We start from the raw sequence: 57671 nt of genomic DNA on the forward strand, positions 1-57671 counted from the left end.
TAAACACCAGGCACAATCCGGCGCGCCGGCAGTCACGGCGAAACTGGTGCACTCGCTCCAGCCAAAAGCCACGGGGCAGGGAAGGGTGTGAGCTGACCGCAGCATGCAGCCACAGCTGTTCCAGCCTGTCCAGCTCTTTGGACTCTGCCTTTCTAATCACAGGCGCCCCCGAGACGGATACACAGACACAATCCTAATCAGGGCAAAGTGCGACTCCTACAAAACATCACCCTGATAGAACAGAAAATGTCCAAAAAGGGACAATCCACCGGTGGCACCAAAAGGCAATCAAAAAAATTGACAGTTGAACCTCACTTCAATGGTAAAATACAATCATTCTTATTAGCAGATAAAACATTATTAACTTTAATCACTCTCTGGAGGGTGCATGAAACCTTTCCCCCTGTCGCCTCTGGCATTTGCCCTGGCAGCATTGACGGCTGTGCCGAGTTTGGCCGAAGAGCGCCTGGAGACTGTTTCCGTCATTGGCGATCCCGGCTCTATCTCCAGCCTGCCGGGCTCTGCACACCTGGTCGATGCCGACGAGCTGGCCGAGTTCGAATATGTGGATATCAACCGCATACTGCGCTCGGTGCCGGGTGTCTACCTGCTTGAAGAGGATGGTTACGGCCTGCGGCCGAATATCGGGATTCGTGGCGCCCAGGGAGGTCGCTCCGGCAAGATCTCTCTGATGGAAGATGGTGTGTTAATTGCGCCTGCACCTTATTCAGCCCCGGAGGCCTACTATTTCCCCAGCGTCGGCCGCCTGGACGCCATCGAAGTGCTGAAGGGCCCCGCTGCCCTGCTCTATGGCCCATTCACCGTAGGCGGTGCCGTGAATATGCTGAGCACACCGATCCCGGAAACCCCTGCTGGAATGGTACAGCTCGAAGCCGGCGAATATGGCGAGACCCGCCTGCACAGCTATTACGGCACCAGCACCGAGAACACCGGCTGGCTGCTGGAAACCCAGCAGCAGCATGCAGATGGTTTCCGCGATATTGATCGCGCCGGCAGCGCGGATATCACCAAAGAGGACTACCTGCTGAAGGGCCGCCTGCGCTCCGATGCGGATGCGGCCTATCGCCAGCAACTGGATATCAAACTGCAGTACTCCGAAGAGGAGTCCGGCATGAGCTACCTGGGCCTGACTGACGCCGACTTAAACGACGACCCCAACCGCCGCTACGGCATTAGTGCCCTGGATGAAATGCAGAACCGCCACAGCACCGTGCAGCTGAATCACAGCATCCAACTGGGCGAGGGCTTCACGCTGCATACCCAGGCCTACTACAACAAGTTCAAGCGTGACTGGTTTAAGGTCAGCCTCGGAAGCCTGATTGATGATGCCAATAGCGACAACGAAACTGTAGCTGAAAATGCGCAAGCGATACTCGATGGGCAACAGGATTACTTTGGTTTCGGTATCAAGCACAACAACCGTGAATACGAGTCCAAGGGTATCCAGGTCAGCGCCGACTGGCTGTTGGATACCGGCTCCGTCACCCACGAATTGACCTTTGGTATACGCCGGCATCGGGACGAAGTGGATAGATTCCAACCAGTGGAGATCTATAGCCAGATTGATGGACAACTGATCTACCAATACATGAATATCCCCGATACGGCAGGAGAAAGCGGCAATAACCGGGTTGGAGAAGCCGATGCCACCTCGTTCTTCATTTACGACGATATCCAACTGGGCGACCGGCTGACCCTGACGGCCGTCCTGCGCTATGAAGATGTGGAAACCGAGGAGCAGCGCTATAACGATGCAGAGCGCTTTGAAAAGGGCAGCTACCGCTCCAACCAGGTAGATGAATGGCTGCCGGGGCTGGGGCTTGTGTATCAGGTCAGCGAACAGTGGCGCCTGCTGGCGGGTGTCCATCGCGGTTTCGCCCCCCCCGGCGCCGGTGCCAAAAACGGCCAGGGCCCTGAGTTATCCACCAACTACGAGTGGGGTGCACGCTTTGATAACGGCACCCTCACCGCCGAGCTGATCGCCTTCTATAGCGACTATGAGAATGCTGTGCAGAACTGCTCTGTGGCTGTATCCTGCCCCAATGGAGCCGAGAGTGGCACCTTTCAACTCGGTGAGGCGGAAATCAAGGGCCTGGAAGCTGCCTTTGGCAGTGAGTGGGTGCTCGCAAACGGCTGGACCCTGCCAGTGCGTGCCAGCTATACCTATACCGATGCGGAGATCACTGAAGACAGTGATGATGGCGACCTGCTGGCGGGCGATAATCTCGAGTACCTGCCGGAAAATGTCTTTGCCGTATCCGCCGGCCTGGATAGCCGTGCCGCTTGGCGCCTGACCCTCACCGCTGCCTACCAGGATGAGATGTGTGTGGACTATGAATGTAAGCGCAGCGATGGTACGAACCGCTTCGATTATACCGAGTCCCTGTGGGTGGTGGATGCCGCCGCGCACTACGACTTCAGCGCAGACCTGACGGGTTACCTGAAAGTGGATAACCTGTTCGACGAGCAGGTGATTATCAGCCGCAGCCCAGACGGCGCCCGCGCCAACCGGCCGCGCGTGGCCACTGTGGGGATGAAATACATCTTCTGAACCTACACCGTGACTAAACGATAGGACAGGAAAACCCCGGCTTTCATCGGGGTTTTTTAAGGGGCATGAGGCTACCAGCGCTCGAGGCCCAGGTGGACAAAGTAGGCCTTGAGGTAATTATTAACTCGGCGGAAATATAGCTCTGCATGATGCAGTTCCCTCTAACCTCAGAATGGATTTTATACAGAACTATATGGTCGCCGGATTAATAATCTCAGCAATGGCGGGGTGTACCGGGCAATCCGGACCCTGGCCACCATTGACAAGAATAGCTGCACATCGCCCCAGCCAGTGCGCACCGCCGGCTACACAGTCGAGCAGCTCATCGGATTGCAGGAGCCGGAAGCGCTTACAAACAACCCATCCTTCGCCAGCAGATGCATGGCCAGCACGTTGAGATCGCGTTAGGCCACCAGGTGATCCTTGCGTCTTTTAATAAAGATCGGTAGGTCCAGCGCCATCAAATCGAACTATCCCCTTTATCCACAACTTGCTGTTGCAAATACTCCACCCCCCAATTGCTGATCTGAATTGCCAGGTAACCTCCAAACTTATCCACAACGAGATCGAGCAGGCCGTTGGGATCGTCATACAACATCCGGTAGCTGGAATGCGCAAAATAGCGCTGCCGCGGTTTTAATACTGCTAGCAGGCGCTCACTTATGCCCCTCTCTGTAAAGTCGAATTAGCGGGTCACTAAGCGGCCACAGATAAATTGGCAGGGATTTACAAACGCGGCTCCAAGAAGTTTCCCTTGGTGGTCACGGATTTGGCACTGACGCCCGGCTCAATGCCTTCCATTCGTGCTTGCTATTCACTTCATTGCTGTAAATCCACAAGTGTCCACGCTTCAAGCGCCGCGCTTCAATAGTAAATCCTGTCACTGCAGGAAAGGCATACTTACTCAGGTGTTAAGCACTTCACAACTTCTACAGGGATATTCCAAGGTAACTGCCACATCATTTTTCAAACTATCCACAGCACAGACTAAAGGCTGTTCCCGTTTGGATGTAGCCTATTGACTTATAAGAGCAAGCTCGCATCGTTGAGGTTCTAACACAACGACAACCAAGATTGAGGGTGCGGACAAAGGCTATGATAGCGAGGGTTCACGGCAGCAGATATGCAACAGAGTGCCAAGGCAGTGATTCTCAGAAGACGCAATTCCGTGAAAGGCAACGCGGATTTCGATAGGGAGCTCTACAGAAATCGGCATCTGGTAGAGAATGCTTTTTGCACGATTGAAACACTACCGCGTGATTGCCTCACGTTTCGACAAGCTCAAGAGGTGCTATCAAAGCACAGTAGTTGTAGCTTGTGCCTTCTTATAGTCCCTATGTGAAACGGGGACAGCCCCTGGCGAACTTTCAATCCCGGTTTGTCTGTACTTACCACCAGGTGCCGCCAATGCCGGGCAAGTGAATGAAGACCGGCACATTTACACAGCGGAAAGAGGGCTTGACGAAGACAATGCGGGTAATGTCGCAATGATGTCCTTTGCGTCATCATCAATCCCAAGAGAACGATTTTCTGGGGCTTTAACCGTATTCCCTGGAAATTGCCGCTGCATTTGTCCAAGCCCGATCCGAAACGGCTTGCCAGTCATTGTAAAAAAATGCCGGCCCAGGCCAAAACTCCTGTGCCAGCATTCGGTAGTGATAAAGTGCCCCAAACAGCGGGGCATTTTATCCCATCATTGGGTGTTGATCATCACCTCCGTTTCCGCAAGGACCTGCTCACCGTCACCATGGCTCAGGATGCCAAGGGCGCGGGTATCGGGCGCCAGCCCCATCCACTCGAGCGTGATATTACCGTTGCTACCCAGTTGTGCCTGACCCGGTGCATCTAACTGGGTATTACCCTTGTCGCCATTCAAGTTGAAATTGAACAGCGTGAAAGGCGTGGCTCCTTCGGCAGAAGCAAAGTCCTCCACGACCGCCGCGTACAGCCCCGCTGTGGGATTGCGCAAGGTGACTGATTCAGTGGAGCTTGGAGAAGCACTGCGGCCGACCTGCGGGAACTCGGGGCCCGGTCCGAAAACCCGCAGGTCCAGGTCATCGGTGCCGCTGCCATCACCCACATCGGCATCGAACAGAGCTATACGGGCCAAATCGGTACCTTCCGGGACATCGAAAAAGATCACCTGTTCATCACTGTCATCCACATTGTTTCTATCCTCCACACTGCCTGGGTGGGCCACGCCTTCCGCCAGGCCGTTCACCGTCACTTGATAGTTGCCGTTATAGCCGAACTGCGCATTCAGATCGAGACTGCCATCAGTGCCCTCAGCAACAATCTGCTTTTGTGTAGAAAAGGCTATCGGGCGCACGGCAATGGGGCTGCGCACATGGTGACGGAGGCCTACGGATTTCCAGGTCAAGTCGCCGAAAGCCCACTCATTGATCGCGGCATCTTCGGTGACATTGAAAGTGACCGTAAACTCCTTGGTTTCCCCTTTCCTCAGCCGCAGTACCCGCGGATGGACACGCACCTCAACACCAACCGGCGCCTTGACGGAGGCCCAGTACCATTTCGGAACGCGGGATACATTGGTGACACGGCGTTTCACCGTCTGGGTTCCCGCCAATGCACCGATACCAATAGAGGGCAGGTTCAGATCGCTGGAATCAAGAGAGTAACCCTGGGAGACGAGGTTGTCACAGGTGGCGCGCTCAATAATATCTGGCTGGTTTTCCGCACCACACAAAAATGCCTGATAGTCATTGATATTAGCATCGTAAACCAAGCCGGGGCGAAAGGCAGCGGAAGGCACCATAGCGCCGGCACCGATATCAAACGGATCTGCCATTTCCGGACCGAACGTTTTGAACAGATCGGTGCGGGCTGTTGTCATAAGTGCGGATTTGGCCATTGCAGGGGACCAATCCGGGTTGGCCTGTTTCAACAGCGCCATTACACCGGCCACATGTGGGCTGGCCATGGAGGTACCATTCATGCGGTCAAACAGGCTGCCACCGCTCAGAACCGGAGAAGTACCGGCAAGAATGCCAACACCCGGTGCCGTCAGGTCCGGCTTGATAATATCCAGCGCGCCGGCATTATGACCGCGGGACGAGAAACGGGCGATGCGGTCTTCCCGGGAAATCTGTAATTCAGCGTCCAGTGTGCCGTTGACGTCCTCACTGCCCGCGAGCAGCTCACCATCCGCGTAGCGGATCATTACGCCGGGGATACGCGTGTCGTCTGCGCCCATAACGATGGGGTCCATTCGGTCCACCGCCGTACCATCATTGTAAACGACAATCGCAACCGCACCGGCATCTGCCGCATAATTGTACTTTTCCGTAAAGGAGCAGCCGCCACGTTTCACCAGGGCGATTTTGCCTGCCATGTCCGCGTTGTTATCGAGTGGAGAGCAGGCTTCGAGAGGCGCACTGACGAGCACCGACGCGGACAGGGCCCCAACGTCCTCCATGGCGACCGGTCCACCCCCTTCCAGCGCATCATAACTACCGGCAATGGATGCGGGAGAATCTACCTGTAGCACCTGTCCAAAGCTCTGATCATCTTCAGCGGCAGCCACTGCAGTGATCCAGGGAACCCCAGAAGGCGTGCCGATGGTCTCGGAAGCGGGACCCGAATTGCCGGCAGAAGTGGCAACGAAAACACCGGCATCCGCCGCCAGCAGAAATGCAAGATCGTCTGCACCATTGAAGACATTACTGGAGCCGCCCACAGAAAAGTTGATCACGTCAACACCATCGGCCACGGCCTCGTCAATGGCCGCCATGGAGTCTGACGAGCGACAACCGCTTTGGTCCTCCTCCCCTTCCTCTGGCTCCGGTGCGTCCCAGCACACCTTGTATACGGCAAGACGTGCGCGCGGTGCCATGCCGGTGAGTGTCTCTCCATCCGGTGTGACCACACCATAGTTACCGATAGCAGTGGTGGCGGTGTGTGTGCCGTGCCCATCGGCATCCCGCGCAGAGAGGAATTCGTAATCTGCCAGGGGCGTATTACGCAGGAACGCATCGGAAAAAGCTTTGGCCTTGATCAGTTTGTTGTTGCAGGCAAAGGGGGCATCATCGGGATTGGCCTCGGTATTGCCGAAATCACAGCCCTCGCCAACAAAGGATTCGGGCACGGGCCCGTAGGGGATGTGGGCTCCGCGATTGCCCCGCCGGGGCGTGCGTGTGTCCGCGACGCTTGGGTGCTCTGGGTGTATACCACTATCGATCACACCGACGACTACATCCTCTCCGGTGATCCCCCAGAGCCAGGGGCTGGGAAACCGGCGGGTCAGGCCGAGAAAGTCAGCAGTGGAATCCGTGTGAGGTTTGAGCAGGCGGTCCTCCCATACACCCTTCACGTCTTTGTGCCTGCGCAACGTCTCGGCTTCCTTTTTGCTCATAACCGCGGCAAAACCATTAAAAGCGGTATCGTACTCGTGCACCTTCTGCGCACGGGGAATGGAGGACAGCACCCGCTCGCGGCGCGATTTAAGAAAACTGTCATAGTGCCGGTAACTGCTGCTGCGCCGGTCCATCTTGCGTCGGCTCGTGGATTTCGCTGCAGACGATTCGGGGACATTACCGCGATAAGAGGACAGCGGTTCTCCATTGAGACGGACGATATAGACCTTTTTGTTTTTTTCGAGTTTGGCAGTGAATCGTCCCTTTTCCGTATCAGCGAAACTGCTGCTCGAAAGCAGCAGCCCGGCTATGAATGTGGATATAATCTTTTTTCTCATTTATTGGATTTCCCTTTTGTATTTTTTCGAGAGAGGGAAAATAACGCGACAGGATCAAGTGATCAAGCAAACTGATCATATTCCACAAAAAAAACCCACTAAACTTTTGATGTGTCATCAAGGGTAATTTATGACGTATAATTCAGTATTCACAGGTGTTTAATGTTCATATTTTCCTGCGTGACCCTTGCCACCTTTCTTTCATCACATGAAATGTATAAAAGTCAGTTATGGGTAGTTAATTACGATTTTATAAATCTGAAAGGGGCCTGATGTCCAGAAAAGCCTTCCATGCTCTCGCTTGGCATAAACCGGGCCAACTGCTCAGGATTTCAGAGGCAGCGGTATCCGCATCGTGTGAAATGTGCCGATTCATTAGTTTTTGCGGCGGTGGTTGAACGAAAACTACTTGTAAATCCTACAGAAAATGATCTTTGTTCCAGCGGGTATGACAAAAACAGAACCTTCTCTTACATGTGGAAGCTTTAGCGCAGAAATTGCCACACTTTATAAAAGCAATAACCTGAACAGCAAAGCACCCCGATTGCGCGAATTGCGCCTCCTGGACCAGATGGAAGAATTATTTCCGCCCTGGGGATCTGGTTAAACTGGGCAACGATTTTCTTTTTGCAGAGATTTACCAAATTTTTCGGGACACCACAAAAACACACCAGCGGAGAGGCCAGCCCCCAGCGAGAGGCAGTAGGTTGGCACTTCCATAAAACAAAGGGGGGTCCATCGTTGTGTTACGTCAGAAATCTCAATTGCAATACAGATATTTCCCGAGACTTTGGCCGTATTTCTCTGAAAATTGCCGCTGTTTCTATCCCAGTCCGACCCGAAACCAGTTGTCAATCGTTGTAAAAAAATACCGGCACAGGCTAAAAAGCCAGTGCCGGTATTCGGTAGTAAAAAAGTACCTTGGCAGCGGGGCACTCTATCCCATCATTGGGTGATAACCATCACCTCAGTTTCCGCGAAAACCTGCTCACCGTCGCCGTGGTTCAGGATGCCGAGGGCGCGGGTATCGGGCGCCAACCCCATCCACTCAAGCGCGATCGTACCGCTGCTATTCAGCTGCGCCTGACCCGGTGCATTCAACTGGGTATTGCCACTGTCACCGGTCAGGTTGAAATTGAACAGCGTGAAAGGCGTTGCGCCCGCGGCAGAGGCGTAGTCATCGACAAACGCGGCGTATTCCCCAGGCACAGGGTTACGTATGGTCACGGACTCAGTAGAGGTTTCAGAGCCGCTGGTTCCCACTTCCGGAAAATCGGGAGCCGGCCCAAACACCCGTAAATCCAGATCATCGCTACCGCTGCCATCGCCCACATCGGCATCGAACAGGGCTACACGGGCCAGATTCGTCCCTTCCGGCACGTCGAATAAGATTAGTTGGGAACCACCGTCTTCTACGCTGCCGGGATTTGCCACGCCTTCCGCCAAGCCGTTTACAATCACCTGGAAGTTGCCGTTATAACCGAACTGTACATCCAGATCGAGGCTACCAGCGGTGCCTTCAGCGGCGACCTGTGTTGGCGCAGACAAGGCTACCGGACGGACGGCAACAGGGCTGCGCACATGGTAGCGGGTGCCCACAGATTGCCAGGTCAGGTCGCCGAAAGCCCACTTATTCATCGCGGCGTCTTCAGTGACGGTTAAGGTGACCTCAAACTCCGCGCTTTCCCCCTCCCTCAATCGCAGCACGCGCGGATGTACCTGCACCTCGACACCAACCGGTGCATTGACCGAGACCCAGTACCATTTTGAACCGCGGGATACGCTGGTGACTCGGCGCTTCACGGTTTGGGTTCCCACCAGTGCACCGATACCGATGGAGGGCAGGTTCAAGTCGCTGGCGTCAAGGGAATAACCCAGGCTATCCAGATTGTCACAGGTGGTGCGCTCGACAATTTGCGGCTGATTTTCGGCACCGCATAAAAATGCCAGGTAGTCATTAAAACCGGCATCGTAAACCAGGCCGGGGTGGAGGGCGGCGGAGGGTGCGATAGCGCCGGCACCGATATCAAACGGATCTGCCATTTCCGGGCCGAATGTTTTGCGTAAATCGGTGCGAGCCGTACTCATAAGCGCGGACTTGGCCATTGCCGGAGACCAGTCCGGGTGGGCCTGTTTCAGCAGCGCCATCACCCCGGCCACATGGGGGCTGGCCATGGAGGTACCACTCAGGCGGCCAAACAGGTTGCCACCGCTCAGAACCGGTGAAATACCGGCGAGAATACCGACACCCGGTGCCGCCACATCCGGCTTGATAATATCCGGCGCACCGGCATTGTAGCCCCGGGAGGAAAAGCTGGCGATACGATCTTGGCGGGAAATCTGCAGTGTGGGGTCCAATATGCCACTGACGTCCTCACTGCCCACAATCAACTCGCCATCCGCGTAGCGGATCATCACACCGGGGATACGCGTGTCCGGCGCAGACATGGCAATCGGATCAAAGCGGTCCGCCGCCGTGCCATCGTTGTATACGACGATCGCAATCGCACCGGCGTCTGCCGCATTATTGTACTTATCCGTAAAGGAGCAGCCTCCGCGTTTCACCAGGGCGATTTTCCCTGCCATCGCCGCGCTGTTATCGAGTGCAGCACAGGCTTCGAGCGGCACACTGGCGAAGACAGGTGCAGACAGCAGCCCAGCGTCCTGCATGGAGACCGGGCCACTGCCCTCCAGGGCATCGTAAGTCCCGGCGATAGGCCCTGGCGACTCCACGCGCAATGCCGTACCAAAGCGCTGGTCATCCTCAGCGGCAGCCACTGCGGTGATCCAGGGCACGCCTGAAGGCGTGCCGATGGTTGCCGAACCGGGGCCCCCGTTGCCGGCGGAAGTGGCAACGAAAACACCCGCATCCGCAGCAAACAGGTATGCGATATCGTCCGCACCGGTAAAGACAGTGCTGCCCCCACCCACGGAGTAATTGATCACGTCCACGCCATCGGCCACGGCCTCATCAATGGCCGCCATGGCGTCCGCCGAGGAGCAACCACTGTCATCCGGGTCCGGCGCGTCCCAACATACTTTGTACACAGCAACGCGTGCCCGCGGCGCCATGCCGGTGAGGGTTTCCCCATCCGGTGTAACCACACCGTAGTTACCGGCGGCGGTGGTGGCGGTGTGGGTGCCGTGCCCGTCGACATCCCGCGCAGAGAGGAATTCGTAATCCGCCAGCGTGTTAGCGGAGCGGAAAGCGTCGGAGAAGGACCTGGCCTTGATCAGTTTGTTGTTACAGGTAAAGGCGGCGTCATTGGGGTTAAACTCGGTATTGCCGAAATCACAGCCCTCTCCAACAAAGGATTCGGGCACGGGCCCGTAGGGAATAAAGGCGCCGCGATTGCCCTGGCGAGGCGTGGGGGTGTCGGCAACACTCAATTGCTCGGGGTGAATACCGCTATCGATCACACCGACAACCACATTTTCACCGGTTATCCCCCACAGCCAGGGGCTGGGTATACGGGTCAGACCGAGAAAGTCCGCAGTGGAATCTGTGTGGGGCTTGAGCAGGCGATCTTTCCATAAGCCCCTTACATCCTTATGGCTTCGCAATTCCTCGGCTTCCTTTTCGCTCATAACCGCAGCGAAACCGTTAAAAGCCGTGTCGTACTCATGCACCTTGCGCGCACTGGGAATAGAGGACAGCACCCGTTCACGGCGCGATTTGAGGAAACCGGCATAGTGGCGGTAGCTGTCACTGCGCCGGTCCAGCCTGCGCTGGATAGCGGATTTGGCCACGGACGATCCGGAGACGGCGCCGCTGTGAGAGGATAGCGGTTCGCCATTCAGTTGAACGATATAAACCTTTCTATGCTTTTCAAAATTGGCAGCGGGTTTGTCCCCGCCCGTATTAGAGAAACTGCTGCCCGAAATCAGCAGTCCTGTTATTAGCGCGGGAATTATTGTTGTTTTCATTGAAAAGTTCCTTTTTTGTTTTTACGCAGGCGGGAAAATAGCGGCAAGCGGGGTTAATCGTTGTAACACTGCGGCATGCACTGCATCTTCAATGCCGCCCAACAAGACCCTCTTCCAAACGCCGCGCCCATCCATGGTCTGTCAGAAATAGCGGTTGCTATGGTGGACTTGCCCGTCCCATTACCAGCTTTTAAAGGAATGTTGCCCACAACTCAATGTGTTGGCATTCAATTCTTCGTGTAGTGATGATTGGGGTGAAAATGGCAGGGAGAGAAAGATAAGCAAGTCAGGTATGTGCAAATCGACCGGTTCAAGGCGCAACCGGGCTTCCGGTTGCGCCCTCCACACACCCGCCCAACAAAAACCGGGCAAACTGCGTTAGGTCCGCAAATAAAAGCGTGTTCTCGAGGTGTGGATTGGGCTGTTCCATCAACTTTTGCAGCGTGCGTTCACCCTCGCCGGATTTGAGTAATACCGGCTTGCAGCCTTTTACCAGTGCCAACTGCAAATCCTCAAGCTTGTCCCCAAGCAGATAGCAGCCGTGCAGACTGGTATCGAACTCCGCCTCTATCGCCTCGAGCAATCCCGGCTTGGGTTTGCGACAGCGGCAATGATCCTCGGGGCCGTGAGGGCAATAGAAGATAGCGGCGATCTCGCCACCGGCATCCTCCACCAGGGCACGCAGCCTGGTGTGTATGGCCTCCAAGTCATCGAGATCGAACCGACCCAGCGTCAGACCGCTCTGGTTGGTAGCGATCACCAGTTGGTAGCCGGCACGACTGAGGGCTGCCAGCGCTTCAATACTGCCGGGGCAGGGCTGCCACTCGTCGGCGGACCTGACGAAAGTGCCGGGGTTTTCGTTGATAACCCCGTCGCGCCCGAGAATAATCATAGGCATGGCAGACTTGCCCTGTTGTTATTGAGCCGGGGTGCAGAGCCCCCGGTTCAAATAGTCGTTACTTGGCCGGTACCAGCAGGGAAATGTCGGCAACTTCCAGGAACAGCGCGCGCAGTTGAGCCAGCAGAGCCAAGCGGTTATCGCGCAGTTGCTCGTCGTCACTCATCACCATCACATGGTCAAAGAAGGTGTCCACGGTTTCGCGCAAACCCGCCAGACCGGCGAGCCCCTCTGCGAACAGGGCATCGCGGTACAGTGGCGCCACCTCGGAGCGGGCCACCTGCACAGCGGCGAACAGGGCCTTCTCCGCTTCTTCCTGCAACAGGGCCTCGTCAATATTGCCAGGCACGGCGGTTTCCAGCTTGGCGAGGATATTGGAGACGCGCTTGTTGGCGGCAGCCAGGGCGCCGGACTCCGGCAGTAGGCTGAAGGCGTTCACCGCATGCACGCGGTTGTCGATATCCAGCGGGCGCGACAGTTTGCGTGCTGCCACCGACATAAACACCTCGGTGGCAATACCCTGGTCCTCGTAGCGGGCGCGAAAGCGCTCCAGCACATACTGCAGCGCCTGCTCCACAACCCTGTCGTACTCGCCCAAGGCAGTGCGAGGATAGTTGTCGCGGGCCAGCTTCAGCAGTTGGCGCAGATCCAAGTCGAGACGCTTTTCCACCAGGAGGCGGATAATACCCAGACTGGCGCGGCGCAGGGCGAAGGGGTCGCGGGAGCCGCTGGGGGGCTGGCCGATGCCGAAGATGCCCACCAGGGTATCCAGGCGGTCCGCCAGGGCGAGTACGGTACCGGTCTCACTGGTGGGCAGCTCGTCACCGGCGAACTTGGGCATGTACTGTTCATACATGGCCTTGGCCACATCCAGCGGCTCGCTGTCGTTTTCCGCGTAGTAGTAACCGGCGATGCCCTGCATATCGGCAAACTCGAACACCATCTCAGTGACCAAGTCCGACTTGCACAGACGCCCGGCGCGTTCAGCCCAGTCACCGTTGGCACCCACCTGCTCAGCGATGGCGCGCGCCAGAGCGGAGACCCGCTCGGTCTTGTCGTAGACGCTGCCCAGGTGCTGCTGAAACACGATCTGGCGCAATTTTTCGCGGCGCGATTCCAAGCTGGTCTTTTTGTCGGTCTCGAAGAAGAAAGCGGCATCTGCCAGTCGCGGGCGGATAACACGCTCATTGCCGCGAATCACCTGGGCGGCATCCTGGCTCTCGATATTGGCAACGGTGATAAAAAAGGGCAGCAGTTGACCACCTTCATCCACCACGTGGAAATATTTCTGGTGCGCCTTCATAGAGGAGATCAAAGCCTCCGTAGGGACCTCCAGGAAGCGCTCCTCAAAGCGGCCGGTGAGAGCCACGGGCCACTCCACCAGGGCGGTCACTTCATCGAGCAGGTCATCGTCGATCACCGCCTCACCGTTGACGTTATCGGCCTCGGCAATCACCTGGGCGCGAATCGCCTCGCGGCGCGCGGCAAAATCCGCCAGTACATAGCCGGGCTCACGCAGTACCTGAGCGTAGTCGTGGGCGGAGTGGATCTCCAACGCGCGGTCGCAGTGGAAGCGGTGGCCGCGGCTGCTTTTGCCGGCCTTGAGGCCGAGCACTTTGCCCTCCACCACTGTGTTGCCAAACAGCATCACCAGCCAGTATACCGGGCGCACGAATTCCTCGCGGCGCGCGCCCCAACGCATGCGCCGGGGGATGGGCAGTTGTGCCAGGGCCTTTTCTACAATACCGGGCAGGAGAGATTCGGTCTCGGCGCCTTTCTGTTCACTGATAAAGGCCAGACGTTCGCCTTTGTCGGTCTCCTTGCGGCCCAATGCCTCCACGGTGACACCGTTGCTGCGCGCGAAGCCCTCGGCGGCCCTGCTGGGGTTACCCACTTTGTCGAAGGCGACTTTGACCGCCGGGCCAAGTTTTTCTATTTGTTTGTTCTGCTGTTTGTCCGCCAGACCGAAAACCGCGACTGCCAGACGGCGCGGACTGGCGTAGGCTTTGACTTCGCCAAATGTCAGCTCGGCGCCTTTTAAACCCTGGGTGATCCCTTCGGCAAAGGCGTCCATCAGTTTGTGCAGCGCTTTTGGCGGCAGCTCCTCGGTTCCCAGTTCTACCAGAAAGTCCTGCGCCATTACGGCTTCTCCTTTTGTTCGGTAACTTCCGCCAGGATATCTGCGCGCAGTGCTTCATCCGCCAGGGGGAACCCCAATGCGCGCCGCGCATCGTAGTAAGCCCGGGCCACCGCGCGGGCCAGGGCGCGCACACGCAGGATATAGCGCTGGCGCTCGGTGACCGAGATGGCGTGGCGCGCGTCCAGCAGGTTAAAGGCGTGGGAAGCCTTCATCACCTGCTCGTAGGCGGGCAGCGGCAGGCCCAGTTCAATCAGACGCGTACTATCGCGTTCACAGTGATCGAAGGTGGCAAATAGGAATTCCACGTCGGCATGTTCAAAGTTATAGCGGGACATCTCCACTTCGTTCTGGTGGAAAACATCGCCGTAGGTGATGGGGCTGCCGTCCGGGTTGCGTGTCCACACCAGGTCGTAGATGGATTCCACGCTCTGCAGGTACATAGCGATGCGCTCCAGTCCGTAAGTAATCTCTCCGGTGACCGGGTAGCACTCCAGGCCACCTACCTGCTGGAAGTAGGTAAACTGGGTTACCTCCATACCGTTCAGCCACACCTCCCAGCCGAGGCCCCAGGCACCCAGGGTCGGGGATTCCCAGTTATCCTCCACAAAGCGGATATCGTGGATGGCTGGGTCCACACCCATGGTGCGCAGGCTGTCGAGGTACAGTTCCTGGATATTGTCCGGGGACGGCTTCATCACCACCTGGTATTGGTAATAGTGCTGCAGGCGGTTGGGGTTTTCGCCATAGCGGCCGTCGGTGGGGCGGCGGCACGGCTGCACATAGGCCGCATTCCAGTTTTCCGGACCCACGGCGCGCAGGAAGGTCGCTGGATGAAAGGTGCCGGCACCCACTTCCATATCCAGAGGCTGTAGAATGACGCACCCCTGGCGCGCCCAATAATCCTGTAGGGCAAAAGCAAGTCCCTGAAAGGTACTGAGATCGTATTGCTTGGACACCGCTATCTCCGCATCAGTATCAGCTGTGGGCAAAGGGTCGCAATTATAGCGGTAGCAGCTCTCGCGCTTAAAGCGCTATGGCCGCGGCGGGCAGTTTGAGTGGCCGTGCCAGGTCCCGTGGCCGTTTGCTGCGGCGTTTTGTATAGGAAGTGATTGCAGTGGATATTAAGGGGTACCTCGCGGCAGGTGTACTGAAACTGGTGGGCAGACTGCCACTGAAATGGGCGCAGCGCCTGGGGCGCTGCGCCGGCGGGCTGGCGGTGCTATTTCGCACAGAGGGCCTGCGCTTGAGCCGTATCAACCTGCAGCTCTGCTATCCGGCCATGGACGCCGGGAAACGGGAGCAACTGGCCCGCGACAGTGTCGTGAGCACCGCCATAGCAGGCTGTGAAATGGCGAGCCTCTGGCGTCACCCCTGGGCTACCAATGAAAACGCCATCGTGGGGGTGCGCAACCTGCAGTTGCTGTCACAGGGCGAAGAGGATGGCCGCGGCACACTGATGCTGATGCCGCATACCGGCAACTGGGAAATTTTCGGTCTCTTCCTGGCGTCCTTGGGACCTTCCATGGCGCTATATGCGCCGCCGAAAATTGCCGCCCTGGACCCGATTATCCGCACGGGCCGCGAGGAGACCGGCGCCCGCATGGTGCCCACCAATATTCACGGCGTACGCGCCCTGCTCAAGTGCCTGAAGGCTGGCCATGTCGCCATGGTGCTGCCGGACCAGGAGCCGGATATGGGCGGCGACTTCGCCCCCTTCTTCGGGCGTCCGGCACTCACGATGACCCTGGCCCACAACCTGTTGAAACGCACCCAATGCCACTGTGTATTCGGGTTTGGAAAGCGGGTCAAGGGTGGCTTTGAACTGGTTTTCCTACCCGCGGAAAAGGCGATCTACAGCGACGAGCAGAAAGTTTCCCTGGCGGCCATGAACCGCGGTGTGGAGGCCTGTATTGCCACCGCACCGGAGCAGTACCAGTGGGAGTACAAGCGCTTTCGCAAACAGCCGCAGGGAAAAAGCACCATCTATCGCAAGAAAAAATAGAGCCTGTGACGGCACCTCTACTGTTAACCAGCGGCCCCCTTAAGTCCCGTGACGAAATGCTACAATCACCGGCATGCGCGCTGCGCGCCAGGCGGGGAAAAAACCGCTGACAAAGCCGATCACCAACGCCAGTATCGCCCCCTGCAGGAACAACTCCGGCGACATCTCAAAGCTGAAAACCACCTGGGTAAAACTACCCCCCAGGGTGGAGGTATTCAGACCGTCAAAAAAACCAAAAGCGGCGAAAGAACCGAGGAGACCTCCGGCGACCGCCAGTACCAGGGCCTCGGCAATCGTACCGCAGAAGGCGGACACACTGCTGAAACCCAGCGCGCGCAGAGTGGCGATCTCCCTGGCCCGGTCCGCCACCGAGGTGTACATGGTGTTGAGCGCACCGGCCAGGGCACCGAGGGCCATAATGGCACTGATAATCCAGCCGAAAACGGCGATGTATTGCAGTTGTTTACCCTGACTGGCGAAATAGCCGCGCTCGGTCTGGACCTCCAGGTTCAGACGCGGTTCCCGCTCAATGGTCTTCTGTAGCGGCCCAAGGTCTCCGTCATTGTCCAGCTTCACCCGGATCGACTGATAGCTGTTGCCGCGGTTGTAGTGGCTCTGGATAATATTGATATCCGCCCACAGCTCGCTTTCAAAAATATTGCCACCAGTGGCAAATACGCCAACCACGGTCCACAGGTTTTTGCCAAAACGCACCGTCCTGCCGATCTCGAAGCCGTCGAACTCACGCAGTACCCCTTCACCCACAACCATCTCATTGGTACCCGGGGTAAACAGGCGTCCCTCTACCAAACGCATATTGGTACGCATATCCATACCGGCTTTGTTGAGTCCGCGCAGGGGGATATTGGCCTCGGTACCGCTGGACTTCTTGATCCCATCCACAATCACGTAAAGCTCCGGTGAAATCATCGGACCGCTGCTATCCTGCGCGACACCGGCTGAAGCGCCAATCAGGTTGACCTGATCCTGCAGAACCACCGAATTGAGTTCGGTTGAAGAACCCTCACGCATCAGGATGGCGATCTGGCTGGAGCCGGCCCCACGCATGGTCTCCTCGAAACCCTTGGCCATGGCGAGAAACGCCAGCAATATTGCCACCACCACTGCCGAGGCCAGCACCATAGCCAGCGACATCCACAGGCGGCGGCGCAAACTACCGAGATTCATCAGGGTCACCGAGACAATTTGTGCAATAAGAGAACCCATTCTTTTCCCTCCCTGTCGGAGTTTTGATGTAGTACCCGGTATAAAAAGGACCACAACAGGCTGACTATCAGCCGGATTATTGTTGTCGGTTAAATGCCGTGGCGATATTCAGCCGCAGCGCGTTAAACGCCGGCAGCAGCCCGGTGACCAGGCCGAGCAGCAGCATAAATACCAATGCCTGCAGGGCGATATTGCCACCCAAAATCAGGTTGGGTAAGAATCTTGCAAGAAAGGTTTTCCCCCCTTCAACCAAAAGCCAGGCGGCCGCCAGCCCGGAGAGCCCGCCAATCAGTGCAATCAGCATGGACTCGGATAACACCATACGAAAAATCCTCGTGCTGGAAAATCCCAGGGTTTTCAGTACGGCAATTTCTCCGGTGCGCTCGCGAATGGACAGCGCCATGGTATTGCCAACCACGACAAGAATGGTGAAAAAAGCGGTAAATACCACCGAGAAAATGATCAGGCCGATATTGCCTATCTGCTCGATAAAGGCTTTATTAAAGGCTTCTTCCGTACTGGTGTCGGTTTCATTCTGGGAATTGGCAAAGCTATCGTCGATGGCCTTCGCCACCTTTTCATTCAGCGATGGATCGTCGGTGGTGAGTGCCATCCAACCGATCCAGTCGCCACCAAAGGTTTGGGTTTCCATAAAATACTGGTAGTGGAACAGCATCTGGCGGGTATCGTACTGTTCGTTATCCCCTTTAAAAATGCCAGAGACGATAAATTCCCAGGTATAGCCGCCGTCTTTATGGGTAAAGATATTCGAGGAAACCGGAATTCTGTCGCCAATTTTCCAGCCGTACATCTCTGCCAGTTTTTCCCCCACCAAGGCCCCTTGTCGGTTGTTGAGCCAGGCCTGTTTCTGCGCCTCGGGAATAATAACTTCTTCGTAGACGCGCAGATAGGATTCAGGCTCTACCGCCATGGAGACAATTTGTTTGGCCGGCTCCTGATAGTAACCGCCAAACCAGTTCAGGTGGGTGACGTCCTTCACTCCCGCCACCGCGGCGACTTTCTGGTAGTAGGCAATGGGCAGGGATTTGGTAAAGTTGATGCGGTTAAATACCACCAGACGGTTGTCCGCGGAGAGTTCCACCCCGGAATTAAGTGCGCTTTTTAAGCTGGTAACTGCACCAAAGATCAAAAACGCAATAAAGATAGCAAAACAGGTGAGGAACAGCCGTAAGGGCTTTCTCGTCATGTTTTTGTAAATTAAATAGAGGTCGTTCATGCCACCACTTCCCTTTGCACAAACTGCCCTTTGTCGAGATGCAGGGTGCGCTTTGCGTATTTAGCCGCAGCGGGGTCGTGGGTGACCATCACGATGGTCTTGCCATGATCGCGGTTCAACAGCTGCAGCATTTCCAGAATTTCATCGGCAGTACCGCGATCCAGGTCACCGGTGGGTTCGTCACACAGTATCAACTTGGGGTCCGAGACAATGGCGCGGGCAATGGCCACCCGCTGCTGCTGGCCACCGGACATTTCGCCGGGCATATGCTTGGCGCGGTCGCTCAGGCCCACCAAAGCCAGCGCCGTTTCCACATTTTTGCGGCGTCGGATCTTGGACAGTTTGGTCAACAGCAGTGGCAGTTCCACATTGCGCTGCGCATTCAGCATCGGCATTAAATTGTAAAACTGGAAAATAAAGCCGATATTCTCCGCGCGCCAGCGGGTCAGGGCACTCTCACTGAGTGCATCAATGCGGGCGCCATCAAACCAAATCTCGCCGCCACTGGGTTGATCCACACCACCGAGCATATTCAGCAGGGTGGTTTTACCGGAACCGGATGGCCCCATAATTGCGACAAAATCCCCTTGCGCAATGCCCATATCCAGATTGTCAAAAATAGGAATTTTTTCCTTGCCTTTAACAAAGCTTTTGCGGACATTCGTTAATTGAAACAACACATCTTCTGACATCTCCAATCTCCTCGTAAAAGAATGAATCCGTTTGGCAAGTGCGTCTCGAAACTAAAGAGCGGCTGCCTCCCCGGCCAAAAACCCAACTTTTACCCCCATATCCGGCAGGATACGCGGATCTTTACTGTTTATGCCAATACGCACCCGCACTGTGGCCTTGGCGCGATCAGCGGTCGGAATAATAGCGATCACCGTGGCTGGAATATCCCATTCCGGGTAGGCGTCCAGATTGGCGTTTACCCGCTGCCGCGCAGAAACGCGGCCAATAAATGCCTCGTTGACATCGACCTCGATTTCGAGCGAGTTCATATCCACGATGGTGCAGATACCTGTGCGGGTGAAGCCACCCCCGGCAGAGCTGGGCGCGACAATTTCCCCAGGTTGTGCATTTTTTTGCGTAACGATACCGGCGAAGGGTGCGCGGATAATATGATCCTCCAGCCGTTCACGCTGTCGCTGGGCCTCCAGTTTGGCCACCTCAATATTGGCGCGCGCGCTTTTTAAATCCGCCACCAGGCTATCGACGCTGGCTTCGCTCTGGGTCAATTGCGCTTTACTGGAATAGTTTTTGTCGCGCAGGCCGGCAAAACGCTGGTACTGGCGCTGCGCTTCTCTCAGCCTGGCGTGAATACTGGCCTCCTGGGCCCGCTGCACCTGAATCTGGGCCAGGGCAAAATCCAGGCTGACCCGCGCCTTGGCATCGTCCAGCCGCGCCAGTACCTGCCCCGCCTGTACCCGCATGCCCTCCTCCACATCCACACTGCTGATCAGTCCCATAACCTCGGCGGAAACCGTGGCCATACGGCGTGCGGTGATATAGCCGGAGGCATTGAGCACAGTTTCCAATTGCCCACGTTCGGTAGCTATGGGTGTCGGGGCAGTGGCATCTGCGGGAATACTTTGCACTGGCGTGACTGCGGGCTGGTCGTCCGCCAGTAGGCTGGCGCCGGCAAATCCCATGATCAAGCCGGCAAGGGTGCCGGCAGAGACCGCCAACAGGATTTTCCGGCGCAGTGAAGGTGCCTCAGGAAGCGTATTCCGGTCTATCTTCAACTGATCGAGCAGCTCATTGGTGCTTCTATTCATGCCGCCTTTTTCTTATCGCTTTTTTTCTGGACAAAGCTACTGTGACAGAAGTCTTCAGAATTTGCCACGCGCGGATGCTGCGACGTGAGGATCCGCCACCTCAGTGGCGCCAAAAAGCGGGAGTCAGCAGTATCAGCAGGGTGAAAATCTCCAGGCGCCCCATCAGCATGGCGAGAATAAGAAACCACTTGGCCACTTCGTTAATAGAGCCGTAGTGGGCAGCGGCATCCCCCAGGGCCGGGCCTATATTATTCAGGCAGGATGCCACTGTGGTGAGCGAGGTGACAAAGTCCTCACCGGTGGCGATCACGATAATGGCAAGAACGAAAAAGGACAGGACATAGACGGCAAAAAAGCCCCATACGGCATCGGTGACCCGACTCGGGACTATCTTGCGGTTAATCTTGATAGGAATTACCGCATTGGTATGCACCAGCCGGTTCAACTCGCGCAGTCCGGACTTCATAATCAACATCCCCCGCACAGCCTTAATCCCGCCCGAAGTGGAACCGGCACAGGCGCCAAGCACCCCCAACAGCAGCAGCGCATAGGGCAAAAATACAGGCCAGGCAGAAAAATTCTCCGAGGCAAAACCGGCGGTGGTACTGATGGAGACCACCTGGAAAAAACCGTGCAGCAGGCTTTGGTCCAAAGAGAAAATGTCCAGATACCAGAGATAACAACTGATCAACAGCGCGGCACTGACAACCACCAGGATGTAGAAGCGGAACTCGGAGTCGCGCCAATAGTGTTTCAGCGTTTTGTTGTGAAAAGCGTAAAAATGCAGGCCGAAATTGATCGCCGCGGTGAGCATAAACACGATGCAAATCAACATGATCGCATGGTTGTGCGCGTAAAAACCCATACTGGCATCGTGGGTGGAAAAGCCGCCATTTGCCACGGTGGAAAAGGCATGGCCAACGGCATCAAACACACTCATTCCCGCGATCCAGTAGCCAATACCACACAGCACCGTGAGGATGACATAAATCACTATCATTGCACGGGCTGTCTCAGCGATCCGCGGCGTCAGTTTGGTGTCTTTTACCGGCCCGGGAATTTCCGCCTTGTACAGCTGCATACCACCGATGCCCAGCATGGGCAAGATTGCCAGTGCAATGACGATCACGCCAATACCGCCAAACCACTGTAGCTGCTGGCGATAATACAGGATGGCCGGGGGCAGGGAATCCAGGCCGGTGATCACTGTGGCGCCGGTGGTGGTGAGCCCGGAAATAGACTCGAAAATCGAATCGGTAACGCTGAGGTCGGGTTGCGGACTAATAATCAGAGGCAGAGCACCGAAACTACCCAGGATCAGCCAGAACAGCGAGGTTACCACAAAGCCATCGCGGGTACGCAGATCCTGGCGCAGGTCGTAAACCGGCAACCACATAAACAGGCCGGTGATCAGGGTAATCACAAAGGCTGCCACAAAGGCACTGTGGGTGTCGTCCCCATACCACAGCGATACAAAGAATGGCGGTATCAGCGTCAGGCTGAACACCGTCAGGAGAATTCCGAAAACTCGCGCAATGACCGCAATCCGCATTGATTCCTGTCAGCCTGTTAACTGTTGTTCTGTTAGAGAGACGGTAAACTCAGTGGCCACCGGATCGATAAAATCTCAGCGACCTAGAAAAAACTGAAGCCCACCTGGAACAATTGTTCCACATGGCGTGTATGGCGGCGGTCCACCAAAAATACGATCACATGGTCGTCGCTCTGTACGATCACATCGTCATGGGCCATCAATACTTCACTGCCATTTTCCGTCTTGCGCACGATGGCACCGATAGAGGCACCCTCGGGCAAGTCGATATCCTCGATTTTACGTCCCACCACTTTGGAGGTACGCTCATCGCCATGGGCAATCACCTCAATGGCCTCGGCGGCACCGCGACGCAGGGAGTGCACATTGACCATATCGCCACGCCTCACATGGGTCAGCAGGGTGCCAATGGTGTTTTGCTGTGGGGAAATCGCGATATCAATTTCACCGCCCTGCACCAAATCCACATAGGCACGATTGTTGATCAGGGTCATCACCTTGCGCGCGCCAAGGCGCTTGGCCAGTAGCGATGACATGATGTTCGCTTCATCATCATTGGTCAGGGCCAGGAAAACATCGGTGTCCTCAATATTTTCCTCCAACAGCAGATCCTGATCCGAGGCGTTGCCGTGGAGGATAATGGTGTGGGACAACTCCTCGGATAAAAATATACAGCGCCCGTGGCTCTGCTCGACAATTTTCACTGAATAGCGGTTTTCAAGTCTGGAGGCCAGGCGCAGGCCGATATTGCCGCCACCGGCGATCACCACCCGTTTGTATCCGTGTTCCAGCCGGCGCAGTTCGCTCATGACCGCGCGGATATCGGCACGCGCGGCGATAAAAAACACCTCGTCGCCGGCCTCGATCACCGTATCCCCCTGGGGGATAATGGGCCGGTTGCGACGGTAGATGGCGGCCACCCGGGTGTCTACCTTGGGCATATGCTCGCGCAGATAGCGCAACTGGTGCCCCACCAGGGGGCCGCCCTGAATGGCCAGCACCGTAACCAGTTGTACGCGGCCATCGGCGAAATCCAGCACCTGTAGCGCGCCCGGGTGCTCCATTAGACGTGCAATATAATCAGAAACCAGCTGCTCGGGGCTAATCAGTACGTCGATGGGGATAGCCTCGGTATTAAACAGCTGTGGGTAGCGCAGGTAGGAGGCAGCGCGCACCCGCGCAATTTTTGTCGTTACGCGGAACAGGGAGTGCGCTATCTGGCAGGCTGCCATATTGGTTTCATCATTATTGGTGACCGCCACCAGGATATCGGTATCCTCTATGCCGGCATCCATAAGCACGTCCGGATGCGAGGCATGGCCCACGACCACACCGATATCAATGCGATCCCGCAACTCGCGCAGGGTTTTCTCGTCGCTGTCCACCAGGACAATATCATTGCGCTCGGAGGCCAGGGCCTCCGCCAGTGAGCCGCCCACCTGGCCGGCGCCGAGAATGACAATCTTCATATCGCATGAAACTCGCGGCTAGCGCCGCTCTTATTCGGCTTTGCTCAACAGAGCGTAGTAGAAACCGTCACCAGCAGCGGTTTGTGGCAACCGCTGCATACCCACCGCCTGCTTTTCACCCCAGAGGCGACCGTTGAACAGTTCCGGGGTATTGTCGCTCGCATCCTTGGTCTCCGCAATGAAGGCGGTGGTCACTTCACTGTTTTCATCGGGCAGTATGGAACAGGTCGCATAAAGGAGACAGCCGCCGGGTTTCAGCAGCGGCCACAGGGCCCGCAGCAAGTTGCCCTGCAACTGTGCCAGCGCGGGGATGTCTTCATCGCGCCGCAACAGCTTGATATCCGGGTTGCGGCGAATCACACCGGTGGCGGAGCAGGGCGCGTCCAGTAGTATGCGGCCGTATTGCCGCCCATCCCACCAGGCACTGGGCCGCGCCACATCGGCGCAGATCAACTGCGCGTCCAGGCCACAGCGGTCGAGATTCTCCGCCACACGGTCGAGGCGTTCCCTGTCGATATCCAGTGCACTCAGTTTAATCGAGGGTTGCTGCTCCAGCAGGTGGCAGCTTTTCCCGCCCGGGGCCGCACAGGCATCCAGCACCCGCTCGTCCGCAAGGAGCGCGAGCAGCGGGGCCGCCAACTGCGCAGACTCGTCCTGCACGCTCACCAGTCCCTCGGCAAATCCCGGCAGCTCGCTCACTGCGACCGGCGCGCTTAGGGTAATACCCACAGGCGAGACAGCACAGGGCCCGGCGCACATACCCGTTTCTGTGAGTTTCTGCAGATAGTCGTCGCGGGAAATTTTCCCGCTGTTAACCCTCAGGGTCATTGGCGGATTGGTATTGTTGGCACGGAAGATGTCCGAAGCCTGTAGAGGCCAGGCGGCCTTGACCCGCTGCAGCAACCAATTGGGGTGCATAGCACTGAATTGCGGGTTGCCGCAGAGCTTTCGCTGCAACGGTTCGCGATTGCGCAGGGCATTGCGCAGCACCCCATTGATCAACCCCGTAGCCCGATCGAGCCCGAGGCTGCGCGCGGCATTGACCGTGGCGGAGATAGCCGCGTGATCGGGGATGCGGGTGTATTCCAACTGGTAAAGCCCCAACAGGATTAGTGCACTGACCAAGGTATCTGAGGATTTTTTACGCAATAATTTGCCCGCGATCAATTGCAGGCGCGGTGCGCTGCGCGCGCTGCCGTAGCAGAGTTCACGCAATAGGGCGCGGTCTCGCTCCCCGATTTGGCCTTCGGCTTTCGGTAACAGTCGTGCCAGGGAGCCGCGCTCCTCCAACAGGGCGGCGACAACCCGGGCTGCTTCCGCGCGTACATCTTTACTCATGCTTATCCCAGCTGCGTACCGGGAGCGAACTGCTGCCGGTAACCTTTTAAAATGTCCGCCGCGGGCAACGCTTTTTTGCCTGGCAGCTGCAACCGTTGCAGGCGCAGAGCCTCGCCACCGCAGGCGACGAGAATACCCCGATCGTCACTGGCGATAATCGTGCCGGGGCGCTTGTTGTGACCGCTGCGTTCAATGTCAGCGCTGTAGATGCGCAGGCGCTGAGCGGCCTTTTTGTCCCGGTAGGTGGTCCAGCAGACCGGAAAGGGGTTGAAAGCGCGGATTTGTCGCTGTAATGCCTCCGCGGGACGCTGCCAGTCGAGATAGGCCTCCTGTTTGCTGATCTTGTTGGCATAGCTCGCTCCGGTATCGTCCTGCGGTTGAGGCTGTGCGTTGCCGCTGTTGAGCTGCGCCAGGGCCTCGAGCAATGCCGGGCCGCCGAGCCCGGCGAGCCTGTCGTGCAGGCTGCCGCCGGTATCCGCCTGCCCAATGACACAGCGGCGCTCCACCAGAACCGGACCCATGTCCAGGCCGGCTTCCATTTGCATAATGGCCACACCACTCTCGCTGTCCCCGGCCTCCACCGCGCGCTGAATAGGGGCGGCACCGCGCCAGCGTGGCAGCAGGGAGGCGTGTACGTTCAGGCATCCCAGGCGCGGGGTGTCCAGTACTGCCTGGGGCAGGATGAGGCCGTAAGCCACCACGACCATGATATCGGCACCCAGCGCCGCCAACACCCGCTGGGTTGCCCCATCGCGCAGGCTCCGCGGTTGGTAGACGGGAATATTGTGCGAGAGCGCCAGCAGTTTGACCGGGCTTGCCAGCAGTTTCTTGCCGCGCCCGGCGGGCCTGTCCGGCTGGGTGTAGACAGCGATGACTGTATGCTCGCTGTGGAGTAGGGCTTGCAGGTGCACGGCGGCAAAATCCGGCGTACCGGCGAAAATAATATTCACTGGCTGGCTCTCAGTTCTGGTGTCAAGGAGGGCCGGCGGGAACGGCCAGGGGCTGTATCAGGCGCGCCGACGCTGGGCTTTTTCCAGCTTGGTGCGGATGCGATTGCGTTTGAGTGGAGAGATGTAATCCACAAACAGCTTGCCGTCCAGATGGTCGACCTCATGCTGGATACACACGGCCAGCAGACCTTCCACTTCCAGGGCAAAGGGATCGCCATTGCGATCCAATGCCTTCACGCGCACCCTGCGCGGGCGCTCGACCGTCTCGAAAAACCCGGGCACCGACAGGCAGCCTTCATCGTACTGATGGATTTCCCGGTCCAGCACCTCAATCTCGGGGTTGATAAAAGCCAGCGATTCGCTGCCATCCTCAGAAATATCCACTACGATGAGGCGTTCGCGCACATTGACCTGGGTGGCCGCGAGGCCAATGCCGGGCGCGGCGTACATAGTCTCAAACATATCATCGAGCAGTTGGCGGTGCGCGTCGGTGACCTCAGGGATGGGTTTAGCAATTTCGCGCAGGCGCGGATCGGGAAATTCCAATATCTCGAGTTTAGCCATAACACCTGTGACAAACTTCTAGTATTCGTTGAATGTGCGCTGATAACATTATGATCGCGCTCACTATTTACCGGGTGGCCCCGATTTTTGCTGGCGCCTAGCGCCCGGGTCCAGCCGCTTTTCCGAGGGAGAGCGGCCCGGCGCTGAGAATTATAGCGATAAAGAGCATAGGAATGCTTCCATGAAACAAATTATCCTCGCCGTCGTCTTGTTGCTGACAGTTACCCACGGCGCCCGGGGGCAGGAGCAGGTACGCCTGAACCCCGACCGACCGGATGCCTATATGGTACAGAAGGGCGATACCCTCTGGGATATCTCCAGTGAATTCCTTGTACAGCCCTGGTACTGGCCGGAGATCTGGCAGGTTAACCCGCAAGTGGAAAACCCGCATCTGATCTACCCCGGTGACGGTCTGCGCCTGGTTTATGTCGACGGACAGCCACAGTTGCAGTTGCAGAGAGGCCCGCGCGCCTATCAGCTTTCGCCGGGGGCGGATGGCAATCGCCTGACAGCGCAGATCCGCCGGGAGGCGGTGGAGGATGCGATCCCGACGATCCCCCTGGATGCGATCAATGCCTTCCTGTCACGCACCCGAATCGTCGAACCGGATGCGTTCGAGGGCATACCCTATATTGTGTCCGGCTCTGACAACCATATCCTCATGGGAGCGGGCGATACCATCTACGCACGCGGCGAATTCGCAGTGCCTCTGGCATCCTATGGTCTCTATCGCCCCGGGCCTGTGTATGTGGACCCGGTCAGCAGGGAGTCCCTGGGCCGCCAGGCACTGGGTGTGGGCGAGGTAGACCTGTTGCAATTGGACCCCGATACCCTGCCCGGCTTTTCCATAGCCACCCTGGGTGTTGCCAATACCGCCCGCGAGATCCGCCTGGAGGATCGCCTGATGCCCGTGGAAGAGCGCGCAATCGATGCGCTCTTCCACCCTAGTGCGCCAGCGGTCGATGTGGATGGCCTGATTGTGGGCGTGGATGAAGGGGTTACCCAGATCGGCAAGCTCGACGTGGTTATCCTCAATTTGGGCGACCGCGATGGCGTGGTTGCGGGCGATGTGTTGGCGGTATATAAGCGCGGCGCTCTGGTGCGGGACCGCTTGGCGGGTGACAGCGTGAAATTGCCGGATGAACGCGCCGGCGAGATGATGATCTTCCGCACCTTCGAAAAGATGAGCCTTGCCCTGATTCTCGAAGCGGACCGCCCTCTCGCAGTGATGGATCTAGTGCGCAACCCCTGAGCCGGGCACGAACCAAATACCCCGGTGGGCCCCTCTGTTTGGTCCACCCTACACTCAAAATCAGCGTATGGTGCGCGGCATGGATGGGTTAACTGCCTGCATGGCCCTACTGCGTCTTGAGGGTGTCGGCCCCGCCCGCTACTGGCAGTTGGTCGAGCACTTCGGCAACCCGCTCGCGGCCCTGCGGCAGCCTCCCAGTGCGCTTCTCAATAAGCTACCCGCCCGCGCACAGTCCCAGTGGCGCGAATTTTCCCGTCTGGAGGCACAGTGCACACTGGCCGCCTGGGCTCAAGAGGAGCGCGCGCGCTGTGTGGATAGCGGGGTGCAGCTTTTATGGCACAGCGATCCCGACTACCCCGCCCTGCTCGCCGAGACCTCCCGACCGCCACCGCTCCTCTATATCCGCGGTGCGCACAAGACCCTAAATTTGCCCCAGATCGCCATTGTCGGTGCGCGCCGGGCCACGACCGTGGGACTGGAGAATGCCTGCGCCTTCGCCGCAGAACTGGCTCGGGCCGGATTTGCCATTACCTCCGGGTTGGCACTGGGCGTCGATGCGGCGGCACACCGGGGAGCTTTACAGGGGGGTGGAACCACATTGGCCGTGCTCGGCAGCGGCGTGGATTGCATCTACCCGCGGCACAATCGGGCCCTTGCCGAAGATATCCTCGCCAATGGTGGCGCACTGATCAGCGAGCTACCTCTCGGCAGCCCGGCCGAAGCCAAAAACTTCCCCCGCCGAAACCGCATCATCAGCGGACTCTCTATGGGCGTGTTGCTGACTGAGGCAACTCTGCGCTCCGGCTCCCTGATCACCGCGCGCCTAGCCCTGGAGCAGAACCGCGAGGTTTTCGCCATCCCCGGTTCCATCCACAACCCCATGGCAAGGGGCTGTCACCAGTTGATCAAGACAGGGGCAACACTGGTGGAAACCAGTGCAGATATTGCCACCCAACTGGGTGGGTTACTGGCCGAGCCGGCAGCAGCGGAGGCGGCCCCCAAAACACTGCCCGACCGGCGCCAGCAGGCTCTGGTGAATGCCCTCACAGGTGGGCCCCGCAGCATAGAGCAACTGGCTCTGGATACCGGGGAAAGCCCCGGGGATCTGATGGGACTATTGTTGCAAATGGAGCTGGAAGGGCTGCTGGAACCATTACCGGGCGGCTATCAACTGACAACCCGCGGAGCTACTTACTATTGTGTGGGAGTATCCACGCCCATGGCAGAGTGAAGACCCGGTCGCCGGCCGATTCCCCTACGGGATCGGCCAATATTCAATGGCCCTTAAACAAGCGGGCCGTCGATCCTTAGAGATAAGCCAAAACGCACTATCTGACCCAGCACACCAGTGCCGGGCAGACGGAACACCCCTGCTCCCGTCCCACGCGAACTCCTGCTATGTCCCGGACGGCCTTTTATGATCTTTTTTGCCGCCATTAAAGTATCAACACCACCTTGCGAAGTTGTTTGTATTTCATTGCAAAATCATTGGCAGAAAACCTGGGAATACAATCCATTACACGCCCTATACAGTCTATTTGTTAGACAATATTATGATCAAAACTCGGGCCAAGGACGGGCCTGGATCATACATATCTCTAGCGGAGACACACGCGACCAACGTACAGAGCCAGCTCAAACAGTACCAATAGAATACTCTAAGCGCCATCCCATACACCCGTTGTTTGAGCACTTGAAAGCCTAAAAGAGAAATAAATGCGAAAACTTGGTTTTTTATTATTAATCACATATTTATTCACTGTTTGTCACTGTGCATACGCCGTGCCAGCTTCCGAGGTCAAGCAGTGGATTGAAGACATCGACTCCTACCGTCAACAATTGGAAGAAAAGCATATCAATCTCTATCACTCTGTCAGCAAAAAAGAATTTGTCTCGGCATTGAGTCGATTCAAAACTTCCCTGGCCGATTTAAATGAACAGCAACTGCTGGTCGAAATGATGCGAATTAGCCGTTTGATAGGAGATGGCCACACACAGCTGGCGTTTTGGGAAACAGATATCGGCTTTTATCCCTTTCGTTTTTTGAATATCAATGGAAATCTTCGCCTCATTGCCAGCAGTGAGGCTTACAGGTACCTGCTGGGTTACAAATTATCTGCTATTGACGATATTCCCATTGATGAGGTAGTCACGCGATTGTCACCAGTCGTCCAAGGCGTGGAGAATGCGCACTCCCTAAAAGTTCGGATCGCATGGCAACTCAATGCTGCACAGATTCTCCGCGGGCTCAGTATTACGGATAAACCTGATCGTGCCAGATTCACTTTTATTGATGACAGTGGACACCAAAAAATAGTTTCTGTAGTACCTGCGTCCCTATCAAAATTCCATAAGAAACTCACTCATTTTCTTTTTCCCAGAAAGATACCCTTTAGTGAGCAAAAAATAACAGCATCTGAAAATCTGTGGATGTCTGCTGATAAAGACACAAAAACTGCCTATATTTATTTTCGAAGATATCCAACCTTTTCGAATATGGAAAATTTTGCGAAGGATGTAAAGGGCTATTTGGAGAACAATAAAATTAAAAATTTGATTATTGATTTGCGCAATAATGGTGGTGGTGACTTCTTTGTTGGTTTGAGAATGGCCTGGCCTCTAGTACTCGTGGACAGCCTCGACTGGGAACACGGCGTATATACCTTAATCGATAACAGCACTTATTCAGCGGCAATGAGCAATGCGGCGCAATACCGACAGCTACTGAATGCCAAGCTGGTGGGGGAGCCGACAGGGGGAAATCCGGTGGGATATCAAGATATGGGCCAGTTTTCTCTGCCGAATTCTGGCTGGACCATTACTTACTCAAAGAGAAGTTATCGGTTTCAGGAAGTCTTCTCGGAGGGCGTACAACCGGATGTCCTGATTGAGCAAGACTGGCCCAGCTATCTAAAAGGGATCGATCAGTCTTTAGCCTGGGTTCTGGATGATATCCGCAAAAAGACAAATTAGAAGCTGGCGTCGATTAACTGGATTTGCCCAAACTTGCCTTGTACTACCGGGTCGGAAGGGAAGCATACCCTCCTCTCGGGACATGCTGTGAATACCTCCCTGTACGCTCGTAATCGGCATCCATGCCTCATACGGTCCCGAGATAAGGGTATTCTTCCCTTCCGCCTTGTTAGTAAGTTGGCGATTTTTAGCAGGATATTGCATCCAAATCAAATTCGTCATTGGTACAGCAACAAAGTCCTATGTTCACCGCAATTTACACTTAGCGCCGCCCAAGGGACTTACACACCCTCTCTGTGTTCATGGCCAGATCTGTCAGCAGTGCAATGATGCCGTCGCTAGGCCTCACTCGTCAAAGGAATCATTTACCACTCCAGCCACTGGCCACAAGCAGTCCGGTTTTATAGCGTTTAAATCTACTTTGATGGCTAGCGGAGCGGGTACAGGCCGGGGCGCAGCGCTGACAGCCAGCTTTTTTAAGTGGCCGTGGTTAAAACTACCTGGCTAGGTTCTTCAGTTCACACTAAATTTTCGACAGTTAAAGGCTTCTGAAAGGCTGAAATTGATGTATTATCATCGTTACTTCAGATGGCCATACCCTACCGGGAGCACGCGTTCTATTCTGGGCGTGAGTCCAGTTACCCGAGAGGATGCTTAAGCAGGATTTGGTTTAGACAGTGACCAGTTAAATTTATGAGAAGACTAATTCAAAAAATAATATTTTCCTCTGTTATAGCAGCGGGACTATCAGCCTGCACAGTTCAGCCCTCTATCGTTGAACACCTTCCACCACAGGCGCTTTCGGAGGAAGCGTTGCTCACTGGCACGGTAATCCTGAGCCGCCCTGTGGCGGAGAAAGATCTGCCAAATATCGACATACTGGCAATCAATCGGGATATGCACCTGCTCCTTGATTCGGTAGATGGGGCTACTAAAAGTGCTCGCCTCAATACCCTGATGGAAAAGTTACAAGATCAGAATTTCACACTGTTATACGATGCCGATGCGACCCTGAATGCATCCACGGTCTTTGTAGAACAGCGCGGAAACTGCATGGCATTTAGTGTCTTTATGGTTGCGATGGCGCGCGAGTTAGGGATAAACGCTCAGTTTAATGAGGTACTTGTCCCAGAAACCTGGTCTCTTAAAAATAAACAGACATATGTCTACCAGCATATCAATGTTATTGCCGATCTCGACATCGAGCAGCGGATGCTGGATTTCAATTTTGTTGAATATCAACCGATCTATCGGCAGACAACCTTAGAAGACACGGATGCATTCGCCAGATTCTACAGCAATTTATCGATGGATTTTCTCTCCGATCAGAAATATACGGATGCATTCCTGTATATTCGCAAAGCTCTAGCACTGTCCCCACAGTCGGCGGACCTCTGGAATAATCTCGGGGCGGTCTATCGCGCTGCCGGTCATCCAGATCACGCAGCAAGCGCCTACAAGGTTTCCCTTGTTATAGATGGCACCAATACGATGGCCTTAAGTAATTTGGAGAGGATACTCACAGAGGAGGGGGACTGGCAATCGACAAACATTATTTCCGAGCACCTACAGCGCTATCGGGAGCAAAACCCCTACTATTGGTACGGTAATGCCCTGGCTGCCTACAAGCAGGGACACTATGAACTCGCTATCGATGATATCAAAGCTGCAATCTCCCTGGAAAAGAATGACCACAGATTCCACTTCCTTCTGGGGTTGTTACGTTTCAAGTCGGGAAATTACGGCTACCGGGGGCACTTTCAACAGGCTCTGACTCTATCTGTAGCTGATCGAGATCAAGGGCGTTATCGGCAAAAGCTGGAAATTCTGGGCCTGGAAGACATACGGCCGACGCGCCAGCACAAAGCAGCGCGTTTTTGGGATAGAAGAAATTGGTGGTCGAGGCTCGTCCGGTAGAAGACGATCCCGCACCTGACTCTGGTAGGAGAGCGCTGGGTGGGCTCAGGGTTTGCTGCTGGCTGATTTTCCCTCCCTTGGGTACCGCAAAGGGCAACAGCTTGTGCCCCGCCACGCAATCCGCTAGATTGCCCGGCTCCCCCCACTTCAACAGTAAAGAGAGTTGCAATGAGCAAGCCTTTTGTAGTGATCCTGATGGGTTCAGACTCCGATCTGCCCGTGATGGAGGCCGCTTTCGGCGTTTTGGACAAGTTCGGCATTTCCTTCGAGGTAAAAATCACCTCCGCCCACCGCACGCCGCAAGCCACTCACGACTACGTGACCGACGCCGACAAGCGCGGTTGCGCCGCCTTTATCTGTGCCGCCGGTATGGCTGCTCACCTCGCTGGCGCGGTTTCCGCCACCACACTCAAGCCAGTGATTGGCGTGCCTATCAACGCTTCTCTGGACGGCCTGGATGCGCTACTGTCAACGGTGCAGATGCCGGGCGGTATTCCGGTGGCAACGGTGGCCATCGGCAAAGCCGGTGCCAAAAACGCCGCTTATCTGGCTGCACAGATTATCGGCACAAGCGATGCAAAAATGCACCAGAAGCTGGTCGATGAACGCCGCGCGAACGCTGAAGCCATCGTGGCCAGGGATGCACAGCTGCAAAAAGATCTGCAGCAACGCAAAGCCAAGTGACCCCAGCGCGGCTATGACCTATTCCCCCTTTGCTGTCGCACAGGCCGCCCGCACCCTGGCAGCAGGGGGTGTTATTGCCCACCCCACCGAATCCGTGTGGGGCCTTGCCTGTGACCCCTATAATTTGCAGGCGGTGAGGCGTTTGCTGCGCCTGAAGCGCCGCCCGCTGGAAAAAGGGTTGATCCTGGTCTCCGGGGAAATAGATAGCTTCGGAGACTTCCTGGCGACGCTTAGCGATGATCAGCGGCGACAATTGCGCGATACCTGGCCGGGCCCTGTGACCTGGCTGGTGCCGCATTTTAATCGCATACCCTACTGGATCTGCGGCGCCCACACCTCAGTGGCACTGCGCTGCACTAGCCATCCCTTTACCGCGGCGTTAACACACGCCTTTGGCGGCGCCATTGTCTCCACCTCAGCCAATCCAATGGGATGTCAGCCAGCCCGAGAAAAACACCAGGTGCTGCGCTACTTTGGCAACGACCTCGATTTTGTCGGCGGTGGCGCTACCGGCGGCGGCAGCGCGCCCAGTGAGATCCGCGACTTGCTCAGCGGTAAGATAATGAGACCCGGCGCTTGATCGCCCAACAGCTACCCGGTGTATGCCCATGAAAGAAATCGATACCAAGGCCGTCAGATCTTACCTGTTTGAGCTGCAGGATCGTATTTGCAATGCCCTCGGCCGGGAAGATGGCTGCGGGTTTCGCGAAGATGCATGGGAGAGACCCGAGGGGGGCGGTGGCAGAACCCGCGTGCTGGAGGAGGGCAACCTGATAGAAAAGGGCGGTGTAAACTTTTCCCACGTCTATGGCGACGGCCTGCCACCTTCTGCCACAGCCAGTCGCCCGGAACTGGCCGGCTGCACTTATGAGGCCATGGGCGTTTCCCTGGTGATCCACCCGCACAATCCCTATGTGCCTACCAGCCATGCCAACGTGCGTCTGTTCGTCGCCAGAAAACCCGGTTTCGCACCAATATGGTGGTTTGGCGGAGGCTATGATCTAACCCCCTATTACGGTTTTGAAGAGGATGTAGTGCATTGGCACACCACCGCCAAACAGGCCTGCGAACCGTTTGGACAGGAGATCTACCCAAGCTTCAAACAGTGGTGTGATCAGTATTTCTACCTCAAGCACCGCGCAGAAGCGCGCGGGGTGGGTGGGCTTTTTTACGATGACTTCAACGCGGGGGGGTTCGATAACGCCTTCGCACTGACGCGCGCAGTGGGCGACAGTTACCTGGAAGCCTACCTGCCGATCGTGCAAATGCGCAGGACTACAAGCTACGGCGAGCGGGAACGGGATTTCCAACTGTACCGCCGCGGTCGCTATGTGGAGTTCAATCTGGTCTTTGATCGCGGCACCCTGTTTGGTTTGCAGTCCGGCGGGCGCACCGAGTCGATCCTGATGTCACTGCCTTCATTGGTGCGCTGGAAGTACGCCTGGCATCCGGAACCGGGCTCCGCTGAGGAAAAGCTTTATACCGACTTCCTGCCCCACAGAGACTGGGCCTGAGCAGAGCATTGGCCACAATGGAGGCTCACCGTGCAGCAGGCGCGACTGGAAAATATCAACGCCCTGTTTCTCGATTACTGGTCGAAACCGGCAATGTGGAGGAGATCGCAGACTTTTACCAGTTTCCCCTGCATTATTACCGCGAGAATGGTGACAAACTGGTCATCCGCCGCAGTGCTTTTGTACAGCAGGTAAACAAATTGCTGAAAGCCTATCGCCGTGTGGCCGTCAGCCAGATCCTGGGCACGGTCACGGAGGTCCTGGCGCTGAACAACTTTACCAGCCTTGCCAGTGTGCGCTGGACGCTGCTGCATCAGCAGGATAATACCCGGATGGGTGAACTCTACAGCTCCCAAACCCGCTACCTGATTACGGAAACAGAGCCGAGCCTGAAAGTTGACGGGCTGTTTATTGTCGATGAAAGCGCCAAAATTCGCGAAGCGGTAAGAGCGCGCAAGAGGCCACTGTCGTGAGCGATCACTACGCCGTGGTGGGCAACCCTATAGCGCACTCCCTGTCCCCGCAAATTCACCGCGCCTTCGCCGCGCAAACCGGCGAAGACCTGCTCTATCGCAAACTCCTTGCGCCATTGGACGCATTCGCAGAATGCGCGCGCACCTTTTTTGCTGAAGGGGGGCGCGGCCTCAATATCACACTGCCCTTCAAGCTCGAAGCCCGCGATCTGGCCAATCAACTCACCGCACGTGCCGCCGCGGCTGGGGCGGTCAATACCTTACTCTGTCAAGAGGATGGCCGGTTGCTCGGTGACAACACCGATGGCGCAGGGCTGGTCGCCGACATCTGTCGCAACCTGGGCTGGGTGATTCGCGACAAACAGGTATTGCTTATAGGCGCCGGCGGGGCCGCGCGCGGGGCCCTGCTGTCCCTGCTGGCTGAACAGCCAGCGCACCTGCACCTGGCCAACCGCACTGTGGCCAAAGCCGAGCAACTCGCGGATGATTTCTCCCACTACAGCGTCCTGAGCGGTGGGGGCTTACAGGGGCTGCGCGGTCACTTCGATCTGGTAATCAATGCCAGCTCCGCCAGTCTGGACAATGCACTGCCCGCCCTGCCGGAACAGCTCTTCACCGCCGGCGGCAAAGCCTACGACATGGTGTATGCCGCCGGGCCAACGCCCTTCGTGCACTGGGCCCGCGCCCAAGGAGTGCCGGCTAGCGATGGCCTGGGTATGCTGGTGGGCCAGGCTGCGGAATCGTTTTATCTGTGGCGCGGGGTGTATCCGCAGGTCGCACCGGTTTTGACGCGGTTGCGCCGAGGGCTGGGTAAAAAAAATAACTAGAGGACCTTGTTTGTGCGGGAATTTCTACGCAACCTCTCCCTGTGTTTCGCCGTGGGCTGTTTTGGTGGTCTCTGCTATGCACTGGGCCTCTGGGCCATGGGACACTACGGCTTTACCCATTGGCTGGGGGTGGACCTGGCTCCACGCCTTAACAGCGCCTATTTGTACCAGCGCATTGTGTGGGGCGGCCTCTGTGGCCTGCTGTTGATGCTGCCATGGCGCAGTGCCTGGCTGTTGCGGGGCATTGCGCTTTCGCTTGTGCCAGCGGGTTTGCTGCTGCTGTATCTGCTGCCTCAGCGGGGTTATGACTACGGTGCCTTTATGCTGGGATATATGACCCCGGTGGTTATTATGCTCGCGTGCGCCCTGGGCGGCATTGCAGCCTCTGCGCTGCTGCGCCTGCAGGGAAAATAGCAGGCCGAAGCACGCTGCATTGCTGCCCTAACCGACTGGCAAACCTGCTTCTATTCACTCGACGCTCACTTTAAGTATCCCTTTGCTTCATGCCGACCCCTTATGCTTCGCGCACTCTCTCTGAGAAAGGTGTAGGTAGGCATTTTACCTTTTTGCCCAGCCATATAGGGCGTGGCACGCCGCCCCTTAACGACCTTTTTCTCCGTATAAGACTGGGCTGGTTTTAGGGCTGTGCAAGGTGTCCCGGCGAACCGGCTGGATTTTCTGTCTCCATTTGTTTATACGTTAAAAACGTAACTATTCAGCAGATTCCTGCTGATACTTGAACTTTTCGAGTATAAAGTCTGGCCAGCTTTCATTGAAGAGCAGGGTCAAGGCCTCGCTGGGTTCAACAGTGCTTTTCTGGCAGGTTATCAGATAGGAGCGAACAAGACAGAAAGCTCTGGCGCCATCTTTCGAGCGGAAGCAACCGGAGATCTTTTGCTTAACCTTGGTCATACAAAGATCCCGCTCACTTAGTCGTAGTGACAGCTGCAGGTCACGGCGTCGACGATTTTTACAAATATTTAGCAACCAACAAATCAAATGGCCCATAGAAGTTTCCTCACCCAGTGAATTCACTAGCTACGATACTCCGTCGCCTCAATTGTGTTGGGGCTGAGTCTCCGGGCCAGACAGTGCCCTCATAAATTTATCGCGCGATCTACCCTTCGTGAGCTAATCGTTTTGCCAATGGCAGGGTGTTTTGCAGATATTCGGCCTGCTCCTCGCTATACAGCTTGATGCTGTGCTGACTGCCACAGCATTCGAGCGTAGCCTATTGATTTATAAGAATAAGCTCGCCTTGCTGCCCTGAAATCTTCAGAACACAACGGGTGCAGATCTGCTGTGTGAATCAAAGGATGGTACTAGCTGAGCGCCTACCCTGCATTCACTAAAAAGGGGGAAGGAAGAATACCCCACTTTCGATACCGTATGACACATGGTGTCGATTACGAGCGTATAGGGAAGTATTCGCAGCCTGCTGAAAGAGAAGGGTATTCTTTGCTTCTGACCCGGTAGTAAAATCTATTAGTGTTTTATTTTCGTTGGGATAAGCGTCGACGCTGCCAGTCGATCTCCCCCATATCAGTTGAACTTATTGTCTGGAATCGCATGCTCAAAATGGCTCTGCAATTGTAACATTGCTGACAATTTCATAAATTTGAGTACCATGTAGCCCTTCTATTTCTAACCTGAGTTCCTTACATTGACCTCCAGTAGAATGAGCTGCATCAACCAATAAATTAATGTTTCTGTTGCGATCATAGGGATTTCCGATAACCTGCCCAGACTCCAGATCCACACTACCCTTAATTGCTTGCAATTGTTGAGTGCTTAGCAAAGCATTTTTGTTTTCAGTACTTGTACCGATAACTATACCGCTACAACTTACGTTCAGCCGTGCAGAAAAATAAAATTCATTGCTGGGATTAACCCTCGTAAGCTGGCAATTAGGGGGATTTCCAGGAACGGTTCTGTAAGTGCCATCCGGTTTGCGATCGATTATTTGATAGCATTCAAACCCTATATCGTAAAATCCAAATCCCTTTATTTTTGAATCAATATCAAATATCAGAGGCTGCCCTATATCACCTACAACACGAATAGTAGCAATATACTTCCGTCCAACTTTTATAAAAGAATTATGATCTAAAGTATGTCTTATACCACTCACATAAATCGAATTGTCATTTGCAGCAGCATTTACAGTTAAAAATAAACCAAGTAAAGAAATATATAATAATCTGACTTTCATTTTTATTCCCTATTTAGATACCATTCAAAAATCAGGTGGTATAATGCTTTCTCCATGGAATTATATTAAAGGTACGTCAGTCTCATATCCTGACATTGATTTTCATTTTCTTAAGTTTTTTGATTTACTACCACATCATACGATCTGTCATTTCAACAATACTATCGCAGTACTTCCTGAAAAATAAAGTTATATCTGATAAATTTTTCTTCATTTGAAGTACTCATAAATATCAGAGTCAACCACCTGCCGTATAAATGACATTAAATTTCAGAGTAATAACTAACCAGTAGATGGATGTAATCGCTATCGCTGCAACCTCCCCGGTTATACCCTGCTCTAGACAAGCAGTGAAGGTGCCACAAAGGCAGATGGCAAAGCCACGCAGCAAACGGTTTTCCCGGGAGGACCGGGAGCGCGGCTATCCCACACTGATTCGCGATTTGCTGCCCGTCGGACTCCTAGGCCTTGCACAGGTATCGCTGATGGCTGCGTTTATGTCGACCGTGCCCTCCCATATTAACTGAGGTGTCTCCTATATCCAGAATGATTTCTACCAGCAACTGCACAATCCCACAGTCAATGACCAAAAGCTGGCCTGGGTTATGCTGGTGGCCAGGCTGCGGAATCGTTTTATCTGTGGCGCAGGGTGTATCCGCAGGTCACACCGGTTTTGACGCGGTTGCACCGAGGGCTGGATAAGAAAAATAACTAGAGGACCTTGTTTGTGCGGGAATTTCTACGCAACCTCTCCCTGTGTTTCGCCGTGGGCTGTTTTGGTGGTCTCTGCTATGCACTGGGCCTCTGGGCCATGGGACACTACGGATTTACCCATTGGCTGGGGGTGGACCTGGCTCCACGCCTTAACAGCGCCTATTTGTACCAGCGCATTGTGTGGGGCGGCCTCTGTGGCCTGCTGTTGATGCTGCCGTGGCGCAGTGCCTGGCTGTTGCGGGGCACTGCGCTTGCGCCCTGGGCGGCATTGCAGCCTCTGTGCTGCTGCGTCTGCAGGGAAAATAGAAGCGCCAAACACAATGCGGCGGCCGTTTTTGCCTCCGCCAGCGGATGGCAAATCCGCTGTTATCAACCCGGCGCTTGTCCTTTTCAGTGAACCACTGCCGTTTGTTCGGGCTCTTTTTTTTGCAAAGTCTGTTTAGATTGCCCCCCACTCTGGCCAGCAGTCGCGGATAATCCGTGCGCAACAGGTAGTCCCCGAAGAAAACCTGATATCGCCTACCCCACTGCCTGTGTCGCCGCCTGCTTGTGCGCACTTTCTGAACGTAACGGCGCTAAGGCAAGATTTGGTAGCGGTGATCTCTCCGAAGACGCCTTTTCTTCATCCGCGCGATAGCGGACATGCTTGTGGATCGTACACAGACTCTATCCCAACCCGGCAAACCGGCCAGTGACAAAACGGGGCTTTAAATAAGAGATATATCACCTGTAAACAGTGATATTGGTTTAAAAATTCACCAAAAATTCCACCTGCAAAGACGTCCGTGCTGCAATGATGCAGAGCCGATACGGTTCAAATTCGGGGCAGAAAGATACAAACCAGGGCTGCGTTTGGGAAAAGTTTTTCACAAGCTGTTTACAACGTTGTCTCACAGGGCTAATGTGTTCCGACAACGTTGTCATGACCCGAAAGCCTGGTAGCCAACATGGCTTAATAAGAATAACTTTCAGAGGGAATTACCGTGAAAATACTCAGTTCTAACATTCGCAATCTTACCGGTGGCCGAGGCCGCCTCCTGCACAGTTCCCTGGCGGTCCTCGCCCTGTCCGGCGCAGTCGGTACACTCCATGCACAGGAAGCGGCGCTGGAAGAAGTAGTTGTCACCGGCATCCGCGCCAGCATCACGGAATCGGTGAACACCAAGCGCAGCGCCAACGCCATCGTTGACGCCATCACTGCCGAAGACCTGGGCAAGTTCCCGGACAAGAATGTGGCGGATTCCCTGTCCCGAATTACCGGTGTTTCCGTGACCCGCGGCTTCGGTGAGGGTGAAAAAATTGCCGTGCGGGGGACTTCTCCGAACCAGAACCGCACGCTCCTAAATGGTGCCGCCGTGGCCTCCGCCGATTGGTTTATCTTGGACAACCCCTCCCGCGCATTTAACTATACCCTGCTGCCCTCAAGCATCGTATCCGCTTTGGAAGTCTACAAAACCCCCCAGGCGAGTCTCCAGGAAGGCTCCCTGGGGGGAACCGTGATGCTGCGTACCCGGCGGCCCCTCGACATGGCGCAGAACACCGGTGTCATCCAGGTGCAGGGACAGTACTCGGAAACCTCGGAGGAATGGGACCCCAGCATCAGCGCTCTGTACTCCTGGAAAAACGACGCCGAGAATCTGGGTTTTAATATTTCCTTGACCCGGCAGGACCGTACGCTACTGCGTGAAGGCACCGAGGTGTTGGGTTTCGAAAACCAGGATTTCGGTCGCGGCGCCCTGTGGGTGCCGCGGGCGCTCGGCGATGCCTATTTCGAGCAGGACCGTGACCGGGAGACGGTGCTGTTCACCGGCCAGTGGCGCCCCTCGGACAGCGGCCAGTTCACCCTCACCTACCTGGACTCCGGGCTGGATGCAAACAATTCCAACTACAACCGCTACGAGTGGCTGAATGGCAACAACGGCGGCACCATTGATCCCGCCACAGCGGTAGTGACCGGCAGCGGCGTTATCGCCGGTGAAGTGGCCGGCAGCTTCGCCGAATACTATGTGATCGATCGCGTGTCCTACTCTGAGACCGGATCGCTGGATCTGCTCTACGAGCACAACTTCGAGCAACTCTCTTTGCGCGCCCGCCTCGGCCACACCGAGGCCGAGGGCGGTACCTCGCGGGATCGCCACTACGGTTGGGGCGCTCCCCTGGACCGCACCGAATTCAATGGCCTGAGCCATACCCCCTACCTGAACGGCCAGGTTGAAAGCGATGCGCAGTTGGGTACACGCGGGCTTGGCTGGATGCAGGAAAACGCCCGTGTGATGGATGACGATGAAAATTACGCCAGCATCGATATTGACTTTGCCCTCGACACCGGGGTGTTTAACAGCCTCAAGAGCGGCCTGCTGTACCGCGATCACAACAAGGGCCAGATGATGACCCTGACTCGGTTCCACTGGCTCAGTGATGCCATGCACGCTGATGGCACCAATGCCTACAAATCAGGAGATACCGCCGGTTGGGACCGCTGGTTTTCGCCGGAGCCCGAATTCATGGACGGCAATCTGAATGCGGACCTTCTCGGCAACTACACCCGCAACCGTTCAGGAGCACCCTATCCGTTGATGAATATCCATGCGGCGCAGAATGTGATCTTCCCAGCACAGGCTTACGAAAACGCGGTAACGGTACTCAACCTGCCGGAGAATTGGAATGTGGAGGAAGAGATCCTGGCCGCCTATCTGCAGGCGGACTTCGATGGAGAGGGTTTCCGTGGCAACCTCGGCCTGCGCATGGTGCAAACCCGAGTCGGGTCCAGAGGTTACAACCTGCAAGGTGACCCGCTGGCAGCGGCCATTGATATGCTGGGCGGTTACGATTTACTGGTAAAGGCGGTTGACGCAACGACCGAAGATTTCAATATCCACCAGGAAACCCTGGAGCATGACTACACCGAGATTCTGCCGAGTGCCAATGTGGCCTTTGACATCGCCGAAAACCAAGTCCTGCGTCTCTCCGCGGCCCGTGTCATGGCCCGTCCCGACTACATCACCATCGCGAACCAGGAATCCGCCAACCTGGATACCCAGACCGGCCGCCGCGGCAACCCGCAACTGGAGCCGGAAACCGCCAACCAGTTCGATCTGGCCTGGGAGTGGTATTTTGCCGAGGGCGCGGTGCTGGCCGCCACTTACTTCCAGAAGGATATTGCGAACTCGGTGATCAACAGCACCTCGGTGGACTTTCGCTTCGACGAACGCCTTGGCGAGGATATCCCTGTCCTTTTTATTCAGCCGGTTAACGGCAAGGGTGCCAAGGTCTCCGGTATCGAGCTGAGCTACCAACAAAACTTCGGCAACTTCGGTGTCATTGCCAACTACACCTATACCGACGCAAACAGCCGCGATGCGCGTGATTCTGTCAACAATCCCGGCTCCGGCCTGATCCCGGGCCAATCCGAAAACATGGCCAACCTGACTGGCTTTTATGAGAACGACTGGATCAGCGCGCGCCTGGCCTACAATTTCCGCACCCAGTGGTACGACGGTCTGTCCGAATTCGGTTCCGAGGCCTATATCGACGATTACGGTCAGTGGGATGCCAGTATCACCGTCTCTCCCTGGGAAAACTGGGACTTTGTACTGGAGGCGATCAACCTGACCGGAGAGGAACTGGAGTATTACCATATCGACGAGGCCCGCGCAGCCCGCTTGTATGACAATGGTGCGCGTTATCTTCTGGGGGCGAACTACCACTTCTGATCCAACGCATGGGTGCCAGGCACTGAGCCGGCACCCATCGGAAAATCATGGGCAGAGGGTTACTCGGGCCCCTATCTGGTTCGACCGGCGTTTCGAGAGGTATGGCGGTCTTTTTCAGAGGAGTGAACATGCACACCGGGATGGAGACTGAACCCGTTCTTTACCTGGGTATTGACGGCGGAGGCAGCAAGTGCCGGGCACGTGTCACTGGCGCCGGCAGGGAAGGCGTCGGTGTGGCGGGCCCGGCCAATCCCTTCCAAAACCTGACTCAGACCTGTGAATCCATTCAGCAGGCCGCTGAGCTGGCGCTGGCCGATGCTGGCCTGCCGGCGGATGCGCTGGGCAAGCTGGTGGCCGGGGCCGGGCTGGCTGGTGTGAATATTCCCCGTGTGCGTGAGCAGCTGCTGGCCTGGCGGCATCCCTTTTCCGCACTGTACCTGACCGACGATATCCAAATTGCCTTTCTCGGTGCCCATGGCGGAGAGGAGGGCGCGGTGATTGTCGCGGGTACCGGCTCAGTGGGTTACTCCAGCCTGAATGGTGGCCTCAGCATCGGCGCCCACGGTTTTCCCTTTGCTGACAAGGGATCCGGCGCATGGCTGGGGCTGAAAGCACTGGAGGCAGCACTGCTGACACTGGATGACCTCGGCCCTGCCACAGCCCTGCTGCCGGCGCTGGAGGAGGAACTCCAGGCCCGCGGCCTGGATCTGGTGGGTGCCATGGCGGGCGCGGGCCAACAGGACTACGGGCGCCTGGCACCCCGGGTATTGGCGGTCGCTGAAGCGGGGGATGCGGTTGCCGTGGCCATTGTCAGGGAGGGTGTGAATTACCTGGAACAGGTAGCAAAACGTTTTCTGGCCAGAGGCCACAGCCACTTTTGCCTACTGGGGGGCCTGGCGGCCCGCCTGCTGCCCTGGCTGGGGGAAAAGACCTTGCAGTGCCTGCAGCCACCGCGGGGGCAACCCGATGAGGGCGCCCTCCTGTACGCCCGGCAATGCCACGGCGGCGTCATCACACGAGAGAGCGGACGGGGCTGTTAAGAAATGCAACAAAGTGTTTTAAGTGGCATTGACTGGTTCGTTATCCTGCTGTTGCTGGGCTTCTCCCTGGCGATCGGCCTGCTGGTGCGCGATCGCGCGGGCGAGGGGGGCCTGGAGGGTTTTTTTGTTGCCGGGCGCCGTATGCGTTGGTGGTTTTTGGGCACTTCCATCGTCGCCACCACCTTTGCCTCCGATACCCCACTGGCGATCACTGGCTGGATTGCCCAGTACGGCATTGCGGGCAACTGGTTCTGGTGGGGCGGAGCTGCCGGTGCAATCGCGATTACGGTTTTTTTTGCCCGTATCTGGCGCAGCTCCGGTGTGGTCACGGATGCGGAGATCGCCGAGCTGCGCTATGGCGGTAAGCAGGCCGCTGCGCTGCGCACCGTGAAGGCCGGGGTTAACGCCACCTTCGTCAACTGCGTCATTCTCGGCTGGGTCTTCGCGGGCATGGGCAAGATTTCCGAACCCTTTATGGACTGGCAGACCCTGCTGGGCACCGGGCTGTATTCGGCCTTTGCCAATGTGTATCCGGAGGCGCTGCTGTTCCACTCCATCGATAACACCATCACCATTCTGCTGCTGTTACTGGTCACCCTGTTTTATTCCACTCTGGGGGGACTGCGGGCAATCATGCTCACCGATTTGGTGCAGTTCGTACTCGCCATGGGGATGTCGATCCTCATCGCATTCCTGGCGGTTGATCATCTCGGTGGCCTGGAGGCCATGTGGTCTGGCCTGGAACAACAGTACCCGGCAGATTCCGGTGATGCCGGATTCCTGCCAGCGCAGCGGATTGCCTCCTTTGCCCCGGCCTTTGGCGAAGGCGTTGTCGGAGCACTCGGTATCCCCTTCTCGGCCTTTGTGCTGACGTTGGGTGTGATGTGGTGGACCTCCGGCCAGGTAGACGGTTCGGGCTATATCTCCCAGCGTCTTTACAGCGCCGAAGATGGGGATCAGGCCGAGAAAGGCGCCCTGTGGTATGCCTTCGCCAATTTTTTGCTCCGCTCCTGGCCCTGGGCGATCGCAGGGGTGGCCGCTCTGGTGATTTATCCCCGCGTGGAAGTCAACCAGCTAGCGGAGGAATTCACCGTCTGTGCCGCGGATAACCGCCAGTGCACGGTTCAGATGCAGCAGTGCATCAACGATCGCTATCGCTGCGACATACCCGGCTATACCCTGCTCTATACCAGCGAAAAGAACGTCGCGCAGGCCGATGGCGAAACCGTGCAGCAAATGGTTTACCGGGAGGACCGGGAGCGCGGTTATCCCGCGCTGATTCGCGATCTGCTGCCCGCCGGACTCCTGGGGCTGGCGCTGGCATCGCTGATGGCGGCATTCATGTCCACCGTATCCACCCATATCAATTGGGGCGCCTCATACATCGCCAATGATTTCTACAAGCGTTTGCTCGACCCTTCGGCCAGTGACCGCAGGCTGACCTGGGTTAGCCGCTTCGCCACCCTGGGGATTGCCGGTCTCAGTGCCTGGGCCGCCACCTTTGTCGACAATATCGGGGCCATGTGGGAACTCTGGGGCGGCATGATGGCGGGGCTGGGGCTGCCGCACCTGATGCGCTGGTTTTGGTGGCGCGCCAATGCCTGGACTGAGATTTCCGGCATGCTGACCGGGCTGGTCCTGGCCTGCTGGAATTTCCTCGCGGGGCGGGGAAATGGTTTTGCTGCGGACCAGATGTCTATCCTGCCGGGCTGGATGGCGAGCCACCCGATTCACGTGATCTGCTGGATTTCCCTCGCATCGGCACTGGTCTCGGTAATCACAACCCTGCTGACTCCCCCGGTTGAGGAGGCCCGCATCAGGGCATTCGCCGCGCGGGTGAACCCCCTCGGCTTTTGGCGCGGGTACAATGCCGGGCAACAGCCGGTGCGGGGCTTCTGGCTGTCTGCCCTGTGCTGGCTCTTGGGGACCGCCTCCCTGTATGCGGGGATGTTTGGGGTGGGCTACCTGCTGCGACTCGAGCCGATGACCGGCATTGCCCTGTTACTGGTCTGCGCACTGCTGTTGTGGGCGACCCTGCGCGGCTTGTCCCTGGTCGGTGCAAGCCGCGGGGGATTGCAGCGGGCGAAAGGCGATGCCGCGGTCCTCCAGTAGCGGCTCGTGGCGTTTTACCCGCGCGTAAAAGTCGGGCCAGTCCTTGCGCCCAACAGGACTCCAGGCGGTTTCCGCGCTCGCCAGCAGGCGCGGAAACAGCATGTATTCCAGCCTCTCAGCGCTGCTGAGCAGTTCACTCCAGAGTTGTGCCTGCACGCCCAGCAGGTCGCCGGCACTTTCATCCGGTTCAAAGTGGTAACAGGTCTCGAGATCCGCCGTGCCGGCCCAGTGCAGCCCCGGTTCCGCCACAGCGCTGCTCCAGGCCAGGTCGTGATAAGTGTGGGGGGCGGGGCAGGCGATCACCGGGTAGCCAAGCGCGCGCACACGCGCCGTGCTGGCGGGCTGCGTCCAGGCGCAGATGATCGCCGTCTTATCGAGCTTGCAACCCTCTGCGGCCTCTTCCCAGCCGATCAGGGTGCGACCGCTGCGCGCCAGCCGTTGCTGGGCGTAGCAGAGCAGGTGGCCCTGTAGCTGGCGCGCTGTGTGGTAGCCCTCCTGTACCATCAGGGCCTTGCAGGCGGGGGACCCCAGCCATGCGCCTTCGGGTACTTCGTCAGCCCCCATATGCACCCAGGGGCCCGGGAACAGCGCGCACACTTCCGCAAGCACGGTGTCCAGGAAGGTGTAGGTGCCCCGGAGCCCCGGGTTTAGCACATTGTCGCAATAGTACTGTACAGAGCAATAGCTGGAGCTGTCCTCCGTTTCCGCCAGTAGCCCAGGCAGGGCGCGAATGGCTGCCCGTGAGTGCCCGGGGATGTCGATCTCGGGAATCACGGTGATATTCAGGGCTGCCGCATGGGCGACAATATCGCGCACCGCCTGTTGGCTGTAGTAACCGCCGTAGCGCCCCGGGCCGCTGCCGAACTGCGGTTCCAGTACCTCGCCGTGGCCGCGCCAGGCGCCGATATTCGTGAGTGCCGGGTAGGCCCCAATTTCAAGACGCCAGGCCTCGTCGTCGGTGAGATGCCAGTGAAAACGGTTGAGTTTGTAGCTGGCCATGACATCCAGCAACTTGCGAATTTCATCGACACTGTGAAAGTGGCGCGCGCAGTCGAGCATGAATCCCCGGTGACGATAGCGCGGTACATCCTCAATCACACAGCAGGGCAGCTGGGGGCCCAGTGCCAGCAGTTGTACCAGCGATACGGCACCATAGAAAAAGCCCGCGGCATCCGATGCGGAGAGGGTCACGCCCTTTGGACCAATGGCCAGGCGATAAGCCTCCGAGGGGCACTCCCCCAATAACAATCGCAGCGGGGTTACCGCACTGCGATCGCTGCTCGAGCTAGACAGCGGGTGTACTTGGCCGAGGTATCCCAGGGCCAGCTTGCCCAGGTTGTCCTCCTTTGATGCCACCAGGAAAGCCCCGGCAAAGAGCAGTGCGCCTGTGCGGCAATCAAAGTGCCGGGGCGCGGGGATCAATGGACAAACCGGCGTCACTGCGGGCGGGGCCTTCGCAGAGCGCGTCTGATCATTGTGTGGCGAGACCGGGAGGCTATGGGAAACCACCCGGACCTCGGTGACGCCGTTGTCGCCGGCAACGAAAAGTCCTCTGGGCAGGTCGCTTAGACGCTGCAGGCTGCCCGTCGGCAAACGGATAGACACAGTGGAGTCGTTGGGTCTTACAGGGGCAATGACCACATGGCTGCCGACCTGTCGCAGCAACCGGGTGCCCGCTCCCGCCGTTACCGCGTGCGGCAGATCCAGGTGCAGTGTCCAGTTGCGTGGCAACGGCTTGGGACCAGGCACCAGCGAGATGCGCAGGAGCTGGGCATCTCTCTCAACCTCAGCCAGGTGCAGCTTCGCGCCAACCGCCCTGTCAGATTCAGGCATGGCTGCGCGCCTTCAGGCGTGCCAGCAGGGCCTGGTTTTCCGCCTCGATATGACGGAAGAAGTCCGGGTCGGACAAAGCGCCAGCCGCCGCCCGGTCAATAATGACCACGGTTGCGGGGTGCATTTGCAGGGCCGAGGCCGGACACCAGGCGGACACAGGCCCCTCGACCATGGCCTTGATGGCGGAGGCCTTGCTTTCTCCGGTGGCCAGCAGCACCACCAGGCGCGCTTCCATAATCGTACCGATGCCCATGGTAATGGACAGGTGCGGCTGGGGTTCGCCCTCGGCGAAGAATCGGGCGTTGTCGTCGATGGTTTCCCGGGTCAGGGTTTTTACCCGGGTACGGGAAGTCAGGCAGGAGGTGGGTTCATTAAAACCGATATGACCGTTGCGGCCTATTCCCAGCAACTGGATATCGATCCCCCCGGCGGCCCCAATCGCCCGCTCATAGTCAGTGCAGGCACGGATCGGGTCAAGCGCGTTTCCCGGTGGCACATGGGTCCTGGCGGGGTCTATGTCAATATGGGCAAACAGGTGTTTCTGCATGAAATGCCGGTAGCTCTGGGGGTGCTCCGGAGGCAGGTCCATGTACTCGTCGAGATTGAAACTGGTCGCCCTGGCAAAGGAGATTTCCCCGCGCCGATTACTCTCGATCAGTAATCGGTACAGGCTGAACGGCGTAGAGCCCGTCGCCAGCCCCAGCACGGAATCCGGCTTCCGCCATAGCTGGTCGCGAAAGAGATCCGCCCCATAGCTGGCCACACCGGCGGCATCCTCCTGAATGACAACTTTCATAATGTCTTTGTCCTACGGGTTTGGGGGATGGTTGCGGGCATCGCCCGCGAGCCACGTCTTGCGGACCTGCAACCCGCCGTCGAGCCAGGTCAGGTTTGCCGGTACACCTGCGGCCAGCCGGCCCAGGCTGTCCTGCAGGCCGAGAAAACTGGCCGGGTAGAGGGAGGCCATGCGCAGACATTCGGCCAGGGGCAGCCCCACCTCCCGGTGGCAGTAGCGCACCGCATCGGCCAGACCGATAGCACTGCCGGCCAGGCTGCCCTCGCGGTTGACCAGGCGCCCCCCCCGCTCGCGAATGGATTCGCCGTAGATTTCAAATACCGCCTCAGCGGCACCCACGGTCGCCATGGCATCCGACACCAGATACAGGCGCCCCGCCGCTTTGGCACGATGCGCTACCCTGAGGCTGGCCGCATGGACATGGTGGCCGTCGGCGATAATACCGACCCAGCTGTTTTCGTCAGCCAGCGCTGCACCCACCATCCCCGGTTCGCGGGCGGTCAGTGGACTCATTGCATTGTACAGGTGGGTAAAGCCCGAAAGACCCGCCTGGAGTGCTGCCTGCACCTGATCAAAACTGGCCTCACTATGGCCGGCGCAAACGCGAATACCCGCTTCGCTCAGTTGCCGGATCTGTTCCGGGGTACAGCGCTCGGGGGCCAGGGTCAGCAGCAGCGGCAGGCGTCTGGCCTGTTCGCACAACCAGGCGATATCCCCGCAGCTGATTTGGCGAATCATCTCTTTGCAATGAGCGCCGCGCCGCGCGGGGGCGAAGAACGGGCCCTCGATATGCAGGCCCAGTATGCCGGAATGGCCGGCCGCCCGCGCGGCGACCACCGCCTCCACCGCGGCGGCATACACGGCACGGCGATCACTGATCACCGTTGGCAGCAGGGCTGTGGTGCCGCGCCCGCGGTGGGCGCGGGCCATGCACTCGACGGTGGCCAACGCCGGTGCACTATTGAGCATTAGGCCGCCACCCCCATTGACCTGGAGATCGACAAAGCCGGGCACCAGGTAACCCTCTTCCAGCACCTGGGTCTGTACTTTTGTCGGGACCGCATTGCCGGGGAGCAGAGCGCTGACATTGCCGCCCTGCACCAGGACGGCATGGTCTTGCAGCCAAACTTCGCCATCGAAAATCTTTTCGCAGTAGAGTGCAAACATCAGGGTATTACCGCACAGGTTGAATCGCGCACAATCAGTTTGAGGCTAAAGCCGGTGTTGCGCTGCACTGCCTCATCGGTGCAATCCCGTCTTTGCCGACGGATGTCCTCTATCAGCAGGCGCGTGGCTTGGCCCGCAATCGCGGCATTGGGTTGGTGCGCAGTGGTCAGCTTGGGCCAACTCTGGCGTGAAAACGGGCTGTCTTCAAACCCCACGATCGACAGCGCCCGGGGTACGTCAACCCGCTCAATGCGCGCAGCAAACAGGGCACCAGCTGCAATTTCATCGTTACTGGCAAAGATTGCGCTGGGCGGTTTGTGCGACTGCAGCAATTTGTGGGTCCGCTCTGCGCCGGAGTCAAAACTGTACTGGCCCTCAATCACCAGTTGTTCGTCGGCGGGGATATGGTGCTGCTCAAGCGCAACCTTATAACCGTTAAGGCGTTCGACACTGGAGCGGTGCGCCATATCCCCGCCCAAAAAGGCGATATGTCGATGGCCCAGGCCAAGCAGGAACTCGGTGATGTCAAAGGCCGCCTGAAAGTCATCGACGAAAACGCAGGGCCCAAGGTCATCGGGCGCGGCCGACGCGGACAGAATGCGCACAAAGTGCACATTCTGCCTCACCAGCGCTGCAATCAGCTCCGAAGACTCCGAGAAGGGCGGGGTCAGTACCAAACCGGCAATATGACTTGTGCGAACCAGGCGCTCCAGCTTCTCGGCAACCGCACCACCAGAGGCATGCACCGGGTGAATCAGCAGTTCAAACCCCTGTTCGCAACACTCAGAGAGAATGCCGTGCTGCATGTCGATGACATAGTGGCTGTTGGGATTGTCATAGATAAAAGCGATAAAGCTGGCCCCGCCGCGCAATTGCCGGGCGGATATGTTGGGCTGGTAGTCCAGTTCCTTAATCGCCATCCATACCCGCTCCCTGAGTGCCTCGCCCACAGAAAGTTCGCGATTGATTACCCTTGAGACCGTTTTGAAGGACACCCCAGCCAGTTTTGCCACGTCTTTGATGGTCGCCATGCGCTTCGTTCCGCAACGGTTCATTATGTCCCCATTCTAATCACGAAGCAGGGATATGACAACGTTGTCACCCACTTTTAAGGCGCCTGTTCGGCAACGGCGGAAACGAGACAGCGGCACGGGAGGCGGCCCGGCTTGTGTGAGACTGGCTGTTTGTGGGCACAAAGGTTCAGGATCGCCCGTGCATCAGGTACCGGTCCTTCAATTTCACATAATTTTCAGCGGAGTAACGAAAAAAGGCTTTTTCCCCCGCCGTCAGCGCTCGCACCTTCTTGCAGGGGGCGCCCACATAAAGATACCCACTTTGCAGGGTTTTGCCCGGTGGCACCAGCGCACCTGCCGCCAGCACCACGTCGTCCCCGATGATTGCGCCATCGAGCACAATCGCACCAATGCCAACCAGCACCCGACTGCCGAGCGTACAGCCGTGCAGGCAGGCTTTGTGGCCAATGGTGACGTCCTCGCCAATAACCAATGGCCAGCCGTCGGGGTTGAAGGGGCCCGCGTGGGTGATATGCAGCACCGCCCCATCCTGTACACTGGTGCGCGCGCCCACCTGAATCCGGTGCATATCACCGCGCACCACGGCCATGGGCCACACGGAACAATCGTCTCCGAAACAGACATCGCCGATCACCGTCGACTGTGGATCGATATACACCCCTTTGCCAATTTGCGGGGCTTTTTCGCCAACAGCATCGCTGTAGCTGCGCAGTGGGGACATGAACAAGCTCCTGTACAATGAATCCTCTATGATAGCGGTATCCCATTTCGAGCACAGGTTCTTGTATGTCCAATCCACTACTGAGTCTTCCCCAGCTTCCCCCCTTTGACCAACTGCAGCCACAACAGGTGGAAGCGGCGATCTCGGAGCTGATTGCCCGTTGTCGCCAGCAATTGCAGCGGGGTCTCAAGAATCCCGGCTGGGAGAACACGTTAGTCCCCCTGGAGCAGGCACAAGACCAACTCAATCGCGCTTTCTCCCCGGTGAGCCACCTCAACAGTGTGTTGAGCGGCCAGTGGCGCGCCCCTTATGAAGCAGCGCTCGCTCAAGTCACTGCCTACTGGGCCGAGCAGGGACAGAACCAAGACCTGTACGCGGTCTACCAGCAGCTTGCCGGCGCGCCGGAATTTGAAAGCTGGCCACAGCCGCGGAAGCAGTCGGTGGAGCTGGGACTGCGGGATTTTGAGTTGGGCGGTGTCGGTCTACACGGTGAGGCGCGCGAACAGTTTGCGGAAAACTGCCGGCGTCTGGCCCAGCTGTCCAGCCGGTTTGCCAACAATGTGCTGGATGCCACCAATGCCTGGACCTGGCACACCGAGGATGCAGCTGCGCTGGCCGGACTGCCGCAAACCGCGCTGGCGGCTGCACGCAGTGCGGCTAAAAACAAAAACCTGGCGGGCTGGCTGATCACCCTGGAAGGGCCCAGCTACCTGGCAGTCATGACCCATGCGGAGAATCGCGCGTTGCGCCAAGAGGTCCATACCGCATTTGTCAGTCGCGCCTCGGAGGTTGGCCCCAATGGCGGAACCTACGATAACTCCACCCTGATGGAAACCATCCTGTCCCTGCGTACCGAACAGGCCAGACTGCTTGGCATGGCCAACTACGCAGAGCTGTCCCTGGCCAGTAAGATGGCACCGAGCACCGAGCGCGTACTGGAATTTCTCAACGACCTTGCCGGGCGGGCCCAGCCGGCGGCTGAGCGGGAGATGGCAGAGTTGCGGGAATTTGCCGGCACAGCGTACGGGTTAGAGGATATACAGCCCTGGGATATCGCCTGGGTATCGGAAAAGCTCAAACAGCAGCGTTACGCCATCAGCCAGGAAGCGCTGCGCCCCTACTTTCCCTACACAAAGGTTGTCGAGGGCCTCTTTACCCTGGTGGAGAGGCTGTTTGGGATTGCCGTGGAAGCGGACAGCTCGGTTGCCACCTGGCACGAGGATGTACAGTTCTTCTGGCTCCTCAAGGGCGGAGAGCGTATTGCCGGATTCTACCTGGATGCCTTTGCCCGCGAGCAAAAGCGCGGTGGAGCCTGGATGGATACCGTCTGCAGCCGGCGTAAAACCGGGCGGGGGCTGCAGCTGCCGATCGCTTATCTGGTGTGTAACTTCAGCCCCGCCGCGGGGGAGATGCCCTCTCTGCTCACACACTCCGAAGTCACCACCCTGTTCCACGAGTTTGGCCACGGCCTGCACCACATGCTGACAACAATGGATTTGGCCGCGGTCTCAGGCATCAATGGCGTGGCCTGGGACGCTGTGGAAATGCCCAGCCAGTTCCTGGAAAACTGGTGTTGGCAAGCGACTGTGATCCCGATGATCTCTTCCCACTACCAAAGTGGTGAAGCCCTCCCCCAGGCGCTGTTGGATAAAATGCTGGCGGCTAGGAATTTCCAGTCCGCCATGTTTACCCTGCGCCAACTGGAATTTGCCCTGTTTGATTTTCGCCTGCATGCTTGTGCAGAGGCAATGTCTGCTGAGAAAATTCAGCAGCTGTTAAATACAGTACGCTCTGAAGTGGCAGTGGTACCGGTGGCCCGGGAAAATCGTTTCCAGCACGCCTTCAGCCATATTTTTTCCGGAGGCTATGCCGCAGGCTATTACAGCTACAAATGGGCGGAAGTACTCTCTGCCGATGCTTTTTCCCTTTTTGAGGAAAAAGGCATTTTTGATCGCGCCACCGGAGAAAAATTCCTGCACACTATTCTCGAACAGGGCGGCAGCCGCGATGCCCTGACGCTGTTTACCGAGTTTCGCGGCCGGGAGCCAAAAATAGATGCCCTGTTGCGCCACTCCGCCATCGAGGAGCAGGAACAGAGCATCAGCCCGGCCTGAAAAATCCGCAGATCATGTAATAGTAAGCCGTAGTCATGCCAAATAATGATGTTCCGGGAGAAGATAAAAAAGCGCTGAAAAAACGCTTTATTGCCGGTGCGGTCTGTCCGCGTTGCAGTGAAATGGACAGAATCGTAAATTATTGGAGAGGTGGAAAAAATTATCGGGAGTGTGTTTCCTGCGGGTTTGTGGATGAAATCCGCTTGCAATCTGCATCTGCAGAGTTGCAAACCCGGGTAAACAAGACCTGGACCAAAGCGGGGCGTGAGGAAGCAGTAAAATTGATTTTGCCTGGAAAAGAAAATAAAAAGTGAAAAAAATATACCTATTTTCGACCGCGCTGGTACTTGCCACAGTAGTCGGGCTGTACGGCTTGAATCACTATCGTGCAGTTAAAAAAGACCAACAACAGCAAGTTGCCTCTTTGCTCGCCAGTTGTGTCAACCAGGGAATTTTAACCCTTTTTCGCCTGCAGGCGAATGATTGGCGCGCGCGCCCGGATTTTTACCGCCAACAGGAGGAGGCACTTAATACCACAGCACGGCAACTGCCACAGAAAATCCTGCATGGCGAACCCTTTAAAAAATGGAAGTATGCAGTAAAAATCTGCGAGCAGCTGAGCAGAAACAGCAATTTGCAGCATATCACCATATTCAAACCATTGGGAAAATTTTCACCCAGTGAATTTTCAGGACCCCGGCAGCTAAAAAAACGCAAATTTTTGCATAAACGGGAACGCATGATCGGCGCTTTGATGGAGTCTGCCCAGGCGGCCAGCAGGTATCTGCCGGACTTGCGCAGAGATATCAATACACAATTGCAGGAATACGGATTTTCCGACGCTGAGAAGACATATATTTTTCAGAGAATAAATGCTGATGTCCTCGATTTTTATCAACCTGGAAATTTCTCAGCAAAAAAAGCGGAAACCTATCTAGAGCGGATTTCCGCTTTCAATAAGTTGTTGGCAAAAAATCACGGCAAATACACTGTGCGTGGCAACAGCCTGTACTTTTACGATCAAAACCTCAGATCCCAGGTGCTGGATCTCAATCGCGCAATATTACAGGGGGAGGGACCCTTTTTTGCCGATTATACCCAAATCATGGTGCAAAAGCAGATTCCTGTCCAGCCTTGATACAGCCCGAATCCGCGGGTCTGTTGCCCTCGTATGCCCCCGCATAAATAACTTCCGGTGGAATTTATTCTACCCAGGATTTGGTTGCCGTATAGTATTGATAATAACCAGCAAGGCCCAGGGATCGTGCGCTGATCCACAAAAGAAAGCTAAACCAAATACCATGATTGCCCCAGCCTTGTGTGAGCCACCAGCTGGGAAAGAAAACCAAAATAGTCGCGATAAACATGGTGTCGCGCATTTGCCGGCTTCTGCCCGCACCGATAAATACCCCGTCGAGCTGATAACTCCATACCGCCAGAAGCGGCAGGGCGCACAACCACCAGTAGACCCGTTTTGCCTGGTCAATCACGGACTCTATATCGGTAAACAAGGTTAAAATAACCGGTTGCCCCAACACCAATATCGCGGTCAAACCCGCGGCACTGCCCAGAGCCAGGATACCCGCACTGTAAACGGTGGCGTGAAATTCCTTACCCGACTGTTTGGCCACGGCTTCACCGATCAGGGCTTCGGTAGCATGTGCAAAGCCATCCAGAGCGTAGGAGACCATCATCAGCAGCTGCAACAAAATGGCGTTGGCCGCAAGTACAGCGTCTCCCTGGGCTGCACCCTGAGCCGTGAAGAATGTGAAAGTCAGCAGCAGCAAACAGGTACGCACAAACAGATCCGCATTGATTTGCAAAAGCTGTATCCATGGCCTGCGATCAACCCAGGGGAAAAATCCGCGTTTGCGCAGCTGCGCGGCGATAGTGCTCCAAATGGCACCGTCGATCCGACTGAGCAGGCGCAGTCCAAGAATACAAGCAAAGACATCTGCACATACGGTCGCTGCTGCGGCCCCTCTGGCACCGAGCCCGAGGCCCAGAATAAAGAGAAAATCCAGGCCGATATTCAGCAGATTCGCCGCAAGAAGGATATAGAGCGGCGCTCGGCTGTCCTGCCTGCCGATAAAGAAACCCAGAATAGCGAAATTAACCAGTGCTATTGGCGCACTGATCAAGCGAATGTGGAGATAGGCCAGGGCGTGGGGCGTCGCCGTCGGACTTGCGTTCATCCAGCCAACGATGGATTCCACCAGGGAGAAGGCAAAAACCTGCAGCAAAACGCCCAAAAGCAGTGCCATTAACCCTGCGCGCAACAGCCAGTCGGCGCCGCCATCCTGGCTGCGCGCCACCAGCCCCGTAGTGCCCATGCGCAAAAAGCCAAATGCCCACAGCAGCAGGGACATGACACTGGCTCCAATAGCGACACCAGAGAGATATTCCGGCACAGGCAGGTGACCCAGAATCGCTGTATCCACAGCGCCCAGCAGCGGGATTGAGATATTGCTCAAAATCATCGGCCAGGCCAGGTTCCACACCCGGCTCAGGGGTTGTATTTCAGGTTGAGCATGCTGCATCGAGAGAGTTCACTCAAAAGTCGGGTGAGATCGTCCACTGGGGGAGTACGTGTGTGCGGCGCTGGCGCTGTGCCTTTTCCCGGTCACAGACCGGATGGGGAAGTACGCTACCAGGTAAGGCCAGGCAAATCACAGTGTAAAAGCCAAGCGGGTTCGGAACCTAAAACTCCGGCATGTGGCGGTGTCGGAGAGTATCCGGCAAACCGTGCCAGGGGACGAAGCATACCGTTTATGGATCTTTTTTGGCGCACTAAAATTTGGTTTTATCTGTCTTTCATGCCTTTTTATTACCTGAAATATGGGCAAAAAACCAGTATCGCGCTCCCACGCCTTAGCAACATATGTGTACGACTGTTCTCGGGTATTTTTCCTCCAGACAATATTCGCTTTGTGACAGCCGCCCCTTGTATCGGCGTATCCCCGGGAAACTCTGCTCAACCATATGGGACACTGCCTTCGCCTCATCCCCCTATGCAAAATGTCAGGAACATTTTTCATTGCCAGCTCCGATTGACTTTTCGTCGGCAATATGTTCCTTTTGCACCTGCAGTAGCTGCAACAAAAAAAGAAACATAGGTTGTTGGTTGTACCTTCCGGGGTGACGGCATCTGAAGTAAAAATCTTTTGATCAAAATAACAAGTTGCACTGATAGCAGTATCGTGGGGCCTATCCCCACTCAGTGTATGTAGTCTTGTGTTACTACAGTATGTCCACAAATTTTGTGTGGAATTAACCCTGTACCGATCCTCGGCACAGAGGTATTTCAGTTATTCCGTGAGGGCCAGCGGCCAGAAATAAAAATTACGGGTTTCATGAAACCCGCAACCACGGAGATCTGTAGGCGATGTTGAAAGGCTTTCACCGGCTGTTCGCCTTGCTGGCTGCTTCGCTGTCCGCCCACTCTGCACTGGCGGAAGAGGAGACTGTTGAGCGCTGGGGGGTCAATATGCCCCGCGGGGTAACAGAAGTTGCCCAATCCACCTATGAGCTGCACATGTTGATTTTTTGGATTTGTGTGGCCATTGGTGTCCTGGTATTCGCTGTCATGTTTTACAGCATGTGGCGCCACCGCAAGAGCAAAGGTTACCAAGCTGCGCAGTTCCACGAGAGCACTGCGGTAGAACTGGTTTGGACGATCATCCCCACCGTCATCCTGATTCTGATGGCGATTCCGGCAACCCAAACACTGTACGACATCTACGATACCGAAGACGCGGATCTTGAAATCAGGATCACCGGGTACCAGTGGAAATGGCGGTATGATTACCTGGACTCCGAGGTCTCCTTCTTCTCAAACCTTTCCACGCCCAGGGCACAGATCGACAATCAGCTGCCCAAAGGGGCCAACTACCTGCTCGAAGTCGATGAGCCACTGGTAGTGCCGATCCAGAAAAAAATCCGTTTCCTGGTAACCGCCAATGATGTGATCCACGCCTGGTGGGTACCGGATCTGGCCGTCAAACGGGATGCGATACCGGGCTTTATTACCGAGGCCTGGACCCGCATCGAAGAACCGGGCATTTACCGCGGCCAATGTGCGGAGTTGTGTGGCAAGGACCACGGATTTATGCCCATTGTCGTCAAGGCGGTTCCGGAAGAGGAATACACCGCCTGGCTCGACAGCCGCGCAGCCACTGCGGCAAAAACGCGTGAGCTTACGGAAAAAACC

At 56.7% G+C, this 57671-nt stretch carries 45 protein-coding genes and 2 pseudogenes (2 of these 47 cut by a window edge); 22 read left to right on the top strand and 25 right to left on the bottom strand.

What is annotated here, in order from left to right:
• On the bottom strand, window positions 1-160 hold the 5' portion of the coding sequence (locus tag Q1A48_RS01550) for a GNAT family N-acetyltransferase (protein WP_299940231.1). It extends 284 nt beyond the left edge of the window; only the first 160 of its 444 coding nucleotides appear in the window; the start codon lies at window positions 158-160; the stop codon falls past the left edge of the window.
• Between the two features lie 228 nt (window positions 161-388).
• Here Q1A48_RS01550 and Q1A48_RS01555 point away from each other — a divergent pair, with 228 nt between their 5' ends.
• Window positions 389-2572, top strand: coding sequence for a TonB-dependent receptor (locus tag Q1A48_RS01555; RefSeq protein ID WP_299940233.1), 2184 nt, complete (start codon window positions 389-391; stop codon window positions 2570-2572).
• Between the two features lie 460 nt (window positions 2573-3032).
• Here Q1A48_RS01555 and Q1A48_RS01560 read toward each other — a convergent pair whose 3' ends face one another.
• Together Q1A48_RS01560 and Q1A48_RS01565 are read right to left on the bottom strand one after the other, a co-directional pair.
• Window positions 3033-3170 carry a hypothetical protein gene (locus Q1A48_RS01560; RefSeq protein WP_299940235.1) on the bottom strand — a complete coding sequence of 46 codons (138 nt, stop codon included), beginning with the start codon at window positions 3168-3170 and terminating at the stop codon, window positions 3033-3035.
• Between the two features lie 163 nt (window positions 3171-3333).
• Window positions 3334-3456 (bottom strand): hypothetical protein, encoded by a 123-nt coding sequence (locus Q1A48_RS01565; RefSeq protein WP_299940238.1) that lies wholly within the window; start codon window positions 3454-3456, stop codon window positions 3334-3336.
• Window positions 3457-3654: 198 nt separating this feature from the next.
• Here Q1A48_RS01565 and Q1A48_RS01570 point away from each other — a divergent pair.
• Window positions 3655-3903: pseudogene (locus Q1A48_RS01570) on the top strand (transposase); the annotation flags it as partial.
• A 362-nt stretch (window positions 3904-4265) separates the two neighbouring features.
• Here Q1A48_RS01570 and Q1A48_RS01575 read toward each other — a convergent pair.
• The 5 genes from Q1A48_RS01575 to glyQ form a co-directional block, all read right to left on the bottom strand.
• Window positions 4266-7283, bottom strand: coding sequence for a S8 family serine peptidase (locus Q1A48_RS01575; RefSeq protein WP_299940241.1), 3018 nt, complete (start codon window positions 7281-7283; stop codon window positions 4266-4268).
• Between the two features lie 945 nt (window positions 7284-8228).
• On the bottom strand, window positions 8229-11210 hold the full coding sequence (locus Q1A48_RS01580; RefSeq protein WP_299940243.1) for a S8 family serine peptidase: 2982 nt from the start codon (window positions 11208-11210) through the stop codon (window positions 8229-8231).
• 310 nt (window positions 11211-11520) lie between these two features.
• Entirely contained in the window at window positions 11521-12108 is a 588-nt protein-coding gene (gmhB, locus tag Q1A48_RS01585; RefSeq protein WP_299940246.1) for a D-glycero-beta-D-manno-heptose 1,7-bisphosphate 7-phosphatase, read from the bottom strand.
• A gap of 58 nt (window positions 12109-12166) precedes the next feature.
• A complete protein-coding gene (gene glyS / locus Q1A48_RS01590) occupies window positions 12167-14248 on the bottom strand; it encodes a glycine--tRNA ligase subunit beta (RefSeq protein WP_299940248.1) in 2082 nt (693 codons plus the stop codon).
• Complete coding sequence (gene glyQ, locus Q1A48_RS01595) at window positions 14248-15204, bottom strand: glycine--tRNA ligase subunit alpha (RefSeq protein ID WP_299940250.1); 957 nt, start codon at window positions 15202-15204, stop codon at window positions 14248-14250. The genes glyS and glyQ overlap by 1 nt, the downstream gene beginning before the upstream one ends.
• A gap of 158 nt (window positions 15205-15362) precedes the next feature.
• Here glyQ and Q1A48_RS01600 point away from each other — a divergent pair, with 158 nt between their 5' ends.
• Window positions 15363-16250, top strand: coding sequence for a lysophospholipid acyltransferase family protein (locus Q1A48_RS01600; RefSeq protein WP_299940253.1), 888 nt, complete (start codon window positions 15363-15365; stop codon window positions 16248-16250).
• Between the two features lie 39 nt (window positions 16251-16289).
• On the opposite strand, the gene Q1A48_RS01605 is transcribed toward Q1A48_RS01600, so the two are convergent.
• The 9 genes from Q1A48_RS01605 to def form a co-directional block, all read right to left on the bottom strand.
• Entirely contained in the window at window positions 16290-17477 is a 1188-nt protein-coding gene (locus Q1A48_RS01605) for an ABC transporter permease (protein WP_299940256.1), read from the bottom strand.
• A gap of 76 nt (window positions 17478-17553) precedes the next feature.
• Window positions 17554-18714, bottom strand: a complete 1161-nt coding sequence (locus Q1A48_RS01610) for an FtsX-like permease family protein (RefSeq protein ID WP_299940258.1) — start codon at window positions 18712-18714, stop codon at window positions 17554-17556.
• Window positions 18711-19406, bottom strand: coding sequence for an ABC transporter ATP-binding protein (locus tag Q1A48_RS01615; protein ID WP_299940260.1), 696 nt, complete (start codon window positions 19404-19406; stop codon window positions 18711-18713). Before Q1A48_RS01615 ends, Q1A48_RS01610 begins: the two co-directional genes overlap by 4 nt.
• Before the next feature lie 51 nt (window positions 19407-19457).
• Window positions 19458-20492 (bottom strand): efflux RND transporter periplasmic adaptor subunit, encoded by a 1035-nt coding sequence (locus Q1A48_RS01620; protein WP_299940263.1) that lies wholly within the window; start codon window positions 20490-20492, stop codon window positions 19458-19460.
• 100 nt (window positions 20493-20592) lie between these two features.
• Entirely contained in the window at window positions 20593-22044 is a 1452-nt protein-coding gene (locus Q1A48_RS01625; protein ID WP_299940265.1) for a TrkH family potassium uptake protein, read from the bottom strand.
• An 83-nt stretch (window positions 22045-22127) separates the two neighbouring features.
• Complete coding sequence (gene trkA / locus Q1A48_RS01630) at window positions 22128-23513, bottom strand: Trk system potassium transporter TrkA (RefSeq protein WP_299940268.1); 1386 nt, start codon at window positions 23511-23513, stop codon at window positions 22128-22130.
• Between the two features lie 30 nt (window positions 23514-23543).
• A complete protein-coding gene (gene rsmB, locus Q1A48_RS01635; RefSeq protein ID WP_299940270.1) occupies window positions 23544-24851 on the bottom strand; it encodes a 16S rRNA (cytosine(967)-C(5))-methyltransferase RsmB in 1308 nt (435 codons plus the stop codon).
• A 2-nt stretch (window positions 24852-24853) separates the two neighbouring features.
• Complete coding sequence (fmt, locus tag Q1A48_RS01640) at window positions 24854-25801, bottom strand: methionyl-tRNA formyltransferase (protein ID WP_299940273.1); 948 nt, start codon at window positions 25799-25801, stop codon at window positions 24854-24856.
• A 57-nt stretch (window positions 25802-25858) separates the two neighbouring features.
• Window positions 25859-26365 (bottom strand): peptide deformylase, encoded by a 507-nt coding sequence (def, locus tag Q1A48_RS01645; RefSeq protein ID WP_299940275.1) that lies wholly within the window; start codon window positions 26363-26365, stop codon window positions 25859-25861.
• Window positions 26366-26546: 181 nt separating this feature from the next.
• Here def and Q1A48_RS01650 point away from each other — a divergent pair, with 181 nt between their 5' ends.
• From Q1A48_RS01650 to Q1A48_RS01695, 10 genes are all read left to right on the top strand, one after another.
• Complete coding sequence (locus Q1A48_RS01650) at window positions 26547-27617, top strand: LysM domain-containing protein (RefSeq protein ID WP_299940280.1); 1071 nt, start codon at window positions 26547-26549, stop codon at window positions 27615-27617.
• Window positions 27618-27696: 79 nt separating this feature from the next.
• A complete protein-coding gene (dprA, locus tag Q1A48_RS01655; RefSeq protein WP_299940282.1) occupies window positions 27697-28848 on the top strand; it encodes a DNA-processing protein DprA in 1152 nt (383 codons plus the stop codon).
• Between the two features lie 485 nt (window positions 28849-29333).
• Window positions 29334-30590 (top strand): S41 family peptidase, encoded by a 1257-nt coding sequence (locus Q1A48_RS01660; protein WP_299940284.1) that lies wholly within the window; start codon window positions 29334-29336, stop codon window positions 30588-30590.
• Between the two features lie 813 nt (window positions 30591-31403).
• Entirely contained in the window at window positions 31404-32507 is a 1104-nt protein-coding gene (locus Q1A48_RS01665; protein WP_299940287.1) for a tetratricopeptide repeat protein, read from the top strand.
• Window positions 32508-32675: 168 nt separating this feature from the next.
• A complete protein-coding gene (gene purE / locus Q1A48_RS01670) occupies window positions 32676-33191 on the top strand; it encodes a 5-(carboxyamino)imidazole ribonucleotide mutase (protein ID WP_299940290.1) in 516 nt (171 codons plus the stop codon).
• A 13-nt stretch (window positions 33192-33204) separates the two neighbouring features.
• On the top strand, window positions 33205-33771 hold the full coding sequence (locus tag Q1A48_RS01675; RefSeq protein ID WP_299940292.1) for an L-threonylcarbamoyladenylate synthase: 567 nt from the start codon (window positions 33205-33207) through the stop codon (window positions 33769-33771).
• Between the two features lie 28 nt (window positions 33772-33799).
• Window positions 33800-34705: an oxygen-dependent coproporphyrinogen oxidase gene (gene hemF / locus Q1A48_RS01680; protein ID WP_299940293.1), complete on the top strand. Its 906-nt coding sequence runs from the start codon at window positions 33800-33802 to the stop codon at window positions 34703-34705.
• Window positions 34706-34722: 17 nt separating this feature from the next.
• Window positions 34723-35178, top strand: coding sequence for a hypothetical protein (locus Q1A48_RS01685; protein ID WP_299940295.1), 456 nt, complete (start codon window positions 34723-34725; stop codon window positions 35176-35178).
• Window positions 35175-36005, top strand: coding sequence for a shikimate dehydrogenase (aroE, locus tag Q1A48_RS01690; RefSeq protein ID WP_299940297.1), 831 nt, complete (start codon window positions 35175-35177; stop codon window positions 36003-36005). Before Q1A48_RS01685 ends, aroE begins: the two co-directional genes overlap by 4 nt.
• Before the next feature lie 12 nt (window positions 36006-36017).
• The gene (locus tag Q1A48_RS01695) at window positions 36018-36419 is read left to right on the top strand and encodes a hypothetical protein (RefSeq protein ID WP_299940299.1); all 402 of its coding nucleotides are present in this window, start codon (window positions 36018-36020) and stop codon (window positions 36417-36419) included.
• A gap of 297 nt (window positions 36420-36716) precedes the next feature.
• On the opposite strand, the pseudogene Q1A48_RS01700 reads toward Q1A48_RS01695, so the two are convergent.
• Window positions 36717-36932 (bottom strand): annotated as a pseudogene (locus Q1A48_RS01700) (hypothetical protein); the annotation flags it as partial.
• A 646-nt stretch (window positions 36933-37578) separates the two neighbouring features.
• The gene (locus Q1A48_RS01705) at window positions 37579-38217 is read right to left on the bottom strand and encodes a hypothetical protein (protein ID WP_299940301.1); all 639 of its coding nucleotides are present in this window, start codon (window positions 38215-38217) and stop codon (window positions 37579-37581) included.
• Window positions 38218-38588: 371 nt separating this feature from the next.
• On the opposite strand from Q1A48_RS01705, the gene Q1A48_RS01710 reads away from it, so the two are divergent.
• The 5 genes from Q1A48_RS01710 to Q1A48_RS01730 all read left to right on the top strand — a co-directional run bounded on the left by Q1A48_RS01710 (window position 38589) and on the right by Q1A48_RS01730 (window position 45796).
• The gene (locus Q1A48_RS01710; RefSeq protein ID WP_299940303.1) at window positions 38589-38744 is read left to right on the top strand and encodes a hypothetical protein; all 156 of its coding nucleotides are present in this window, start codon (window positions 38589-38591) and stop codon (window positions 38742-38744) included.
• 200 nt (window positions 38745-38944) lie between these two features.
• Window positions 38945-39328, top strand: a complete 384-nt coding sequence (locus tag Q1A48_RS01715; RefSeq protein ID WP_299940306.1) for a hypothetical protein — start codon at window positions 38945-38947, stop codon at window positions 39326-39328.
• 586 nt (window positions 39329-39914) lie between these two features.
• Window positions 39915-42644, top strand: a complete 2730-nt coding sequence (locus tag Q1A48_RS01720; RefSeq protein ID WP_299940308.1) for a TonB-dependent receptor — start codon at window positions 39915-39917, stop codon at window positions 42642-42644.
• Window positions 42645-42772: 128 nt separating this feature from the next.
• Window positions 42773-43684 carry a BadF/BadG/BcrA/BcrD ATPase family protein gene (locus Q1A48_RS01725; protein ID WP_299940311.1) on the top strand — a complete coding sequence of 304 codons (912 nt, stop codon included), beginning with the start codon at window positions 42773-42775 and terminating at the stop codon, window positions 43682-43684.
• A gap of 3 nt (window positions 43685-43687) precedes the next feature.
• A complete protein-coding gene (locus tag Q1A48_RS01730) occupies window positions 43688-45796 on the top strand; it encodes a sodium:solute symporter family protein (RefSeq protein ID WP_299940313.1) in 2109 nt (702 codons plus the stop codon).
• Here Q1A48_RS01730 and Q1A48_RS01735 read toward each other — a convergent pair.
• From Q1A48_RS01735 to Q1A48_RS01755, 5 genes are all read right to left on the bottom strand, one after another.
• On the bottom strand, window positions 45686-47629 hold the full coding sequence (locus Q1A48_RS01735) for a beta-N-acetylhexosaminidase (RefSeq protein WP_299940315.1): 1944 nt from the start codon (window positions 47627-47629) through the stop codon (window positions 45686-45688). The two genes, Q1A48_RS01730 and Q1A48_RS01735, sit on opposite strands and share 111 nt — an antisense overlap.
• Complete coding sequence (gene nagB / locus Q1A48_RS01740; protein ID WP_299940317.1) at window positions 47622-48425, bottom strand: glucosamine-6-phosphate deaminase; 804 nt, start codon at window positions 48423-48425, stop codon at window positions 47622-47624. The genes Q1A48_RS01735 and nagB overlap by 8 nt, the downstream gene beginning before the upstream one ends.
• Window positions 48426-48437: 12 nt before the next feature.
• Window positions 48438-49592: an N-acetylglucosamine-6-phosphate deacetylase gene (nagA, locus tag Q1A48_RS01745; protein WP_299940323.1), complete on the bottom strand. Its 1155-nt coding sequence runs from the start codon at window positions 49590-49592 to the stop codon at window positions 48438-48440.
• Complete coding sequence (locus Q1A48_RS01750; RefSeq protein WP_299940326.1) at window positions 49592-50623, bottom strand: LacI family DNA-binding transcriptional regulator; 1032 nt, start codon at window positions 50621-50623, stop codon at window positions 49592-49594. The genes nagA and Q1A48_RS01750 overlap by 1 nt, the downstream gene beginning before the upstream one ends.
• A 169-nt stretch (window positions 50624-50792) precedes the next feature.
• Complete coding sequence (locus tag Q1A48_RS01755) at window positions 50793-51347, bottom strand: gamma carbonic anhydrase family protein (RefSeq protein WP_299940329.1); 555 nt, start codon at window positions 51345-51347, stop codon at window positions 50793-50795.
• A gap of 65 nt (window positions 51348-51412) precedes the next feature.
• On the opposite strand from Q1A48_RS01755, the gene Q1A48_RS01760 reads away from it, so the two are divergent.
• Genes Q1A48_RS01760 through Q1A48_RS01770 form a run of 3 tightly spaced genes read left to right on the top strand, consistent with a single transcriptional unit; the run spans window position 51413 to window position 54599 of the window.
• A complete protein-coding gene (locus Q1A48_RS01760) occupies window positions 51413-53461 on the top strand; it encodes a M3 family metallopeptidase (RefSeq protein WP_299940332.1) in 2049 nt (682 codons plus the stop codon).
• A gap of 35 nt (window positions 53462-53496) precedes the next feature.
• Window positions 53497-53775 (top strand): YheV family putative zinc ribbon protein, encoded by a 279-nt coding sequence (locus tag Q1A48_RS01765; RefSeq protein WP_299940334.1) that lies wholly within the window; start codon window positions 53497-53499, stop codon window positions 53773-53775.
• Window positions 53772-54599 (top strand): hypothetical protein, encoded by an 828-nt coding sequence (locus tag Q1A48_RS01770; RefSeq protein ID WP_299940336.1) that lies wholly within the window; start codon window positions 53772-53774, stop codon window positions 54597-54599. The genes Q1A48_RS01765 and Q1A48_RS01770 overlap by 4 nt, the downstream gene beginning before the upstream one ends.
• A gap of 64 nt (window positions 54600-54663) precedes the next feature.
• Here Q1A48_RS01770 and Q1A48_RS01775 read toward each other — a convergent pair whose 3' ends face one another.
• The gene (locus Q1A48_RS01775; protein WP_299940338.1) at window positions 54664-56001 is read right to left on the bottom strand and encodes an MATE family efflux transporter; all 1338 of its coding nucleotides are present in this window, start codon (window positions 55999-56001) and stop codon (window positions 54664-54666) included.
• A gap of 845 nt (window positions 56002-56846) precedes the next feature.
• Here Q1A48_RS01775 and coxB point away from each other — a divergent pair.
• On the top strand, window positions 56847-57671 hold the 5' portion of the coding sequence (gene coxB / locus Q1A48_RS01780) for a cytochrome c oxidase subunit II (protein ID WP_299940340.1). It continues 321 nt past the right edge of the window; only the first 825 of its 1146 coding nucleotides appear in the window; it begins with the start codon at window positions 56847-56849; the stop codon falls past the right edge of the window.

The sequence above is a fragment of the uncultured Microbulbifer sp. genome (genome assembly GCF_947489355.1).
In the GTDB taxonomy this organism is placed as follows: Bacteria; Pseudomonadota; Gammaproteobacteria; order Pseudomonadales; family Cellvibrionaceae; genus Microbulbifer.

What these genes read in the sequence shown, in the direction of transcription:
- Q1A48_RS01615 (WP_299940260.1), bottom strand. Translation starts at nt 19,406, where the DNA reads ATGTCAGAAGATGTGTTGTTTCAATTAACGAATGTCCGCAAAAGCTTT.
- def (WP_299940275.1), bottom strand. Translation starts at nt 26,365, where the DNA reads ATGGCTAAACTCGAGATATTGGAATTTCCCGATCCGCGCCTGCGCGAA.
- nagB (WP_299940317.1), bottom strand. Translation starts at nt 48,425, where the DNA reads ATGAAAGTTGTCATTCAGGAGGATGCCGCCGGTGTGGCCAGCTATGGG.
- Q1A48_RS01685 (WP_299940295.1), top strand. Translation starts at nt 34,723, where the DNA reads ATGGAGGCTCACCGTGCAGCAGGCGCGACTGGAAAATATCAACGCCCT.
- Q1A48_RS01555 (WP_299940233.1), top strand. Translation starts at nt 389, where the DNA reads ATGAAACCTTTCCCCCTGTCGCCTCTGGCATTTGCCCTGGCAGCATTG.
- Q1A48_RS01765 (WP_299940334.1), top strand. Translation starts at nt 53,497, where the DNA reads ATGCCAAATAATGATGTTCCGGGAGAAGATAAAAAAGCGCTGAAAAAA.
- Q1A48_RS01735 (WP_299940315.1), bottom strand. Translation starts at nt 47,629, where the DNA reads ATGCCTGAATCTGACAGGGCGGTTGGCGCGAAGCTGCACCTGGCTGAG.
- gmhB (WP_299940246.1), bottom strand. Translation starts at nt 12,108, where the DNA reads ATGCCTATGATTATTCTCGGGCGCGACGGGGTTATCAACGAAAACCCC.
- trkA (WP_299940268.1), bottom strand. Translation starts at nt 23,513, where the DNA reads ATGAAGATTGTCATTCTCGGCGCCGGCCAGGTGGGCGGCTCACTGGCG.
- Q1A48_RS01705 (WP_299940301.1), bottom strand. Translation starts at nt 38,217, where the DNA reads ATGAAAGTCAGATTATTATATATTTCTTTACTTGGTTTATTTTTAACT.
- Q1A48_RS01610 (WP_299940258.1), bottom strand. Translation starts at nt 18,714, where the DNA reads ATGAACGACCTCTATTTAATTTACAAAAACATGACGAGAAAGCCCTTA.
- purE (WP_299940290.1), top strand. Translation starts at nt 32,676, where the DNA reads ATGAGCAAGCCTTTTGTAGTGATCCTGATGGGTTCAGACTCCGATCTG.
- Q1A48_RS01605 (WP_299940256.1), bottom strand. Translation starts at nt 17,477, where the DNA reads ATGGGTTCTCTTATTGCACAAATTGTCTCGGTGACCCTGATGAATCTC.
- Q1A48_RS01575 (WP_299940241.1), bottom strand. Translation starts at nt 7,283, where the DNA reads ATGAGAAAAAAGATTATATCCACATTCATAGCCGGGCTGCTGCTTTCG.
- Q1A48_RS01710 (WP_299940303.1), top strand. Translation starts at nt 38,589, where the DNA reads ATGGCAAAGCCACGCAGCAAACGGTTTTCCCGGGAGGACCGGGAGCGC.
- Q1A48_RS01675 (WP_299940292.1), top strand. Translation starts at nt 33,205, where the DNA reads ATGACCTATTCCCCCTTTGCTGTCGCACAGGCCGCCCGCACCCTGGCA.
- Q1A48_RS01620 (WP_299940263.1), bottom strand. Translation starts at nt 20,492, where the DNA reads ATGAATAGAAGCACCAATGAGCTGCTCGATCAGTTGAAGATAGACCGG.
- Q1A48_RS01750 (WP_299940326.1), bottom strand. Translation starts at nt 50,623, where the DNA reads ATGGCGACCATCAAAGACGTGGCAAAACTGGCTGGGGTGTCCTTCAAA.
- Q1A48_RS01755 (WP_299940329.1), bottom strand. Translation starts at nt 51,347, where the DNA reads ATGTCCCCACTGCGCAGCTACAGCGATGCTGTTGGCGAAAAAGCCCCG.
- Q1A48_RS01730 (WP_299940313.1), top strand. Translation starts at nt 43,688, where the DNA reads ATGCAACAAAGTGTTTTAAGTGGCATTGACTGGTTCGTTATCCTGCTG.
- Q1A48_RS01660 (WP_299940284.1), top strand. Translation starts at nt 29,334, where the DNA reads ATGCGAAAACTTGGTTTTTTATTATTAATCACATATTTATTCACTGTT.
- nagA (WP_299940323.1), bottom strand. Translation starts at nt 49,592, where the DNA reads ATGTTTGCACTCTACTGCGAAAAGATTTTCGATGGCGAAGTTTGGCTG.
- dprA (WP_299940282.1), top strand. Translation starts at nt 27,697, where the DNA reads ATGGATGGGTTAACTGCCTGCATGGCCCTACTGCGTCTTGAGGGTGTC.
- rsmB (WP_299940270.1), bottom strand. Translation starts at nt 24,851, where the DNA reads ATGAGTAAAGATGTACGCGCGGAAGCAGCCCGGGTTGTCGCCGCCCTG.
- Q1A48_RS01775 (WP_299940338.1), bottom strand. Translation starts at nt 56,001, where the DNA reads ATGCAGCATGCTCAACCTGAAATACAACCCCTGAGCCGGGTGTGGAAC.
- glyS (WP_299940248.1), bottom strand. Translation starts at nt 14,248, where the DNA reads ATGGCGCAGGACTTTCTGGTAGAACTGGGAACCGAGGAGCTGCCGCCA.
- Q1A48_RS01580 (WP_299940243.1), bottom strand. Translation starts at nt 11,210, where the DNA reads ATGAAAACAACAATAATTCCCGCGCTAATAACAGGACTGCTGATTTCG.
- Q1A48_RS01760 (WP_299940332.1), top strand. Translation starts at nt 51,413, where the DNA reads ATGTCCAATCCACTACTGAGTCTTCCCCAGCTTCCCCCCTTTGACCAA.
- hemF (WP_299940293.1), top strand. Translation starts at nt 33,800, where the DNA reads ATGAAAGAAATCGATACCAAGGCCGTCAGATCTTACCTGTTTGAGCTG.
- Q1A48_RS01625 (WP_299940265.1), bottom strand. Translation starts at nt 22,044, where the DNA reads ATGCGGATTGCGGTCATTGCGCGAGTTTTCGGAATTCTCCTGACGGTG.
- Q1A48_RS01725 (WP_299940311.1), top strand. Translation starts at nt 42,773, where the DNA reads ATGCACACCGGGATGGAGACTGAACCCGTTCTTTACCTGGGTATTGAC.
- Q1A48_RS01560 (WP_299940235.1), bottom strand. Translation starts at nt 3,170, where the DNA reads ATGTTGTATGACGATCCCAACGGCCTGCTCGATCTCGTTGTGGATAAG.
- Q1A48_RS01650 (WP_299940280.1), top strand. Translation starts at nt 26,547, where the DNA reads ATGAAACAAATTATCCTCGCCGTCGTCTTGTTGCTGACAGTTACCCAC.